Origin of the sequence: Burkholderia sp. MSMB1072, from assembly GCF_001524725.1 — a bacterium.
Classification (GTDB): Bacteria; Pseudomonadota; Gammaproteobacteria; order Burkholderiales; family Burkholderiaceae; genus Burkholderia.
Genome location: NZ_LOYC01000010.1, coordinates 57,672 through 114,366, shown reverse-complemented (window position 1 = coordinate 114,366; position 56,695 = coordinate 57,672). Strand labels below are relative to the sequence as shown.

The window sequence follows — 56,695 nt, the reverse complement described above, 5'->3', positions numbered from 1 at the left end:
CGCCCTGCTCGCGTCGTGGATGAGCGACGCATGCATGGTGTGCATTCGAATCGGGATGGCTCGCCGGTCAGGCCGTGCAGCGGACGAGGACGCGATCGCACGGCTGTTTCCGGGAAATCAGTCTAGGGATCGGTACAGGGCTTTGGAACGATTTTTTTGAGCTTAGGTTTTCCGCTTTCGTGATTAGCACGACGCTGGAGCGAATATCGCCGCGGCGGGGCCCTATAATGACGCACCTATCCGAATAACTCCGCGCGCCCGGCCCCAGCCGTGCGCGCCTGCGATGCGCTCATCGATGCAGAAAGTCATCCTGCCCTTCCTGTCCGGCTTCCTGGCCGCCCTGTTCTTCCGCGAGGCCACCCTCGCCCTCCTTCACACGGCCGACCTGATCGCCGCGACCGGCTTCTCGACACAACCGTTCGCGCCGCTCGGCATTCCTGAATTTGTCGCGAATGCGCTGATCAGCGCGTGCTGTGCGATTCCGATGGCGTGGTTGTTGCGCGTCTCGCCGGAACGCGAAGCATCGTGGGTCGGCGCGCTCGTGTTCGGCGGTATCGTTCTGACGGCCGCCCGCGTGTTCGCGATCGATCCGCTGCGCGGTATCTGGCCGTCGGGCAACATGATGCCCGTGCTCGCGGCCGGCTTCGCGGCGAATGCGGTGTGGGGCTTCGGCGCGCTCGTGTTCATGCGCGCCTTCATGTCGGACGACGCGGGCGACGAATAACGCCGGGCCGGACGACACACCCCTCGGGCCTGGACCGGCCGACGTCCATGAAAAAGGCCGCGTGCACATGCACGCGGCCTTTTCGTTTCTGCCTCGCGCGTCGATCGAACGCACGGGTCGTGCCCGATCGACGTCAGTCTTTCAGTTTGCGCAGCGGATGCGTGTCGGGCGCCCACGGGCTGTCGAACATCGCGAGCACGTCGGCGCGGTCGACGTCGGCGGCCGACTTGAAACGCCACACGGGCTTGTGATCCTTGTCGACGATCAGCGCACGCACGCCTTCGATCACGTCGCCGCGCGCGAAGGTCGAGCGTGTGAGATCGAGATCGCGCCGCAGGCAATCGGCCATTGTCGCGCCGCGCGCGCGTTCGACGACTTCGAGCGACACGGCCATCGACAGCGGCGACAGCTGCTCGCGCATCGCGTGGGTCGCCTTCTCGACCCACCCGTCGACCGCCGCGCAATCCTGCTCGGCGTCGAGCGACGCGAGGATCGCGTGGAGGTCGGGCTGCGCGAAATGCCGGTCGATCCCGGCGCGCGCGTCGGCGAGCGCCGACGTGTCCGGCGTCGGCACGACCTTGTGCGCGGCGGCCGCCTCGGTCACGCAGGCGACGGCCTGCGCACCGTTGTCGACGCGCACGCTGCGCAGCGTGTCGAGCAGCGCCGGCAGCGCGGCATCGGGCAGATAGACGTCGGCGAGTTGCGCGTACAGCGCGCCGGCCGCGTCGAGCGTCGCGCCCGTCACCGCGAGATAACGGCCGATCGCGCCGGGCGTACGCGCGAGGAACCAGCTCATTCCGACGTCCGGGAACAGGCCGATGCGCGTTTCGGGCATCGCCATCTTCGTCGAGTCGGTCACGACGCGCAGGCCGCCCGTATGCCGCGCCGCCTGCGAAATCCCCATGCCGCCGCCCATCACGACACCGTGCATCAACGCGATGTACGGCTTCGGATACGTGAAGATCGCATGGTTGAGCGTGTATTCCTCGATGAAGAACGTGTCGACCGCATCGCGGTCGCCGCGCTGCCACGCGTCGTGAAAGAAGCGCACGTCGCCGCCCGCGCAGAATGCGCGCGGATGCGGGCTGTGCACGACGACCGCGACGACGTCGGGATCGTCGCGCCACGTATCGAGCGCCTGCTGCACCAGCCGGATCATGCCGACCGACAGCGCGTTCAACGCCTTCGGCCGGTTCAGTTCGAGAAAGCCGATGCGGTTCGCGACATACGCACGCACGTCGGGCTGGGCGGATTCGGCGGAAACGGCGGCGGAAGTGGAATCGGTCATGAAGGTCATCCGGCAAACGGCAGGCGCACGCTCAGTGCGCCTGCATCTTCGAAAACAGGTTCAGCACGACGACGCCCGAGATGATCAGCCCGAGGCCGATCACCGCCGGCAGGTCCGGCACCTGGCGATAGAGCAGCATCGCGACGAGCGTGATCAGCACGATGCCGGCGCCCGACCAGACTGCATAGATGATGCCGACGGGCATCGTGCGCAACGTGAGCGACAGGCAGTAGAACGCGACGCCGTAACCGGCGACGACGAGCACCGACGGCCACAAGCGCGTGAAACCGTCCGCCGCGCGCAGCGCGGACGTGCCGATCACTTCCGCGACGATCGCGATCGCGAGCCATGCGTAACCGGGCAGTTGCATCGCTCAGCTCCTTGCGAGAGCCAGTACCGCATAGTCGTGACCGAGCTCGGCGCACAGCGCCTCGACGACGAACTCGTGGTCCGCGCGCTGCGGCAGCCCGGACGCCGTGATCGAGCCGATCACGCCGGCGCCGGCGACGGTCAGCGGAAACGAACCGCCGTGCGACGCATACTCGGCGACCGGCAACCCGTGCTTGTCCGCGAGCGTCGCGCCGGCCTGCTGCATGCGCAGGCCGATCGCGTACGAGCTGCGGCGAAAATGCGCGACGACGTTGCGCTTGCGGCGCACCCAGTCGGCGTTGTCGGGCGTCGCGCCCGCGAGCGCCGCGTAAAACAGCGGCTGGCCGAACGTGACGATGTCGATCGCGATCGCATGACCGCGCGACGTCGCGAGCGCATGCATGCGGTTGCCGAGCGCCCATGCGCGGGCCGGGTCGAAATGGGGAAACACGAGCGCCTGTTCCTGCGCGCCGATCGATTGCAGATCGTGAGCGATGTCCATGAATCCGTCGATGCAGTAGTGAAAGTCGCAACGGCGCCGAGGCGATCGCGCAGGGCCGCTGCCGGAATGACGACACAAACCGCTCGATTCTAGCGCACGTGCTTCCCCGTACCGGCCCCACCGGGGCCCGCGATCCGGTCATCAGAAAACACTTGCACGCATTCGGGTTAGCCCATATAATCTATTTCTTCGACGGACGCGGGGTGGAGCAGTCTGGCAGCTCGTCGGGCTCATAACCCGAAGGTCGTAGGTTCAAATCCTACCCCCGCAACCAACCGTCCAGAATTTCGCAAAAAGCCCGGCTTCACGCCGGGCTTTTTGCTTTTGCGCGTCCGGGCGCCGCCCCCTCGTCGCACACCCGACCGCCGTTTCGCGCGACACGCCGCGGCATGCGCGGGCGTTCGAGAATGCCGCGGCCCGGTGATACACTCGCATCAACTCGTCCCTTCCACTCGACATGAAATTCTGCTCCGTCTGCGGTCACGAAGTCCTCGCGCGCATTCCTCCGGGCGACAACCGCGAGCGCTTCGTCTGCGATCACTGCGGCACGATCCACTATCAGAATCCGCGCAACGTCGTCGGTACGGTCCCGGTCTGGGGCGACCAGATCCTGCTGTGCCGCCGCGCGATCGAACCGCGCTACGGATTCTGGACGCTGCCGGCGGGCTTCATGGAAATGGGCGAAACGACCGCGGAAGCCGCTGCGCGCGAAACGCTCGAGGAAGCCGGCGCGCGCGTCGAGGTGCAGAACCTGTTCACGCTGCTCAACGTGCCGCACGTGCACCAGGTCCACCTGTTCTACCTTGCGCGGCTCACCGATCCGGGCTTCGAAGCCGGCGAGGAAAGCCTCGAAGTCAAACTGTTCGACGAGGCCGACATCCCGTGGGACGAGATCGCGTTCCCGACCGTCAGCCAGACGCTGCGCTTCTTCTTCGCCGATCGCGCCGCCGGCGACTACGGCGTGCACACCGGCGATATCTTCCGCTCGCTGCGCAACGGCTGAGCCCCGCACCCATGGTTCCCTGGCTCGGTCCGGACGATCCGTTTCCGTCCATCGAACGCGCGCTCGGTCCCGCGACCGGCGCCCCCGGGCTACTCGCCGCGAGCGCCGACCTGCTGCCGTCGCGCCTCATCGACGCCTACCTGCGCGGCATCTTCCCGTGGTACTCGGACGGCCAGCCGGTGCTGTGGTGGAGCCCCGACCCGCGCATGATCCTCGTGCCGGCCGAATTCAAGGTCGCGCCGTCGCTGCGCAAGACGCTCAAGCGCGTGCTGCGCGAGCCGGAATGGGAGGTGCGCGTCGATCACGATTTTCCCGGCGTGATGCGCGCGTGCGCGCAGGCGCCGCGCCGCGGGCAGCGCGGCACCTGGATCACCGCCGAGATCATCGACGCCTATACGTCGCTCTACCGCACCGGCAACGCGCACAGCATCGAGACGTGGCGCGGCGGGCGCCGCGTCGGCGGCCTCTACGGCGTCTCGTTCGGCCGGATGTTTTTCGGCGAGTCGATGTATGCGGACGTGACCGATGCGTCGAAAATCGCGCTGGCCGCGCTCGTCGCACACCTTCGCGAGCAGGGGCTGGAAATGATAGACTGCCAGCAGAATACGTCGCATCTAGCGTCGCTCGGCGGCCGCGAGATCGCACGCAAGGCCTTTGTCGCTCACGTGCGCCGCGCGGTAGCCGAACCGCCGATTCCGTGGCAGTTCGACAAGCGCGTGCTCGCCGCGCTGACGAGCTCCGCCGAAACGGCGGCGCCCTCCGGGACCGAGCGCTAGCGCGGCACTCCTTCCCTGCATCGAGAGCTGCCCATGACTCACCCGACTGAGCTGCCGCTTTCACCGCTTTCGGCGCTGCAATTCTATGCAACGGCGCCCTATCCGTGCAGCTATCTGGACGGCCGCATCGCGCGCTCGCAAGTCGCGACGCCGAGCCACCTGATCAATTCCGACATCTACACCGAACTCGTGAAGGCCGGCTTCCGCCGCTCGGGCGTCTTCACGTACCGCCCGTACTGCGACGGCTGCCGCGCATGCGTGCCGGTGCGCGTGCCGGCCGGCGAGTTCGTGCCCACGCGCACGCAGCGCAGGATGTGGAAGCGGCACCGCGCGCTGGTCGCGACGGTCTCGCCGCTGCACTACGACGAAGAGCATTACGCGCTCTACATGCGCTACCAGTCCGCGCGCCACGCGGGCGGCGGCATGGATCGCGACAGCCGCGACCAGTACGAACAGTTCCTGCTGCAAAGCCGGATCAATTCGCGCCTCGTCGAATTCCGCGACCTCGACGCGCCGGGCGGCGAGCCCGGCAAGCTGCGGATGGTCAGCATGATCGACATCCTCGGCGACGGGCTGTCGTCGGTGTACACGTTCTTCGAGCCCGACGACCGGCACACGAGCTACGGTACCTACAACATCCTTTGGCAGATCGAACAGGCGAAGAGCCTCGGGCTGCCCTACGTGTACCTCGGCTACTGGATCCGCGAGAGCCCGAAGATGGCCTACAAGGCGAACTTCCATCCGCTCGAAGGACTGATCGACGGCCGCTGGAAGGCGCTCGACCCGGAACGGTTCGACCTGCCGCCCGTCGACGCGGCGCTGGCGCGCGCGCCATTGCCGGGCGGGCATTCCGGCACGGGCTGACGCGCGTCGCGGCGGCTACGGAGCGAAGCTCGCCCGTGCCGTGCAACTCCCGGTAAAATAGCGGGTTGTCATTCATTCGGCTGTCCGCCCCATTCCCGTGTTCAGTTCCCTCTACCCGCTGGCCCGCGCATCCCTGTTCAAAATGGATGCGGAAGACGCTCACCACCTTACGCTGCGCGCGCTCGGCGCGGCCGGCCGCACAGGCCTCGCCTGCGCGCTGTCGGCCCGCGTGCCCGACGCGCCGCGCACCGTGATGGGGCTCACGTTCCGCAACCCGGTCGGCCTCGCGGCCGGCCTCGACAAGGATGGCGCGGCCATCGACGGCCTCGCGGCGCTCGGTTTCGGCTTCATCGAGGTCGGCACGGTCACGCCGCGCCCGCAGCCCGGCAATCCGCGCCCGCGGATGTTCCGGCTGCCGCAGGCCGAGGCGCTGATCAACCGGATGGGCTTCAACAACCACGGCGTCGACCAGTTCGTGAAGAACGTCCAGGCCGCCCGCTATCGCGGCATCCTCGGCCTGAACATTGGCAAGAACGCCGACACGCCGATCGAGCGCGCGGCCGAGGATTACCTGTACTGCCTCGAGCGCGTGTACCCGTTCGCGAGCTACGTGACGATCAACATCTCGTCGCCGAACACGAAGAACCTGCGCCAGTTGCAGGGCGCGGGCGAACTCGACGCGCTGCTCGCCGCGCTGAAGGACAAGCAGCAGCGCCTCGCCGACCTGCACGGCAAGCTCGTGCCGCTCGCGCTGAAGATCGCGCCCGATCTCGACGACGAACAGGTCAAGGAAATCGGCGACACGCTGCTGCGCCACAAGATCGAAGCGGTCATCGCCACCAATACGACGCTGTCGCGCGCGGCCGTCCAGGGCCTGCCGCACGCGGACGAAGCCGGTGGCCTGTCGGGCCGCCCCGTGTTCGATGCGTCGAACGAAGTGATCCGCAAGCTGCATGCGGAAGTCGGCAACGACGTGCCGATCATCGGCGTCGGCGGCATTTTCTCGGGCGAGGACGCGCGCGCGAAGCTGGCGGCCGGCGCGGCGCTCGTCCAGCTCTATACCGGTTTCATCTATCGCGGCCCGGCACTCGTGTCGGAGTGCGTGAAGGCGATTGCCCGCGAACGCAGCGCGTAATATAGTCATAAGCAAACGATATTTAGATATCGATAGCATTTTTGCTATTATAGGTCTCACTATCCGACTCATTGACCCGGACAGGGCAAGGAACACACGATGAAATTTTCGCTGCTGAAGAAGCTGCTGGTGGCCGGCGTGATCGGCACGTCGTTCGCTGCGGCAACCGCGCATGCGGCCGACCTCCTCGATCAGGTCAAGCAACGCGGCACGCTGCGGGTCGGCCTCGAAGGCACGTTCCCGCCGTTCAACTCGAAGAGCCCGCAAGGCGAACTCGTCGGCTTCGACGTCGACATCGCGAAAGCCGTCGCGGCGAAGCTCGGCGTGAAGGCCGAATTCGTGACGACCGAATGGAGCGGCATCATCGCGGGCCTGCAGGCCGGCAAGTTCGACGTGATCGCCAACCAGGTCGGCATCACCGACAAGCGCAAGGAAACGCTCGACTTCTCGCCGGCGTACACGTACTCGTCCGCGCAGCTGATCCAGCGCAAGGACGACACGCGCCAGTTCAAGTCGCTGGAAGACCTGAAGGGCAAGAAGCTCGGCGTCGCGCTCGGCACGAACTACATGGACATGGCGAAATCGGTGCCGGGCATCGACGTGAAGACGTATCCGGGCGCGCCCGAGTACCTGCGCGATCTCGCGGCCGGCCGCCTCGACGCGGCGCTCAACGACCGCCTGATGCTCGCGTACCTGACGAAGAATTCCGATCTGCCGTTGCGCCCGGGCGCGAACGTCGGCTCGGCGAACCCGTCGGGCATCCCGTTCAAGAAGGGCAACCCGAAGTTCCAGAAGGCGATCGACGACGCGATGGCGCAACTCGAGGCCGACGGCACGTTCACGAAGATTTCCGACAAGTGGTTCGGCATCGACGTGACGAAACCGATCAAGTAAGCACGCCTGCATTTCCCGCCCGACGGCGGGCCGGAAAGGGCGGCATCCGCAACGATGCCGCCCTTTGTTTTATCGGTCCGGTTTATGATTGCGCTTTCGCGCACGCATTCGCTTCGTATTCCATGTCGACAACGTCCCTGCTCGTCCAATCGCTGCCGGTGCTCGCCCAGGGTGCCGTTCTGACCGTCAAGTTCGCCGTGCTGTCGATGGTGTTCGGCCTGCTTGGCGCCGTCGTGCTCGCGATGATGGGCATCCGGCAAAGCGAAGCGCTCGACGGCTTCGAGCGCATCTGGGTCAACGCGCTCGCGTGGCTGGCGCGCGCGTACGTGAGCCTGATGCGCGGCACGCCGCTGCTCGTGCAGATCTTCGTCATCTATTACGGGCTGCCGAGCCTCGGCATCTCGCTCGATCCGACGCCGGCCGGCGTGATCGCGCTGTCCGCGAACGTTGCAGCCTACATGTCGGAAAGCATGCGCGGCGCGATCAACGGGATCGCGCGCGGCCAGTGGCTCGCCGCGTACAGCCTCGGGCTGTCGTGGGGGCAGACGCTGCGCTACGTGATCGGCCCGCAGGCGCTGCGCATCGCGGTGCCGAGCCTGTCGAACAGCCTGATCAGCCTGATCAAGGACACGTCGCTCGTATCGGTGATCACCGTGACCGAACTGCTGCGCAGCGCGCAGGAAGTGATCGCGGCCACCTATCAGCCGCTGCCGCTCTATCTCGCCGCCGCGGCCGTGTACTGGATCCTGTGCCAGATCCTCGAATGGGTGCAGCGCTGGTACGAAAAGCGCCTGTCGCTGCCGTCGCGGCACTGAGCCGCGCAGTTGCGCCGGGCCACGCTCGCGGGCCCGGCACCCTTCTTCCCGCTTACTCGCCCGAATAACGCACGCCGAGCACGGCGCGCGCCGCGTCGGTCATCGCGATCATCTGCCGCGAATGGTCGTGCGTCATGATCGGGCTTTCGGTCTCGCCCGCGCGCAGCAGGTCGCAGAAATGCGCGGTTTCGTAGTTCAGCCCACCGCCGTCGACCGGCGCGTCGAGTTCGACGGTGCGCCCGTCCGCGTAGCGGATCGTCGCACGCGCGGGGTTCCACCACTTCTCGTGAATCGTCACGTGGCCGCCCGCCGCGGCAATGAGCGCGTCGCCGCGCCCCATCACGTCGAGGCCGCAAAAGAGCTGCGCGATCCCGCCGTTCGCATGCACGCTGTTCAGGCTCGCGAACAGGTCGACACCCGTCGCGCCGACGCGGCCGAGCGTCTGCACGTCGCGCGCCGCGCCGAGCCAGTCGACGGCAAGGAACGCCTCGTAGATGCCGATATCGAGCAGCGCGCCGCCCGCGCAATCGAGCCGATAGACGGAATGGTCCCCCGGCACCGACGACGACGCGCAGCCGGCTCGCACGAGCCGGATCTCGCCGATCGGATCGTCACGCAGGTGCGCGCGCAACTGACGGTACAGCGGGAAGAACGGCGGCTTCATCGCCTCCATGAAGAGCAGCCCGGCATCGCGCGCCGCGTGCAGCACCGTGTCGAGTTGCACGGCGTTCAGCGCCGCGGGTTTCTCGCACAGCACGGCCTTGCCGGCAGCCAATGCGGCCAGCGTGTACTGCGCGTGACTGTCATGGAGCGTCGCGATGTAGACCGCGTCGATATCGCTCGAGAGGAGCGCATCGAGGCGCGCGGCAGGCGCGCCGCCGTAAGTCTCGCAGAAGGCGGCCGCTGCATCGGCGCGGCGGGCCCAGACGCCAGCGAGCGTGGCGCCCGGCACGTGCGCGAGGCTTTGCGCGAAGCGGCGCGCAATGCTGCCTGCACCGACGATGCCGAAGCGCACCGGGCGATGGTCGTTGTCGTTCATCCTGATCTTCCGTGTCGGTCGTATGACGGTTGCCGGCACGCTGCCGGCCGGCCGTCATGATAAACGGCCCGGCACACGGATGAGCGATACGCGCAACGTCAGGCACGCACCGGCACGTCGACCGAGAAATCGCGCGAAATCTCGTCCGCGCTGAAATCGATCAGCGCGAGCGAGGCCGCTTCGGCTTCGCGCGGGTCGCGCCGTTCGATCGCATCGACGACGCGCGCATGCGCCTTCACCGCGATGTCGTGCGCGCCTTCCTTCTGCACGACGCGCGGATTCACGAGACGCACTGCCCCGCGCACGATCGCCGCCATCTGCTGGAAGAACTGATTGCCGCTCGCCTGGACGATCCGCGTATGCAGCAGCTCGTCCGCCGTGTCGTAGCCGGGGTCGCCCGGCTGCAGCACCTTGAACGCATCGAACGCTTCGCGAATGCCCGCGATGTCGGCCGCCGTCGCACGCACCGCCGCCTGCGCGGTCGCGCGTGGTTCGATCAGCATCCGGAATTCGATGACGTCGCGCATGAACTGCGGATCGGGCTTTGCCCGGAATCGCCAACTCACGACGTCTTCGTCGATCATCCGCCAGTCGCGCATCGGCCGCACGCGCGTACCGACTTTCGGACGCACGTCGAGCATGTCGCGCGCAAGCAACATCGACAACGCTTCCCGCATCACCGTGCGGCTCACGTCGAACTCTTTCGACAGCACGTCCTGTGACGGCAAGATGCCGCCGTACTTGTCTTCGACGATACCCGCGACAAGCCCATCCATCACTTTGGCGACCAGTGACCGGTCTTTGCCCTGCTCCATGACACCTCCCCGTGCGTCGATTTGCGAACACCTGCTCCGCAGTTCCGCCGGCCCTGGTTACTACTGTTCTTATGATCTATAAGTTGATGAGTTCGACGATATTTCGCTATCTGGTAAACACCTGACAGGGTTATCCCTCTTTTGAACGAGGTGATTTATACGGCTAAAAAAAAGGCCCGGGAAGCGCGCCGCGCCTGCCGGACCCCGGTTTCCACAAGATTTATATATCCAATCCGTGACGGCAGATAGCGCGCCGTTACGGACTGCTTCTCATTCAGATTCAGCCAGCCGGATAAACGATCGTTTCAACGCCGTTTTCCGTGCCGAGCAAGCACAGATTCGCGCCGCGCTCGGCGAACAGGCCGACCGTCACGACGCCCGGCCATGCGTTCACCTGCGCTTCGAAACCGCGCGGATCGGCGATCTGCAGGCCCTTCACGTCGATGATCTCGTTGCCGTTGTCCGTGATGTAGGGCGCGCCGTCCTTCGTCACGCGCAGCACGGGCACGCCGCCGAGCGCGGTCACGCGCCGGCCGATCGCCGTGCGCGCCATCGGCACAACCTCGATCGGCAGCGGGAATGCGCCGAGCACCGGCACGCGCTTGCTGGCGTCCGCGATGCACACGAACGTGTCGGCCACCGACGCGACGATCTTCTCGCGCGTCAGCGCGCCGCCGCCGCCCTTGATCATCGCACCGCTCGCGTCGATCTCGTCGGCGCCGTCGACGTACACCTGAAGCGACTCGATCTCGTTCAGGTCGAACACCTTGATGCCGTGCGATTTCAGGCGTTCGGTCGTGGCAACCGAGCTCGACACGGCGCCGCGATAGCGCGATTTGACGGCGGCGAGCGCGTCGATGAAGCAGTTGGCGGTCGAGCCGGTGCCGACACCGATCACCGCACCTTCGGGTACGTTCTGGATCACGTAATCGGCGGCGGCCTGGCCGACGAGGCGTTTGAGTTCGTCTTGAGTCATGGCGTGGTAATGCTGCGGGATTGCGGAAAACCGCCAGTTTACCGGAGTCGGCGGACCGCCCTGCGTTTTTCGGCGGCCGATGCGCCGCGTATTCAGTGCGTGTCGGCGGCCGGCGCGGGGTCCGCCGCTTGCGTGCCGGGGAAGTACTTGTCGAGCAGCGCCTGCGCGATCGCGTCGCTTTCCGCGTCCGGGTTGCCCGCGTAGTCGGACGGCCGGAAATGCATCTGGAACGCGGCGAACACGCGCCGCGTGCGCGTGTCGAGCACGCCGTCGGTCGGCACGTCGTAGCCGTAGCGTGCGAGCTTGAGCTGCAGTTCCCGCACGTCGACCGGCGCGTGCGGATCGCGGCCGCCGAGCCGTGCCGCGACGGTCGCGTCGTCCGGCCATGCGCCGACGCCGGCTTGCGCGAGCGCATGCCACGGGAACAGCGGCCCGGGATCGATCTTGCGTTGCGGCGCGATGTCGCTGTGCCCGACCACGCGCGTCGGCGCAATCCCGTAGCGCGCGACGATGTCCTTCGACAGGTGGATCAGCGCGCCGACCTGTTCGGGCGGATACGGCTGCCAGGTGCGTTGCTGCGGATCGAGTGGGCCGCGGTTCACGTTCTCGATGCCGATCGACACCGCGTTCAGCTCGGTCGTGCCCTGCCATTCGCTGATACCCGCGTGCCACGCGCGCCGTGCTTCCGGAACGAGCTGGTAGACGACGGGCATCCCGCGCTCGGTGCGCGGCTGCGGCGGGATGACGTAATGCACGCTGACCGACTCGCCGGTCAGCGTGCGCAGCGATTTCGCCTCGTCGCTTTCGGTGTAATGCATCACGAGAAAGCGGATCCGCGAATCGGCGCCGCGCGCATGCAAGCTCGTGTCGGCGTAGTAGGCGCCGCGATCGACGAGCGTCGGCGACGTACAGGCCGCCAGCAGGCCGAGCACGGCGCAGGAAACGCCGACACGGAACAGGGTCATCGGTCTCGGATTCCGGAGAGCTTGCATCGGGGCACGCGTCGCGCGCGGGACGGGCCGGCCCTCGGTCGGGTCAGCCTCGGGGTCAGCCCTTCGCGCGTCGCTGGCGCACGGCTTCGTACAGGCACACGCCGCTCGCGACCGACACGTTCAGGCTTTCCACGCTGCCGGCCATCGGGATGCTCATCACTTCGTCGCAGGTGTCGCGCGTGAGCCGGCGCATGCCTTCGCCTTCCGCGCCCATCACGAGCGCGACCGGGCCGTCGAGCTTCGTCTCGTAGAGCGTCGCCGGCGCCTCGTCCGACGTGCCGATGATCCACACGCCGGCTTCCTTCAGCTCGCGCAGCGCGCGGGCCAGGTTCGTCACCGTGATGTACGGCACCGTATCGGCCGCGCCGCTCGCCACCTTGGCCGCGGTCGCGTTCAGGCCCACCGCCCGGTCGCGCGGCGCGATCACCGCGTGCGCGCCGGCCGAATCGGCGACCCGCAGGCACGCGCCGAGGTTGTGCGGATCGGTGACGCCGTCGAGCACGAGCAGCAGCGCGGGCCCGTTGATGCCGTCGAGCAGTTCGGACAGGTTCTGCGCGAGCGGCATGTCCTCGACGCGCGCGACGACGCCCTGGTGGCGCTCGGTATGCGCGAGGCCCCACAGGCGCGTTTCGTCGGCCGCGATCAGCCGCACGCCCGCTTCCTTCGCGGCGTGCAGGAACTCCTGCATGCGGCGGTCGCGGCGCGTCTGGTCGTACAGCACCTCCGCCACCGTCGATGCATCGTGCCGCATACGTGCGGTCACCGCATGAAAACCGTAAAGAACCTTCAGACGTGACATGACTGGAACAACCTTCGATCAAACGTGCGGCCGCGCGACATGCGCAGCCGCGATCCATGGAAAAGGAAAGCGCCGCGTGGCCGGCCGATGACCGGTGACGCGGCGTCTCTCGATACTGCAGGGCGTGCGCTTGCGCCGCCCCGAACGCTCAATACTTCTTGCGGGCGCGGGCCTTCTTCGCGGCCGGCTTCGCCGACGCACCGCCGCCACCGCCCTTCTTCTTCGCGGCGCCACGCGCGGCGCGCGCTTCCTTCACCGCGACGCTCGGCGCGCTCGCGGCCGTCTTGCGGCGCGGCACGGTTTCCTCCGTCGGCGGCAGCGCGCGCACGCGCGGGCCGCTGCCGTTGCGATCGACGCCAGCGGCCGGCGCGGGCGACGGACGCGGCGCCTTCACCGGCGTATCGCGCACGAGCCGGAAATCGATCTTGCGCGCATCGAGATCGACGCGGCTCACCTGCACGCGCACGCGATCCGACAGGCGATAGCGGATGCCCGTGCGTTCGCCGCGCAGCTCGTTCTTGATCTCGTCGTACTGGAAGTAGTCCGAGCCAAGCTCCGTCACGTGCACGAGCCCTTCGATGAACAGCGTGTCGAGTTGCACGAAGATGCCGAACGACGTCACGCCGTTCACCATCCCGCCGTACTCCTCGCCGAGCTTGTCGCGCATGAAGTAGCACTTGAGCCACGCTTCGACGTCGCGCGACGCTTCGTCCGCGCGGCGTTCGTTCGCCGAGCAGTGCAGGCCGAGCTCTTCCCAGATCGCCGTGTTCGAACGCGAGCGGCCGCGCGCTTCGTCGTCGGCCTGCTGCATCGCGCGGGCGCGCGGCGACAGCGCGGTGTTCAGCTCGAAGCCTTCCGGCGCCTTCGGCACGTACTTCTTGCCCGACAGGATCGCGTAGATCGCGCGGTGCGTGAGCAGGTCCGGATAGCGGCGGATCGGGCTCGTGAAGTGCGCGTATGCCTCGTACGCGAGACCGAAGTGGCCGATGTTGTCCGGGCTGTAGACGGCCTGCTGCATCGAGCGCAGCAGCATCGGCTGCAGCATCTGCGCGTCCGGCCGGTCGCGGATCTGCGCCATCAGCGCCGCGTAGTCGCTCGCATGCGGCTTGTCGCCGCCGCCGAGCGACAGACCCATGCCGCGCAGGAACGCGCGCAGGTTCTCGAGCTTTTCCGGCGTCGGCCCCGCGTGCACGCGGTACAGGCCCGGATGCTTGTTGCGCTTCAGGAAATCGGCCGCGCAGACGTTCGCGGCCAGCATGCATTCCTCGATCAGCTTGTGCGCGTCGTTGCGCTGACGCGGCACGATCTGCTCGATCTTGCCCTGCGAGTTGCAGACGATGTAGGTCTCGGTCGTGTCGAAGTCGATCGCACCGCGCTTTTGCCGCGCGGCGAACAGCGACTTGTAGACGCCGTACAGATCCTGCAGGTGCGGCAGCAGATCGGCGCGGCGCGCAGCCTCCGGCCCCTTCGTGTTCGACAGCACGGCCGCGACTTCGGTGTACGTCAGGCGCGCCGCCGAATGGATCACGGCCGGATAGAACTGGTATGCCTTGATCTCGCCGCGCGCGGTGATCACCATGTCGCACGCGAGCACGCAGCGGTCGACCTGCGGATTCAGCGAACAGAGGCCGTTCGACAGCTTCTCCGGCAGCATCGGGATCACGCGGCGCGGGAAGTAGACCGACGTGCTGCGCTCGAGCGCGTCGGCATCGAGCCCGCTACCCGGCTGGACGTAGTGCGACACGTCGGCGATCGCGACGATCAGCCGGAAGCCGTCGCCGCGGCCGACCTTGACCGGCTCGCAGTAGACGGCGTCGTCGAAGTCGCGGGCGTCCTCGCCGTCGATCGTCACGAGCGGCACGTCGCGCAGGTCGACGCGGAAGCGCAGGTCGGCCGGCCGCACCTTGTCGGGCAGCGCAGCGGCTTCGTCGAGCGCCGGCTGGCTGAATTCGTGCGGCACGCCGTACTTGCGCACCGCGATTTCGATTTCCATGCCCGGATCGTCGATATCGCCGAGCACTTCGACGACACGGCCGAGCGGCTGCGAATGGCGGCTCGGGAAATCGGTCAGTTCGACGACGACGACCTGCCCGACCTTCGCCTTCTTCACGTTCTGCGTGATCAGGATGTCGTGGCCGATACGCTTGTCTTCCGGCGCGACGATCAGTGCGCCGTTCTCGTTCAGCAGGCGGCCGATGACGCGCTTGTTCGCGCGCTCGGTGACTTCGACGACATGACCTTCCGGCCGGCCGCGGCGATCGTAGCCGACGATCCGCGCGAGCACACGGTCGTTGTGCATCACCTTCTGCATTTCGCCGTTCGGCAGAAACAGATCGTCCTGGCCGTCGTCGCGGATCACGAACCCGTAGCCGTCGCGATGCCCCTGCACACGCCCCGCGACGAAATTCGACGGATGAGTCAACTGGTAGTGGCCGCGCTTGTCGAGGCGGATCTGGCCGTCGCGCTCCATCGCGGCGACACGCCGGAAGAACCCCTCGCGCTCCTGACGCTTGATCGACAGGGCTTCGGCGATGTCGTTGGCGGCCAGCGGCGCGTCGCTCGTACGCAGCACGCCGAGAATCTCTTCACGGCTCGGAATGGGGTACGGATATTTGCTCAAGGGTTTGTCGATGATTGTTCTCGTTGCGTTGACCGATGGTGCACGGCATCAACATAGAGGTGTCCGTCCGAGACAGTTCTATATTGACGGCGGCGGGTCATTCTATCACCCGCCCGTGTCGCCAAATGACGGGGAATGCCGCGGCCGCGCACGGTGGCGGCCGGTTTGCGATGCGCCGCAAAAAGGTGTTGACAGGAATAATTGGGGCGCTATAATTTCGCTTCTTTGCAGCAAGCAGCTACTGCAAAACGTGCCCAGGTGGCGGAATTGGTAGACGCACTAGGTTCAGGTCCTAGCGGTGGCAACATCGTGGAGGTTCGAGTCCTCTCCTGGGCACCATCTGTTTTTAAAAAGGTCGGCTTTCAGCCGACCTTTTTTTCATTTCAAGCTCGGGAAACACCGCGCCCGCATACTTGTACGAAGGTGCGCAGGCCTCGCGCTTCCCGGCGCGTCCGTGGGCTGAAGACATTCTCCCGGAACGCACGGCCCGGCCGGGCGCCTTTCCCGCGCTACCGCCCGGCCTCGCAAGCGCCTTGCCCGACTTCTCCGCCATTACGCCTTCAACGGACTATCCACGCCCCTGGAGCAGATCGGCCATATCGTCGGCATGTTCTTCCTCGACCGCGAGAATCTCCTCGAACAGCCGGCGCGTCGTGACATCCTTCTCGCCGAGGTAGCGGATGATCTCCCGATACGTGTCGATGGCGATCCGCTCGGCGACCAGATTCTCGCCGATCATGCTGGTCAGGTCCGTGCCTTCCCGGTACTCCGAATGCGCACGCGTTTTCAGGCCGTCCGGCGCGAAATCGGGTTCGCCGCCGAGCTGCACGATGCGCTCGGCGATCCGGTCGGCGTGCTCCTGCTCTTCGGTCGCATGCTGCGCGAATTCCTGCGCCACGGCTTCGGAATTGATGCCCCTGGCCATGAAGTAATGCCGCTTGTAACGCAGCGTGCAGACGATCTCGGTCGCCAGCGCGTCGTTGAGCAGCTTCAGCACCTTGGTGCGGTCCGCGCCGTACGTTTGCGTGACCGGGCCGTCCGACATGTGCTTGCGCGCGTCTTCGCGAATTTTCTTGAGGTCCAGCACGAACGGGTCGCTGGATTCAGGTACCGCGTCATGGGTTGCAGGTGATTTCGTCATCGATCTGCTCCTTTATCCGGTAAGAAAATCTGCTGCCCGCCTTGGACAGCAAAATCGATACCTGCCCGGTACTGCTCGACCATCCCGCAGCGGACAGGCCCGCCCGCGGTACGGCAATTGCTGCCTTCCTGCCGAAGGCCGGCCCGTGAGGGGGCCGGACCGCAAATCTCAAGACCTTCGCCATGGCCTTACCGAACGCGTCCGGAATGACGATCGCCAGAATGGCAGGCAAAGTCGTTGCATGGCTCGTCGCAGTACTGATCATTCTGATCGCGGCGATCGCGCTGTTCATTTTCACGTTCGACTGGAATCGGGCACGGCCCATGGTCGACGACAAGGTGAGCGCCGCGATCGGTCGTACGTTCACGATCAACGGCGACCTGACCGTGAGCTGGCATCGCGCCAGCGGCGAAACCGGCTGGCGTGCGTGGGTTCTCTGGCCTACCTTTGCGGCGCGAAACATCACGATCGCGAACCCGGACTGGACGAAACAGCGGTACTTCGCCACGCTCGACGAAATCGACTTCCAGGTGAAGCTGCTTCCGCTGATCACGCACGACATCGTCATTCCGGTCATCCATCTGGTGAGTCCTTCCATCGACCTCGAACGCGTCGCCGACGGACGAAACAACTGGACCTTCAAGCTCAAGTCCTCCGCGCACCCGCTCGAGTGGAAACTCGACCTGCACGACATCCGGCTCGACCAGGGCAGCATCGCGCTGTTCGACCAGCAAAAAGACGTGGCGATGCAGGCGACGGTCAACACGCTCGGCCATGCGATCCCGATCGGCGAAGCCCTGAAACAGCAGGAAAACAAGTCGCGCAGTGCGTCGGCCGAAGTGGTCGGCAAGCGAGGCGCGCAAAAGCTGAGCACGCAAGCGCAAGCGGCGGCATCTGCGGCGTCGGCAGCATCCGGTGTATCGGCAGCGCCGACCACGCCCGGAAGCCCCGCTTCGGCTGCCCAGCCGCCCGCAAGCGGAACGGCTGCCGCCGTCACGCAACAGACGGGCGAGCCGCAATACGGCATCGGCTGGACAGCGACAGGCAGCTACAAGCATTCGGCGTTGTCGGGTAACGGCAAGCTCGGCGGCGTGCTCGCGCTGCAGGATGCGTCGCGGCCCGTCCCGGTACAGGCCGACGTCAAGGCCGGCGACCTGCATGTTTCACTGGTCGGTACCGTCACCGACCCCGCCCATCTGGCTGCCGTCGATTTGCGCCTGTGGCTGCAAGGCTCGAGCCTCGATCGCCTGTATCAATTGACGGGCATCACGCTTCCCAAGACCCCGCCCTACGCCACGGAGGGTCATCTGACGGGCAACATCAAACCCGGCGGCAGCGTGTTCCATTATGAAAAATTTTCAAGCCGCGTGGGCGGCAGCGATCTCGACGGCACGCTGATCTATACGCAACGCGCACCGCGGCCGCTGCTCACGGGCGAGGTGGTCTCGAATCTTCTGCAGTTCAAGGATCTGGCACCGGTGGTCGGCGCGGACAGCAACGCGAGCAAAGCCAGGCGCGGCGACAGCGCGCGTCAGCCGCCGAACAAGGCCCTGCCTGTCGAAGGCTTCCGGACCGAGCGCTGGAAGGCGATCGATGCCGACGTGAAATTCACGGGCCGCCGCATCATCAAGGATCCGGCGCTGCCCATTACGGATCTGTACACGCACATCGTGATGACCGATGGCGTGCTGTCGCTGGAGCCGCTCAAGTTCGGCGTCGCGGGTGGCTCGATCGCGTCGGACCTTCATCTCGACGGCCGCGAGCGGCCGCTCAAGGCACGCGCGTCGACGCGCGTGCGCCATCTCAAGCTGAAGCAGCTGCTGCCGACCGTGAAGACGATGCAGAGCGCGCTCGGTGAAGTCAATGGCGACGCGCAGTTGTCCGCGACCGGCAACACGCCGGCGGCGCTCGCAGCCAGCTCCAACGGCGAGGTGAAGCTGCTCGTCACCGACGGCGTGCTGAGCCGACTGCTCATGGAAGCCGCGGGCCTGAACGTCGCGAATGTCGTCTACGAAAAGCTGTATGGAGATCGCACCGTGCACATCAACTGCGCGGCCGCCGATTTCGTGGTCACCGATGGCGTGCTCGATTCGCATGCGTTCGCACTCGACACGGACGACGCCGTCATCAACATCGACGGCAAGGTGAACATGAAGAACGAAACGATGGATCTCGGCGTACACCCGCACACGAAGGGCTTCCGCATTTTCACGCTGCGCTCGCCGCTCTACGTCAGGGGTACCTTCAAGAATCCGCACGTCGGCGTGAACCCGACCGCGCTCGCGCTACGCGGCGGCGCGATGGTCGGCCTCGGCATCGTCAATCCATTCGCCGCGCTGATTCCGTTGATCGCGCCGAGCAACCACAAACCACTGCCGTGCCGGCAACTGATCGCGGCGATGCAGTCGCAGCAACCGACCGCGCCGCCGCCGGGCCAACGCAAGAAGGCCAAAGGGCTGCGCCTGCCGCCGGGCACGCCGGTCGGGGACGCGACTCATTCCTCCGCCCTCGGCATGCCGTTGCCCAAGACAACTCGCTGACTCTCGTCGTTGTACCGGCGATCGTTCCGCCCGAACACGGAACGGCTGACGATTCGCCGCCGGGCACGAGCTTCGCGCGTTGGGGGAATTCGATGCCGCCCATTGCCGGCTGCCGCAACGAGGCGGCTGGAGCGGCGATCGCCCGGCCTGACTCAGCGGCGAGGCAGGAACCGACCGATACCGCGCGCCGTCGGTACTGCGCATTGCGGGCCGCGGCGACCGTGACGATCTCGTTGCCACCCTCGCGGTGAGCCCGCCCCGCCAGCGCGGGCTGCGTGCGAACAGTACTGGCTACGCGCACTTCGCGAGGGACGGCTTTCGCGACGCGCGTCGCGCTGCCTCCACTACGTCGTCGTCGCCCAGACGCGGTACATCATCCTTCGCCTTCCCAATCGTGCCACTCGACCGAATGGGATTTCAGATACGCCGACACGGTTTCGCCGACCGTCGGCATGAAGTGGTCTTCGCCGATCCGCTCGTACAATCCGTATCGCTTCAGGCTGTCCTTGACCGGCCCCTTGAGTTCCGCGAAGCATAGCTGCATGTCCGCATCGTCGAGTTCGTCGTCGAGCCTCGCCAGCATGTCGGCGGCTGTGACGTCGATATCCGTCACGGGCTCGGCCGCGATGGCGACCCAACGGGTACGGGTGGGTGCATCGCGCGCCGCGGTCATCACGCGCTCGTGAAAGATTTCCGCGTTGGCGAAGAACAGCGGCGCATCCCAGCGCAGCAGAACCAGCCCGGGGATGCGCCGCGCGTCCGGATGACGCGCGATATCGTGATAGCCCTTCACGCCGTCGCGCCGGCCGAGCACGGCCGAATACGGGCGCCACGCCCGCCAGAGGAAAGCCAGCACGGCAAGCCCGAGGGCGATACCGACGCCGGCCACCACGCCCGACAGCACGACCCCGGCAAAGCATGCGAGGGACTGCACGAATTCCGGACGGCGCAACCGATAAAGCCGCCGCAGGCCGGCGATTTCGATCAACGAAAACGATGCGGCGACGACCACGGCCCCGAGGGTGGCTTGCGGCGTATCACGGAGCGCCTGCGGGGCAAAAACCAGCAACGCCGCCACGATGAGTGCGGCAATCAGGCCGCAGGCCTGGCTCTTCGCACCGGCCCCCTCGGCGACCGGCGTGCGCGATCCGCTGGCCGCGACCGAAAATCCCTGGAACAGCCCTGCTGCAATATTTGCGATCCCGAGCGCGACGAATTCGCGATTGCGGTCGACACCGTCCCCGCTGCGCAGCCCGTAAATCTGCGACAGCATGCTGATGTCCGTAAACGACACCAGTGCGATCGCGGCGGCACTTGCCGATAGTGCGAGCCATTCGCTCGGCGCAAGCGCCGGAAAGTCCGGCAGCGGTAGGCCGCGAGGCAACGTGCCCACTACGCTGATGCCCGTCCGGGCCGCCAGATCGAAATATGCAGTCCCGACGGTGGCGACGGCCACGGCCACCAGCACCCCCGGCAGTTTCGGTGCCCAGCGTCTGAACGCCAGGATAACGGCGAGCGACAGCACACCGATTGACAAGGCCGCGAGGTTCGTTTTTCCGGCGGCAATGGCGCTCGCCAGCGCGCGCAACTGTTGCAGAATCGACGCTTCGTGCACGGTCAGACCGAGCAGCTTCGGTAACTGACTGACGATGATCGTGACGATGATGCCGTTCAGATAGCCGTAGCGGATCGGCGTGGACAGCAGATCGGTGATGAAGCCCAGCCGGAACAGGCCGACCGCCAGACAAAGGGCGCCGGACAGCAACGCAAGCGCGCCCGCGAGCGCCGCCGCATGCGCGAGGTTGCCGTGCGCGAGCGGCACGATGCTTGCCGCGATCAGCGCAATGAGCGCCGAATCGGGCCCGAGCACGAGGATGCGGCTCGGCCCGACCGCCGCATAGGTGACCAGCGCGGCAATCGACGCATAGAGCCCCGACGCGGCGGACAGGCCGGACGCGATCGCGTAGGCCATGCCGGCGGGCACCAGCACGGCGCTCAGCGTCACGCCCGCGGTGGCGTCACCCGCCAGCCAGGCCATCCGGTACGTGCTGAGCCACGCGATACCGGGCACGCGGCGGGCGATTTCCTTCAATCGTCGTACGATGCTATCGCTGACCACACGTGTCGCTCCCGCGTGTCTTGGCCGGGTCATGAACTTTCGGATCGCGTGGTTCCATGACGAGCCCTCTCCCAACCGTCCACCGGCGCGGGCGGCACACTGCCGCTGTAGTGAACAGCCCGGTCGACGCTGTCTGCAGGCTGCCGCGAACGCCGGCGTTTGCGCAACGCCTTCGGATCCATTGCACTGCGCCTGTTCCGACGCGTCAGGCGGCGCAACGGAAACGCCACGCGTCGGTTCGGGTGCCCGTTCGCAGCAAGCCGCGTACCTGGCACCGGCACGCAACCGGTTGAACCACTTCGATTCGTATGGCCCCTTCTCGATTACGAGCAGTCGCTTTGTACGTTTTACCTGGCTCGCGCAAATATCCGTGCCCGGGCCGCGGCGCATGACGGGGAAGAGGCAGATGGATGGGAGCCCGTCGGGTATGTCGGCATGTCGGCATGTCGGGCGCGACCAGCGTGACACTCGAAGCAGCCGCCGGAGGGTGCAAAAAATGCTCGCCTGCATCGGACGGCGAAGCTTCGCCGCCGAACGGCGCGCGAGCTGACCGGCCGATGACGAGAGCAAAGGAGTGCAATGGAAAGGGAACTGAAACTGCTGGTAGACCGCGAGCACGTGGGTAGAATCCGCGAGTCGCCGCTGTTCGCGGAAAGCAAGAACACAGTGTCGTCTGACACAACGCTCGTCAGCACCTACTACGACACACCGGAACTCGCATTTCGTCGGTGCAATGCGTCGCTGCGCGTGCGCGATCACGGCGACAAGACGGTCCAGACCATCAAGCTCGACGGCTCGGCGCAGGCAGGCGTGTACGAGCGCGACGAATTCGAAATGCCGGTCGACGGCCGCGCACCCGATCTGAGCTTGTTCACCGATTCGATCCCCGCCGACGGCAGTCTAGGAAAGCTGATTCGCGATAAACGCACCGCGGCGAATCTCGAAGCGCGCTTCGTCACCAGGATTCGCCGCACGGTGCTGCCATTACACCTGCCGTCCGACGAAGAAGTCGAGTTTGCGATCGATGAAGGCACCATCGAAACCGACACGGCTTCGACTCCCATCGTCGCAGTCGAGATGGAATTGAAGCGCGGCCGGCCCGACCGTCTCTATCAGATTGCGCTCGATCTGCTCGCGACGGTTCCGCTTCGCTTCGACCGCCTGAGCAAGGCCGATCGCGGCTATGAAATGCTTCTGCAACAACATCAGACGCCCGTGAAAGCGAAGCCGGTAAGGCTTCACAAACGGGACAGCATCGAAGACGCATTCCGCCAGATCGCACACAATTGCCTCGAGCACATTCACGCGAACGAACGCGGCGTCGTGTCCGGTCACGACCCGTCGAGCGTGCATCAGATGCGCGTCGGCCTGCGGCGTCTGCGCTCGGCGCTCGATCTGTTCGACAAGGTCATTCCCGCCTATCCGGGGCTTCAGGACGAATTGCGCTGGATCGCATCGGAGCTCGGAGAGGCGCGCGACTGGGAGGTGCTCGTTCGCTCGACACTCGGCCAGGCACTCGAGCAGACGGAGAAGAAGCTGGAACGCCGGGCAGTGGAACGCGCGTGCCAGCGGGTGGCAACGGAAAAGCGCGCCAACGCAGCCGCTGCCGCGGAGTCCGTCCGTTACACGCGTCTGATGCTGCAACTGACGCTATGGCTAAACGGTGCACGCTGGCGTGACGGCATGTCGACGAAGGCGTCCGAAGCCATACGAAATCCGGCGAAGCGGCTTGCATCCGACATATTGCGTCGCAGGCACAACAAGTTGCTCAAGCGCGGCCGCGGGCTGGCCGGGCTCGATGATCGCCGCCGGCATCGGGCGCGGATCGCCGCGAAGAAACTTCGGTATGCGACGGAATTCTTTGCTTCGTTGTTTCGGAAGTCGGCCGTGAAGCATTATGTGGCGACATTGAGTACGCTTCAGGACGACCTGGGCTGGCGCAACGATGCAGTGGTCGCGGACCGTCTGCTGGATTCGCTTCCCCGCACCCACGCCGATACCGCGTCGGGCGCAGCTTTCGTTCGAGGGTTCTGGGCTTCGCGCGTGGCCGCCGATTACGCTCAAATGAAAAAGTTATGGAAGCGCTTCAGGCGGCTGTCTCCACCTCGATAGAGACCGGTGCCGGCCACACCGTATCGAGCCCGGCATAGTCGCCGCAACGGCTGCGGCAGCGGGCACCCGCGCAGCGGCCCCTTCCGCGCGAGCGCGCGGGGTTCTGCCCGTGCTGCCGACATTTCTCCGGCTCCGCGATCCGAGCGCGCGTTGCCGATCGGCCAACGCGTTAGTGATGATGCGAACGGGCCGCCCGCGTCTGTGCTGCCTTCTTGGCCGCTGCCGAGCGGCCTGCCGCGCCTTTGGTCTGCGCCGCCTTCTTGGCCGCCGCGGAACGGCTCGCGGCCGGACGGCGCGCGGCAGCGCTCTTCGCCTGCCTCGACATCGCGGTCGACGACGCCCCCTCCTTACTCTCGCGCTTCAACACGGCAGTCGTGGTGCGCGAGCGTTTCGCTTTCGATTCGGTGCTCGGGCTCGCCTTTTTCCTGCCTTGTCCCGCAGCGGAGTCCTGCGCCGCCTTCTTGCGGGTCGCTTCGCTCGTCTTGCCCTTCGCGGGCGGCTTGAGATCGACACCCGCACGCCGAGCCTGCGACAGACCGATGGCGATTGCCTGCTTGGCTGAGCGTACGCCATGCTTGCCGCTGCGTACGCGGTCGATCTCTTCCTTGACGAACTCGCCTGCCTGGGTGCTTGGCGACTTGCCGCTGCGTTTGTCGGCGCGGGCTCGCTGGATCGCTCTCTGTTCGGGCATGATCACTCTCCTTGATAAAGGCGTACGCACTTTTTCGAGCAACGGGCGTGCCCAGTGCACCTCGAAGCGCGCACCGCGCGCGGCGACTGCTCCGCACAATCCGGATCGCACCGTGCGCCGCCGAAAATCAGGACTCCCCGACACCAAGCGAACGCATCCGAATCAGTGAGCGCTCCGCTTATGCCGGCTGGTTGGATCGATAGCAGAATTTATCGGTTATCGGCCGCCCTCGGCGTTGGTACGTTAGCCGGCTCGCCTCACCGCAACCCACCCACCGAGGAACACGCTTGATGACGTCGATGAACCGCCGCGCGTTTGCGCGCACGATACTGGCTGCGGGCCTCGCTGCCGCGGGCATCCGCACGCATGCGGAGAACACGCCTGCCGCGCTGCGCATCGGCTACCAGAAATCGTCGACGCTGATCACGCTGCTCAAGGCGCACGGCACGCTCGAGCAGGCGCTTGCGCCGCTCGGGCTGCGCGTGTCGTGGCATGAATTCGCGAGCGGATTGCCGCTGACCGAGGCGCTCAACGTCGGCGCCGTCGATTTCAGCGCCGACGTCGCCGACACGGTCCCGGTCTTCGCGCAGGCCGCCCATGCGCGTTTCGTGTATGTCGCCCAGGAAGCGCCGTCGCCGAAGGCACAGGCGATCATCGTGAAGAAGGACAGCGCATTGCGCACCCTCGCCGACCTGAAGGGCAAGCGCATCGCGGTCACCAAGGCCGCCGGCAGCCACTATCTGTTGCTCGTCGCGCTCGCACGCGCGCGGCTCGCGCCCGCCGATACGGCGATCCACTACCTGACGCCCGCGGACGGCCGCGCGGCGTTCGAGCGCGACAGCGTGGACGCCTGGATCACGTGGGATCCCTATATCGCGTCGGTCGACCAGCATCCCGATGTGCGGATTCTCGCCGACGGCAGCGGACTCGCATCGTATCAGCGCTACTACCTCGCATCGAGCGGCTTCGCTGCCGCCCATCCGGACGCCGTGCGGATCCTGTTCGACCGGTTGTCGCAGACGGGCACGTGGCTGCGCGATCACCAGCAGGAAGCCGCGAACACGCTTGCGCCGATCTGGGGCCTCGACGCCGCGACGATCGCACGTGCGAATGCGCGACGCAGCTACCTCGTGCGGCCGGTGATCGTGCAAAACTTCGGCGAACAGCAGCAGATCGCCGACACGTTCTTCGCGGCCGGGGTATTGCCGACCCGAGTCGACACGAAAGAAGCGCAGCGCTGGAATTTCACGGCGAATCGCGCGGAGCCGGTCGGCGTGTGAGAGGCCGGGCCGCCCCGCCAGGGCGGCAAAATATTTTTATGTGGCCGGATGAAATTGTATTGACAGACTTTCCCGGCACGCTACAATAGCGGTCTTCGCATCGCAGCAAGCGAACGTGCCCAGGTGGCGGAATTGGTAGACGCACTAGGTTCAGGTCCTAGCGGTGGCAACATCGTGGAGGTTCGAGTCCTCTCCTGGGCACCATCTGTTTTTTAAAAAGGTCGGCTTTCAGCCGACCTTTTTTCATTTCGAGCCTCCGAATCGATGCGCATGTTCGGCACGGGTTTCGTGCTCCACCAAGGTGCCCGTTATTTTGGTTCGCGTCCTAAAATTATGTTGACAGCCCGTGAAGACACGCTACAATAGCGGTCTTCGCATCGCAGCAAGCGAAACGTGCCCAGGTGGCGGAATTGGTAGACGCACTAGGTTCAGGTCCTAGCGGTGGCAACACCGTGGAGGTTCGAGTCCTCTCCTGGGCACCATCTGTTTTTGAAAAGGTCGGCTTTTAGCCGGCCTTTTTTCATTTCCGGCCCCGGAATCATCGCAGGCCATCTGCAATCCCTCCCCGATTTCGGGTGTCCGCGCCCGCCTCGCCCTTCACGAAACAGAACCGGGATTTCCCTAGGCTGACAGGTCCTCGCTCACGCGGTTAAATAAATCAACGTGATTTATTTAATGCACCGCCGAGCGGTGCGACATGGAAGGAGACGCCATGAGAAGCCCGCACTTCGGCCAGGGAAGCAATTCGGCCAACGTGCGCCGTTACAACGAGCGCCTGTTGCTGAAGACGCTGCGCCGCGCGGGCAGCGCATCGAAGGCCGATCTCGCCCGTCTCGCGAGCATGACGGGTACGGCGGTCGGCAGCATCATCGCGTCGCTCGCCGACGCGAAGCTGATCGAATTCGCCGGCCGCACCGAAGGCCAGCGCGGCCAGCCGGCTTCGCTGATCCGGCTCGATCCGCGCGGCGCGTTCGGCATCGGCGTCCATCTCGACCGGATGCGCATCGAGACGGCGCTCGTCAATTTCGCGGGCGACGTGCTCGGCCGCCGCTCGCACGACACGCTGCTTCCCCCGCCCGCCGACGTGCTCGAGATCGTGCGTCACGACATCGATGCGATGCAGGCCCTGCTCCCCGACCATGAACGCGCCCGCCTGACCGGCATCGGCGTCGCGCAACCGTACAACCTCGGCGCGTGGATGCGCGAGCTCGGCCTCGCGCCCGACACGTTCCGCGCGTGGGAAGACGTCGATTTCGCGGCCGACCTCGGTCGCACGCTGTCGCTGCCTGTCTTCGGCGAAAACGACGGCAACGCAGCGGCGATCGCCGAACTGTTCTACGGGTACGGCCGGCAGTGCGACGACTTCGTCTACCTGTTCATCGGGCCGGCGATCGGCGGCGGGATCGCGATCGACGGCGACTGCCTGCGCGGCGTGACCGGCAACGCGGGGGACATCGCGGTGATTCCGGTGCCGCCGAGCCGGCTGGCGTCCGCGCCGCCGCCGCGCGGCCAATGGGACATCCTGCTCGCGCGCGCCTCGCTGCATGCGCTCGTGCGCCACCTGCGCCATCGCGGCGAGACGGTCGAGAACCGCGCCGATCTCGAAGCATGCATCGCCCGTGGCCTGCCGGCCGTCGACGAATGGATCGACGATTGCGTCGACGCGCTCGCGCCGGCGTTGCGCGCGGTGCTGTGCGTGATCGACGCGCCGGTGGTCGTGATCGACGCCGACACCGACGCGGGCCTGCTCGACGCAGTCACGACCCGCCTGCGCGCGGCACTCGTGGCCACCGCGCCCGAGGCACGCGGTACACCCGTGCTCGTGCGCGGCACGTTCGGCGCCGACGCCGGCGCGATCGGCGCCGCCACGCTGCCGATGTTTTTCAACTTCTCCCCGCGGGCCGGCATCCTCAAGGGCGCCCGCACCGACTCGCAGGAGGTCAACCATGTCGCGATCTGAGTCGCCCCGTCCGTTGCTCGAGATGCGCGGAATCAGCAAGACGTTCCCGGCCGTGCGCGCGCTCGACAACGTCAGCCTGACCGTCTATCCGGGCGAGATCCATTCGCTGATGGGCGAGAACGGCGCGGGCAAATCGACGCTGATGAAGATCCTGTCGGGCGCCTATCGCGCCGACGCCGGCGGCGAAATCCTGATCGACGGCCAACGCATCGACATCGACGGCCCGCTCGCCGCGCGCGATGCCGGCGTCGCGGTGATCTACCAGGAGCTGTGCCTGTCGCCGAACCTGACCGTCGCGGAAAACATCTACGTCGGCCGCGAACTGCGCCGCGGCAACCGGCGCTGGGGCACCATCGACCGCGCGGCGATGGCGCGCGGCTGCCAGGACGTGCTCGCGCGCCTGGGCGCCCCGTTCGGGCCCGACACGCTCGTCGACACGCTGTCGATCGCCGAACAGCAGCTCGTCGAAATCGCACGCGCCGTGCACACCCGCGCCCGCATCCTCGTGATGGACGAGCCGACCACGCCGTTGTCGTCGCGCGAAACCGAACACCTGTTCCGCCTGATCCGCCAGTTGCGCGAGGAAGGCCTCGCGATCATCTACATCAGCCACCGGATGGCGGAGATCTACGAACTGTCCGACCGCGTGTCGGTGCTGCGCGACGGCGCGTACGTCGGCACGCTGGAGCGCGCGGCGCTGTCGGCCGAGCGGCTCGTCGCGATGATGGTCGGCCGCGACATCTCCGGCTTCTACAAGAAGGAACATGCGCCCTACGACCCCGGCCACCTGCTGCTGTCGGTCCGCGACATCGCCGACGGCACGCGCGTGCGCGGCTGCAGCCTCGACCTGCATGCGGGCGAGGTGCTCGGCATTGCGGGCCTCGTCGGCGCGGGCCGCACCGAGCTCGCGCGGCTGATCTTCGGCGCCGAGCCGCGCGTGCGCGGCGACGTGAAGCTGGGCGAGCGCACGTTCGGCGCGCACTCGCCGCGCGACGCGATCGACGCGGGCCTCGTCTACCTGACCGAGGACCGCAAACGCCAGGGCCTGTTCCTCGACATGAGCGTGCGCGACAACATCAACATCTCGGTGTGCAACCGCGATGCCCGGCTCGGCGCGCTCGATCTCGCCCGCGGCGCCGAACGCGCGCGCGACGCGATCGCATCGCTGTCGATCCGCGTACCGCACGCGAACGTCAACGTCGGCGCGCTGTCGGGCGGCAACCAGCAGAAAGTGCTGCTGTCGCGCCTGCTCGAAACGAAGCCGCGCGTGCTGATCCTCGACGAACCGACGCGCGGCGTCGACATCGGCGCGAAATCCGAGATCTACCGGATCATCAACGAACTGGCCCGTGCCGGTGTGGGCGTGATCGTGATTTCGAGCGAGCTGCCGGAAATCATCGGCGTCGCCGACCGCGTGCTCGTGATGCGCGAAGGCGAGATCGCGGGCGAACTCGGCGGCCACACGCAGACGCCGATCACGCAGGAAGCGATCATCGCGCTCGCCACGGGCTCGCAGGCCGAACTGGCCGACGCGCATTGACCACGGCCCCTTCATTTCCCTCTTCTTTCAAGGTACCGAAATGATCAACCCGACCAAGCAGCGGAACCTCGCTTCCGCGACCGCCCATCCGGTCGCCAACCGCACGCCCCTGATGCGCGGCGCCGATCATCGCGCCCGCATGCAATCGCTGATCCGCACGGCCGGCATGCTGCCGGTGCTGCTGGTCCTGTGCGTCGGCTTCGGCTTCCTGACCGACGGCTTCTTCACGCTGCAGAACCTGTCGATCGTCACGCAGCAGGCGTCGATCAACATCGTGCTCGCCGCCGGCATGACCTTCGTGATCCTGACGGGCGGCATCGATCTGTCGGTCGGCTCGGTGCTCGCCGCCGCGGCCGTCGCGGCGCTGCTCGCGTCGACCATTCCCGGCTGGGGCTGGCTCGGCGTGCCGTTCGCGCTCGCCGTCGGCCTCGTGTTCGGCGCGATCAACGGCGGGCTGATCTCGTTCCTGCGCCTGCCGCCGTTCATCGTCACGCTCGGCGCGATGACGGCCGTGCGCGGCGTCGCGCGCCTGATCGGCAACGACACGACGGTGTTCAATCCGCAACTGCCGTTCGCGTTCATCGGCAACGGCTCGATCCTCGGCGTGCCGTGGCTCGTCGTGATCGCATGCGCGGTGATCGCGATCTCGTGGTTCATCCTGCGCCGCACGGTGCTCGGGATGCGGATCTATTCGGTCGGCGGCAACCCGGAAGCCGCGCGCCTGTCCGGCATCAACGTGCGGGCGATCCAGATGTTCGTGTATGCGGCATCGGGCCTGCTCGCGGGCCTCGGCGCGGTGATGTCGGCCGCGCGCCTGTATGCGGCCAACGGCCTGCAGCTCGGCCAGTCGTACGAGCTCGACGCGATCGCCGCGGTGATCCTCGGCGGCACGAGCTTCGTCGGCGGCGTCGGTTCGATCGTCGGCACGCTGATCGGCGCGCTGATCATCGCGGTGCTGACCAACGGCCTCGTGCTGCTCGGCGTGTCCGACATCTGGCAGTACATCATCAAGGGGCTGGTGATCATCGGTGCGGTCGCGCTCGACCGCTATCGCCAGCGCGACTCGGCCCGGACCTGACAACCCTTTCCTCATCGCTCAACCATCGGCGCGCAGGCAGGTGCTCCTGCGCCCGTTCGCCAACAGACCTCACGGAGACACAACGACATGTTCAAGCACACCGCCGCCCTGACCGCCGCCGCCTGCGCACTCGCCTTCGGCGCCGGCGCCGCCCATGCAGCCGACAAGCCGCTGAAATCGATCGGCGTCACGGTCGGGTCGCTCGGCAACCCGTACTTCGTCACGATCGTGAAGGGCGCCGAAGCGCGCGCGAAGCAGCTCAACCCCAATGCGAAGATCACGGCCGTATCGGCCGACTACGACCTGAACAAGCAGTTCACGCAGATCGACAACTTCATCTCCGCGCACGTCGACATGATCCTGCTCAACGCGACCGATCCGAAGGCGATCGAGCCGGCGGTGAAGAAGGCGCAGGCAGCCGGCATCACGGTCGTCGCGGTGGACGTCGCGGCGGCCGGCGCGAACGCGACCGTGCAGACCAACAACGTGAAGGCCGGCGAACTCGCGTGCGACTACCTCGCGAAGAAGCTGAACGGCAAGGGCAACGTGATCATCGAGAATGGCCCGCAGGTGTCGGCCGTGATCGATCGCGTGAACGGCTGCAAGGCCGTGCTCGCGAAGAATCCCGGCATCAAGCTGCTGTCGAGCGACCAGGACGGCAAGGGCTCGCGCGAAGGCGGGATGAACGCGATGCAGGGCTACCTGACGCGCTTTCCGAAGCTCGACGGCGTGTTCACGATCAACGACCCGCAGGCGATCGGCAGCGATCTCGCGGCGAAACAGCTGAACCGCCCGAACATCGTGATCACGTCGGTCGACGGCGCGCCCGACATCGAGGCGGCGCTGAAGTCGAACACGCTCGTGCAGGCGTCGTCGAGCCAGGATCCGTGGGCGATGGCGCAGCAGGCCGTCAACGTCGGCTACGGAATCATGAACGGCCAGAAACCGGCCAACCCGATGATCCTGATCGAGCCGACGCTCATCACGCGCGACAACGTGAAGACCTACAAGGGCTGGAGTTCCCCGCGCTGATCGCGGCGACCCGCCCGCGAGGCGGGGCGGTGCCGGGCCGCGTCGCCGCGCGACGCGCCGGCACTGCCCGCCTGTTCAGATTCAGATCAACTGCCGTACGGCCGCACGCGACGCCGCGGCACGAGGTTTCAACATGACGACGACGTTTCCCCGCCTGATCGTTTTCGGCGAAGCGCTGACCGATTTCATCCGCGACGACGCACGGCACTGGCACAGCATCGCCGGCGGCTCGTGCTGGAACGTCGCACGCGTCGCGGCGCGACTCGGCGCGCCGACGGCCTTCGCCGGCACGGTGAGCCGCGACATCTTCGGCGACGAACTGATGCGCAAGAGCGCCGACGCCGGGCTCGACATGCGTTTCATCCGGCAGGTCGACCGCGCACCGCTGCTCGCGATGGTCGTATCGAAGCAGCCGCCCCACTATTTCTTCATCGGCGAAAACAGCGCCGATCTCGCGTTCGATCCGGCCGACTTGCCCGCCGGCGCCTTCGACGCGGCCGACATCGTGCACGTCGGCTCGCTCGGTGTCGTGCGCGAGCCGCTCGCGTCGCGCCTGATCGCGCTCGCGCAGGCCGCGCGCGCGGCCGGCAAGCGAATCTCGTTCGACCCGAACTTCCGCGCGCCGATGGCCGCGCCGTCGTATCGCGACACGCTACGCCGGCTGACCGCGCTCGCCGACTGGATCAAGGTATCCGACGAGGATCTGCGCGGGCTGTTTCCGGAACTCGACGAAGCGGCCGCGCTCGCGCAGCTGCGCGCGTGGGCGCCCGACGCGACGATGCTCGTCACGCGCGGCGCAGCCGGCATGCAACTGCTGCATCGCGATACCGTGCTGTTCCAGCCCGCGTTCCCGACCGAAGTTGCCGACACGGTCGGCTGCGGCGACGCGAGCATCGGCGGCTGGCTCGCGAGCCAGCTTGCACGGCCAGAAGCGTCGGCCGCCGAGCATCTGCGCTACGCGGCCGCGTGCGCAGCCGTCGCCTGTGCGCATGCGGGCGCCTATGCGCCGACGGCCGCGGAAGTGACCGACATGATCGAGCGCACCGCCGCCGGCGCCGCGCTTTCGCGATAGACGACGCCGACGCGCCGCGCCGTCACGCGGCAGGCGTGCCGTCGTTGCCGTTCGGCGGACTGCCGGCCTGCAACAGTTGCAGGCTCTCGTCGACGCTCAGTTCCGACATCGCAACGTCGTGCAGCGTGTCGTCCGCCGCGCGGCGCAGCGCATGCAGCGCGTGCACCTTGAGCCGCACGAGCGCGAGCCGCAGCCCGCGCGCTGCGCATTCGGCCGCGAACGTGCGCAACGATTCGATCGTCGTGCCGTCGACATCCGGCGTTTCCTCGAGACTCAACATCACGGTCCGTGTGTCCGGCGCGGCCTTCATCAGCGCACGCACGCGATTGAGCATCCGGTCCGCATTCGCGAAGAACAACTGCGCCTCGGGCCGCACGATCAGCACGCCCGGCACCGGCTTCGCGTCGGCATGGCTCGCGACGTCGACGAAATCGTGGCTATCGCGCAGCCGGCCGAGCACGCTGACGTTCGGTTCGGACAGCTTGCGCAGCGTCAGCAGCAGGCTCACGCCGATGGCCGCGAGCAGCCCGTGCAGCACGCCGAGCGCGAGCACCGCGAGCAGCGACGCGATCACGACGAGCCGGTCGCGATGCCAGGCCCAGTACGGCCGGAACACGGACGGATGCAGCGAGTGGCTGACCGCGAAGATCACGATCGCCGCGAGCACGGGCTCGGGCGTACGCGCGAGCTGCGGCAGCAGCAGCCAGACGATCAGCGCGACCACGGCAGCCGCGCACAGGCCGGCCATGCGCGACTGCGCACCGGCCGCCTCGTTCGCCGAGGTCGCCGAATAGCCTGCGCCGACCGGCATCCCGTGCAGCAGGCCCGACACGAGGTTCGCACAGCCGAGCGCGACGAGGTCGCGGTTCGGCGACACGGTATCGCCGTGCTTCAGCGCGAAATTGCGGATCGATCCGTACGACTCCGCATACAGGATCAGCATCAGCGCGAATGCGAGCTCGACCGTCTGCATCCATGCGTTGCGGTCGAGATACGGCAAGCCGAATTCGAGGTGCCGGAAATCGATATGGCCGACGACCGCGATTCCGTACCGCTGCCAGTCGATCGCGTAACCCGCCGCGATCGACAGCACGATCACGACGAGCGTCGCGGGCACGCGCGAGCCGCGGCCGAGTACGAACAGCAACGCGAGCGCCGTCGCGCCGAGCACCGCGCTCGCGAGATTCGCGTGCGGCGCGCCGGCGAGCAGGTCGAGCGCGACGTGCGGCGCATCGCCGTGCTGCACGGCAATCGCGAGAATCTTCGGGAGCTGCTTGATGACGATCGTCAGCGCGAGACCGAACGTGAAGCCGCGCAGCACGGGCCGCGCGACGAAATCCGACATGCCGCCGAGCCGCGCGACGCCGGCCAGGACGAACAGCACGCCCGTCATCGCGACGAGCGCCGCCGCGAGCGCAAGCTGCGCGTCCAGCGCCATTCCCGATTCGGCGAGCACGGTCGCGGCGAGCACCGCGGCCGACGACGACGTCGACGACACGATCGCAAAGCGGCTGCTGCCCGTCAGCGCATAGACGACGAGCCCCGATAGCAGCGCGATGAGGCCGGCCTGCGGCGGCAGGTTGGCGAGCCCAGCATACGCGACCGCCTCGGGAATCAGCAGGCCGGCAATCGACAGGCCGGCCAGCGCATCGAGGCCGACGCGCCGCGTGCGCGGTGCGGGCGGCGCGTCGAGCGCCGCGAAATGGTCCGGACGCTGCGGGCCGGCGTCGGGGCGGATCGGGGCGGTCGTCATGAGGCGGTCGGCGCCGGTCAGGGTTTGACGGCGATCACGCCCGACCAGCCGGGCAGATAGCGCGCGTCCTGGTCGTGCGCACGCTGCAGCGCGATATCGAGCGCCTTCGCGAAGTTCTTGCGGATCTGGTCGAGCGATACGTGCTGGCGCAGATAGTCGGCCCACAGGAATTCGCTGAACGGCGTCGCGTCCTTCGCATAGCCGCCCGCCGTGCGCAGCTCGCCGGCGAGGCTGCGGTACGGATCGTCCTCGAGCCCCGTCAGTGCCTTCGGCAAATGCGCATAGCCGCGCCGCGAACCGTCCGGGCCGAACGGATGCACCCACTGGTTGTGTTCCATCATCCGCCAGAAGATCGTGTCGTCGAGCCACGACAGATCCTTCAGCAGCATCGCGTTCACGCGCGCCTCGCCCTCCTCGATCAGCGCGAGGCCGAGATGGTGGTGATCGGTGATGTAGTGCAGCCCGTCCGGGCCGAGGACGGCCGGGAACCAGTGCGATTCGATCGCGGCCTTGCGCGCGCGCTTGTTCAGCGCCTTCCAGTGTTTGCGCTTCGCCTTGACTTCGCGATAGCCGACCGTCATCTGCGTCGGACGCAGCGCGTCGAGCCTGACGGGAATGAGATGAACGTCGTTGCCGAATGCCATGGTCGTACCCCATGTTGCGAATTTCCGGCAACGATACTCCTGATCGCGCAAACCGTTAATCCCTCATGGCACGCGACGTGCGTCCGGTTGACGATCTCCGACACCTGCCCGCGCGCACGACGCCGCACGACGTCGCACTACGCGCGCAAATCGTTGCGTTCGAGACGATGACGAATGTAAGGAATGCCGTCGTGCACGACGCTGACACGCCGCATGCCGAGCTTGCGCGCCACGTTCAGCGAGCCATGATTGGCCTGCGCGATATCGGCGATCACGCGCGGCAGGCGCACGGTGTCGAACGCATGCCGCACGACGGCCGCCGCGGCCTCGCTCGCGAAGCCGCGGCCCCACGTCGCCCGCACGAGCCGCCAGCCGATTTCGACGTCGCGCGCCTCGTCCTGATAGTCGGGAATCAGCAGGATCCAGCCGATGAACGCCTCGGGCGCAGCCTTCTCGAAGATCGACCAGTAGCCGAGGCCCGGCGGATAGTCGCGCGTGATCCGGTGCGTGACGAAGCGCCGATGCTCGTCGGGGTCATGCCACGGGCCCGCGATGTGGCGCGTGACCTCGGGATCGCGATCCATCTCGATGCATGCATCGAGATCGGCCAGCACGCGCGGCCGCAGCCACAGCCTCGCGGTTTCGAGCACGGGCAACGTGTCGGCGGAACGGTCATTCATCGGGACTCCTGATGCGGTGGCGTTGCGCATCGAGCGCATTACAGAACTGATACAAAAATCCTTCCGAAAGGATACAGATACCGCGTGCGTCGCGCGGTTCCGTTTCCGTTTCCGAAACAGTGCATTTCGTAGGGATTATTCCCGATTCGCGGTTATCGCGCTCCACATCGCGCAGCGCGCAAGCCTACACTCGATCAGTGCCCCCGCGCCGCGCGCGAGCCGGGCCGGCATCCGCATGCAAATCGCGAGCGCGCAAGCCAACGAGGAGACCCCGGACATGAGCTGGACCCGCGAGCAACGCAACGTCACGATCGCCGCCTACCTGGGCTGGACGCTCGATGCATTCGATTTCTTCCTGATGGTTTTCGTGCTGAAGGACATCGCCGCGGAATTCTCGTCGACGATTCCCGCCGTCGCGTTCGCGCTCACGCTAACGCTCGCGATGCGCCCGCTCGGCGCATTGATCTTCGGCCGACTTGCCGACCGCTTCGGTCGCCGCCCGACGCTGATGGTCAACATCGCGTGCTATTCGCTGCTCGAACTGGCGTCGGGTTTCGCGCCGAGCCTGACCGCGCTGCTCGTGCTGCGCGCGCTGTTCGGCATCGCGATGGGCGGCGAATGGGGCGTCGGCTCAGCGCTGACGATGGAAACCGTGCCGACCCATGCGCGCGGCTTCGTGTCGGGGCTGCTGCAGGCCGGCTATCCGAGCGGCTATCTGCTCGCATCCGTCGTGTTCGGCCTGTTCTACCAATACATCGGCTGGCGCGGGATGTTCATGGTCGGCGTGCTGCCCGCGCTGCTCGTGCTGTACGTGCGGGCGCACGTGCCCGAATCGCCGGCATGGAAACAGATGGAGAAGCGCCCGCGCCCGAGCCTCGGCGCCACGCTGAAGCAGAACTGGAAGCTCACGATCTACGCGATCGTGCTGATGACCGCGTTCAACTTCTTCTCGCACGGCACGCAGGATCTCTATCCGACGTTCCTGCGCGAGCAGCATCGCTTCGATCCGCATACCGTATCGTGGATCACGATCGTGCTGAACATCGGCGCGATCGTCGGCGGCCTGTCGTTCGGCGCGATCTCGGAGCGGATCGGCCGACGCCGCGCGATCTTCATCGCCGCGCTGATCGCGCTGCCCGTGCTGCCGCTGTGGGCGTTCTCGAGCGGCGCGATCGCGCTCGCCGCCGGCGCGTTCCTGATGCAGATCTCGGTACAGGGCGCGTGGGGCGTGATACCGGTTCACCTGAACGAGATCTCGCCCGACGAGATCCGCGCGACCTTCCCCGGCGTCGTCTACCAGCTCGGCAACCTGCTCGCGTCGGGCAACGCGACGATGCAGGCGTCGCTCGCCGTGTCGAACCACAACGATTACGGCTTCGCGCTCGCGCTCGTGGCCGGCATCGTCGCCGTCGCGATCGCCGTGCTGATCCTGTTCAGCCGCGAGCGACGCGGTATCGACATGACGCAATCGGTCAATACGCGTACCACCGCCGTGTGAACCCGCACGTTGCGGCATCGCATCATCGCGCGCGCCCCGCCCTGCCGGGAGCGGGTGCAGCGCTTTCCGCACCTGCACATCGAACTAGAGGAATTGGTCCAGATTCCGCGCTTGCCCGGTCCGCCCGCGTTTTTTTATCTTAATGAAAACGACTGTTTGAATCAGATAATCAAATCACCTGTTCGCGGCCGGGCAACCGGCATGGGAGGCGGAACATGGCAGTAAGTCAGGAGGGGCGGCCATCTGCGGGACGGTCGTCCGGGGCGCGGTCATCCGGCACGCGGCAGACCGGCGGGACGAAGGCGCGCATTCTCGATGCGGCCGAGGATCTGTTCATCGAACATGGCTTCGAAGCGATGTCGATGCGGCAGATCACCTCGCGCGCGGCGGTCAATCTCGCCGCGGTCAACTACCACTTCGGCAGCAAGGAAGCGCTCATCCACGCGATGCTGTCGCGCCGGCTCGACCAGTTGAACCAGGAGCGCCTCGGCATCCTCGACCGCTTCGATGCGCAGCTCGGCATGCACATTACCTGCGAGCACGTGCTCGGCGCGATGTTCATTCCGGCGCTCAAAGCATCGCGCGATCCCGAACGCGGCGGGCCGGGGTTTCTGCGGCTGATCGGCCGCGCCTACACCGATCCTTCGCCGTTCGTGCGTAACTTCCTGACCGCGCACTACGCGAGCGTCGCGGGCCGCTTCTTCGACGCCTTCCAGCGCGCGCTGCCGCATCTGCCGCGCACCGAGCTCGGCTGGCGGCTGCACTTCGCGATCGGCGCGCTGTCCGGCGCGCTCGCGGGCGCCGAAACGGAAAGCCTGATCGACGAATTCTCGCAAGGCCGCACGATGAACGACGTGCAGATGATCGCGCGGCTGTCGTCGCTGATCGTCGCCGCGCTGAAGGCGCCGATGCCCGACAGCGCGCAACTGTCGATCTTCGCGGCGGTGCTCGACGACGCCGGCGCAAGCGAAGCATTCGGACTGCCGCAGTCGGGCCCGACCGCCGCCGAGACGGCGCCGCTGCATTCCACGAACTGAGCGCGCGAGGCCACGCCTGGCTTCCTGTTCACGATTTGATTGATACGCGCGGTCGTGCGCGGCGTCGAGGCGCCCGCGTCAACCGGCCGCGAAGCACGGGGCATGGGCTGGCGCTGGCGCGCCGACCCTCGCCGAGCGCCAAGACCGGAGACACGTCATGTCATCTTCCGCAGCACCCACCTCGGCCCACATTCCGCCGAACACCGATGCCATCTGGTACGCGTCGTACCCGCCCGGCGTCCCGCACGAGATCGACGTCACGCAATACGCGTCGCTCGTGCAGTTCTTCGACGAATGCACGACCCGCTTCGCCGACCGCGTCGCCTACGTGAGCGCCGGCGCGTCGATGACCTACCGCACGCTCGCGCGCAAAGTCGACGCGTTCGCGTCGTATCTGCAAAGCCTCGGCGTGAAGCCCGGCGACCGCGTCGCGATCATGCTGCCGAACACGTTCCAGTATCCGGTCGCGCTGTTCGGCACGCTGAAGGCCGGCGCGATCGTCGTCAACGTGAATCCGCTCTACACCGTGCGCGAACTCGCGCACCAGTTGAAGGACAGCGGCGCGCAGACGATCGTCGTGTTCGAGAACTTCGCGCGCACGCTGCAGGACGCGCTGCCGGAAACGCAGGTGAAACACATCGTCGTCACCGCGCTCGGCGATTTGCTCTCCGACGGTTTCAACGCGAAAGGACGCCTGATCAATTTCGTGCTGAAGCATGTGAAGAAGCTCGTGCCGGCCTATCACCTGCCGCAGGCGATCCGGCTGCGCTCCGCCCTCGCGCTCGGCGCGCGCGGCAAGCCGCAACCGGTGCAGACCACGCGCGACGATCTCGCGTTCCTGCAGTACACGGGCGGCACGACCGGCGTCGCGAAAGGCGCGATGCTCACGCACGGCAACCTGATCGCGAACCTGCTGCAGGCGAAGGCCTGGATCGCCGATCAGGTGTCGGGCGACGTCGAAACCGTGCTCACGCCGCTGCCGCTCTATCACATCTATTCGCTGACGGTGAACGCGTTCATCTTCATGGGGCTCGGCGGGCGCAACATCCTGATCGCGAACCCGCGCGACATGAAGATGGTGATGAAGATCATCCGCCACGAGACGTTCACGGGGATCACCGGCATCAACACGCTGTACAACGCATTCCTCGACAACGACGAATTCCGCAAGCGCGACTTCTCGAAGCTCAAGCTCGCGATGGCGGGCGGGATGGCGATGCAGCGCGCGGTCGCCGAGCGCTTCCAGCAGGTGACGGGCCGCCCGGTGGTCGAAGGCTACGGCCTCACCGAGTGTTCGCCGATCGTCACGATGAATCCCGTGGACCTGAACGACATGGCCGCGTTCAGCGGTTCGATCGGCCTGCCCGCGCCGTCGACCGTCGTGCGCTTTCGTCGCGAGGACGGCACCTGGGCCGCGATCGGCGAGCCCGGCGAGCTGTGCGTGCGCGGCCCGCAGGTGATGCGCGGCTACTGGCAGCGCCCCGACGAGACGGCCAAGGTGATCGACGCCGACGGCTGGCTCGCCACCGGCGACATCGGCGTGATGGACGAGCGCGGCTTCATCCGCCTCATCGATCGCAAGAAGGACATGATCCTCGTGTCGGGCTTCAACGTGTATCCGAACGAGATCGAGGAAGTGCTCGTGATGCATCCCGGCATCAGCGAAGCCGCGGCGATCGGCATTCCGGACGAGGTGCAGGGCGAACGGATCAAGGTGTTCGTCGTGCGTCGCGACCCGTCGTTGACGGCCGAGGATGTACTCGCGCACTGCCGCAAGAACCTGACCGGCTACAAGATGCCGAAATTCGTCGAGTTCCGCGACGCACTGCCGCAGACGAACGTCGGCAAGATCCTGCGCCGCGCGCTGCGCGACGAGGAACTCGCCAAAATCCAGGCGGCGAAGCAAGACTGAACGCCCCCTCGCTCCGGGAGACGCCATCGATGCAAGAAGGAACGAAGCGCCGCGCGCGACATGCCGCCGCGGCAGCCGTCGCATGCGTGCTGTCGCTCGCGCAGGCGGGCTTGCATGCACAGGAACAGGCCGACGCCGCGAGCGCGGCACCGGCCGCCGCGCTCCCCGCGGATCTCGCGAAGGTCGCGCACGAGCCGCTCGCGCAGCAGGCGCGCTGGCTGCGCACGGCGGCCCAGCGCGGCACGCTCGCGCAACTCGACGATGCGACGCTCACGGCGCTCTTCAAGGCGCTCGATCCGCTGGCGGTGCCGCTCTATATCCGTAACGGCCCCAACGGTTATCCGTCTTACCAGTTCACGATGGTGCGCCAGGAGCGCATCAACGGGAAATGGTCCGACACGCCCGACCGCATGCTCGTGAAGACGACCCGCGAGCCGCTGCGCGTGTATGCGAAATGGCTGCCGGGCGGCGCACATGCCGGACAGGAGACGATCTACGACACGACGCAGCGCAAGGACGAAATGTACGGCCATCTCGGCGGCCTGCTCGGCAAGATTCCGTTATGGACGGCGATCGACGGCGCGCTCGCGCGCGCCCAGTCGAATCACCAGGTGAAGGATCTCGGCACCGAGTTCATCGCGAACCTGTACCTGACCGAAGGGAAGAAATACCTGGAAGCCGGCGTGCAGCGGCCGACCGACGTGGAAGCCAGAACGATCGGCGGCGTGCGCGTCGTCGCGCTGACCTACGAAACGCCGACCGGCCGGCCGCAGTTCTATGCGAAAAAGGAGGTGCTGGGGCTCGACCTGCACGCACCCTATTTTCGGACCGTCGAATCCTATGACAACGACGGCAGAATCTTCGAGCGGATCGTCATCGAGAAAATCGCACCGACGCCGCTCGACGGCACCGCATTCGACCCGAAAAACCCCGACTACGCGTTCTGATACGCGCCGGCGGGGCCAGCACGGGCTCAATCGTCATCGTCGTCGCCGTGGTGCCGATGCCAGTGCTTGTAATAGTGTTTGCGCCACTTGCGATAGCGATCGTCGTCGTCATCGCCGTAATAGCCGTATCCGTAGCCCGGATAGGCGACGACGGCGGGCTGCGGCGCCACATAGACCGGCGCCGGCTCGACATAGACCGGCGCGACCGGTACGCCGATGCCGACCGACAGATCCACGTGTCCCGCCATTGCACTACCGGAAACGAGCAACGCCATGCTCCCGATCATCCCTGCCACTTGCCTCTTGTTCATGCTCCGGATCCCTGATAAGCCGGCCCGCCCGGCTCGCGCGATTAATGTAAGCGCGGCGCCTGCACCGAGGTGATACGGGGCTGCGAGAGTCGTAACGCGACGTAACGAAACGACTTTGGCCGTTCGGCCTAATCGCGAAAATGCGCCGGAACGTCTATAGTGGGTTACGGTTCGACACAATCACGACTGCGCGCTTCCCTATCGAACAAGGTAGAATTCCGCCAAACGCCTTGTGGACGAACACGCCACACACACGCACAACATATTCTCTGACGCAGGCTCCTGCCGCACCTCAATGGCCAATCCCGCAGAATCCCATCCGCAAAACGACTTCATCAATTCGGCACGCAAGGAACGTAAGCGTGTTGAAATCTATCTCGTCAACGGCATTCGTCTGACGGGGTGTATCGAGTCGTTCGACCAGTATCTGGTGATGCTGCGCACCCCCGTGGGTCTGCAAGGCATCTACAAGCGTGCGATTTCCACGATCCAGCTCGACACCGGCGGCTCGCGCCCCGGCGGCGGCCCCCGCGGCCCGCGCACCGGTGGTCGCCCCGGCGGCCGCGAAGGCGGCGGTCACAGCCCGTACGGCTCGCATGGCGGCCCGCGCGAATCGCGCGGCGACGGCGGCTACGGCTCCCGCGAGCCGCGTGAAGGCTACGGTTCGCGTGAGCCGCGCGAAGGCTACGGCGCACCGCGCGAGCCGCGTGAAAGCTACGGCGCGCCGCGCGACACCGGCGATGCCTCCGGCAACGCCGCGCCGTCGGATTCCCGCGGCGGCAATGGGCCAGTCATCGTGACGCGCCGCCGGCGAATCGTGCCGGACGGCCAGTAAAACAAAAAGGGCAAGCCATCCGGCTTGCCCTTTTCACTGGTACGACCGATGCGGCGCGTCGCCGCGCCGCCGTCACCGGGTTCAGCGGGCCGTCGTCGGCAAGCCCGCGTCGGCCTCGCGCTGCAGCGAACGCACCTGCTGCTGCAACGCCCGCAGTTGCGACTGCAGCTGAGCCTGTTGCGCCTGCAGCGCCGCCGTTTCGCTCCGCACGCTCTTCTGCCGATCCGCCACCGCTGCCTGCTGCTGGCGGGCGATCGAGATATCGGCCTGCAAACGCCGCGCGCGGTCCTGCGTAACTTCGATCTGCTTGTCCATTTGCGCCTTCTGCGATTCCAGCTTCGCCGCCCGCAGTTCGTTGACGGCCAGCCGCTCCGCCTGATGCGAGAAATCGCGATAGATCGCTTCCGCTCGCGTTTCGTCGTAAGTCTTGATCACGCGCCAGAACGCCTTCTGCTGGAACAACGCGATGAAGTACGCACCGTCCTTGACGTTGAACAGCAGGCTGGCGCCGTAGCTGCCGTTGTAGCTCGTGCGCATTTCCGTCAGCGAATGCGCCTGGATCTGACGCTGCAAATCGTCGACCGTGCTCGGCCCCGTCGTCTCGCCGGCCTGCGGCTGCACCGACGTCTGCGCCTGCGAATCGATCACCGGAATCGCGGCCACCGGCGCCGACGCCTGCTGCACCGCCGGCGCCTGCTGCACCGTCGACGAATCGCTGCCTGCCAGCCCCTGCGCGAACGCGCCTTGCATACCTCCCATCATGGCGAGCAACACGCTCACCCGCCCCAACCCCGTCATATGGCTCATGAAATTTTATTCCCGCCCGAGTCGTTGTAATTCACCGCGATTTTATCTCATTAATTACTCGCTTTCGCGGGTCTCGGGCTCTTCGTCGAAGATCTGATATTTGCGCATTTTTTCCCACAATACCTTGCGGCTGATACCGAGCTGCTGGGCCGTGTCCTGACGACGCCAACCGTTTGCGTCGAGCGCCGCGATCACGCGGCTGCGCTCGTTCATGTCCCACTTGCTGCGATCGACGAACACCTCGGCCGCGCTCTCTGCCGGCACCGGCTGGGCCGAGCTGCGTGCATGCGCGATCAGCCGCTGCAGCCGCGCGGCATCCCAGCCGCCCGTCTGCCGCACCGTCACGCCGACGCGCTCGGCGAGGTTGCGCAGCTCGCGCACGTTGCCGGGGAAATAGCTGTCCGCGACCGAATCCGTGAGCCAGTACGGCAGATCGGAGAGCTCGGCGAGCCGCTCCTCGCCGACCACCTCGGCGACGAACGACTTGAACAGCGCGATCTTGTCCACCGCGCCGCGCTCCTCCAGCGACGGGATGTTCAGCTCGATCACCGCGAGCCGGTAGTAGAGATCGGCCCGGAACAGCCCGTCCTTCACGAGCTGCGGCAGCTTCTTGTTGCTCGCCGCGACCAGACGGAAATCCACCTTCACCGGCGCCGTCGCGCCGACCCGCAGCACCGCGCCGTCCTCGAGCACCCGCAGCAGCTTGACCTGCTGATACAGCGGCAGATCGCCGACTTCGTCGAGGAACAGCGTGCCGCCGGCCGCCTGCTCGAAATAGCCTTTATGCGCAACAACCGCGCCCGTGAACGATCCTTTCGCATGGCCGAAGAACAGCGATTCGAACAGGCCGTCCGGAATCGCGCCGCAGTTCACCGGCACGAATTCACCGTGCCGGTAGCGCGAATGCTTTTCGTGCAGCAGTTGCGCGATGCGCTCCTTGCCGACGCCGGTTTCGCCGTGCAGCAGCACGTTGGTGTCGCAGTCGGCGAATGTATCGACTTCGTGCAGCAGCGCCTGCATCGATTCGGAGTGCGCGACGAGTTCGGATGGCTGCAACGTTTCGGCTGCGTGCGCACGCAGTTGCGTGACGAGCTTGCCGATCATGCCGCGCAATTCCGCACACGTGAAATCGAGCGGCAGGATGTGCGAATACTCGGGCGGGTACTGCGACGCGTCGTGGTCGCGCGCCGCGCCGACCCACACCACCGGCATGCCGATGTTGGCCTGCCAGTCGCGCAGGAATGCCGCGCCGCCTTCGATCATCGTCACGCTGATGATCGCCAGCGACCGCCGCATCGCGGCGCGCTCGGGCGAGACCGCCGCGTTGTCGGCGCGGATCACTTCGACGTCGAAGCTTGCCATGCATCGGGCGACGCGGTCGACGATGTCCGCCTTGCCTTCCCAGACGTACAGGTCGAGCTCTTCGATTGCGGGCGTGGTTCTCATGTTTCGGATGCGGCTTCAGTAATTGACAGGTTGCTTGGCGTTGCGGATCGGTGGCCATTTGCGAGCGGAAGCGAAACCGCCCGCTTCGGCAACACGATGTTCAGGCATTTATTGAACCAGTATGGGATTGCCGCATTTAATCCAATCCGGTGCGTTCGTGACAGAGGCATTCCCCAGGCTTAATCCAAGCAGGCCTGTGACCGCAGTCAAGAGCGAATCGATCGGTTGCAGGAGCAGTGGAACGAGCGTACTTCCGAGCGCATTTAGAAGCGGCCCAGTCAGGATATTCAGCACAGGACTCAAGATACCTGCCAGGACCTGCGCCAAGCCACCCTCCGCCGACAATGAGAACGATAGGCCACTATTGGCTATTCCCTGAACAGCAGGCGCCAGAAACTGAGTCGTCGGCGTACTGAGTGTGTACGGCGGCCCCGGATTGGGTGAACCGGACGACCCAGGTCCAGGATACTGAAATGTCAGCGTGGTTTGCCCTTGATTGGCGACAGGGATCGTCACCTGCCCCGGCCGTATGTTGATGTTGATCGTAATCTGATTCAGGTTGATGAGTCCCAGAGTCAGAACCTTGAGCGCATTCGTCACGACACCAAGGCCCAGCAGGTCGAGTAGACTCTGCAGGTTGACGGATACCAGCGGAATCGGGGCGGCGCTGCTGTCGGGCATATATCCGGACGGCGCGCTGAGGTTGAAGGTACTCCGTGAACCGCCAATATACACAGCAGCCACACCCGTCTGCACATTCACTATCGCGCTTTTCATACCGTCCGCAGAACACGTGACGGATGCCAGGCCAGCCACCGCTGGCGCCACAGACGCGGCGATCGGCAATTGAACGCCGGCAAGCGGCGTCGGACTACCCGACGGGCAACTGCCGCCCGAAAAAACTAACCCGCCGGTGGGGCAGCTCGACAGCAGCGATATCGACGTATTGAGGAAGATGGTTCCCTGCTGGGTCGATGCGGTGGTCGTGCAATTGGACGTCCCGCAATTCGGCGGCCCAGGAGGACCGCTCGCGGTAGACGGCGGAGTAGCTCCCAGCTTGACGGAACCCGACACGGTCACATTCAGTAACGGTGCGAGCGGCGCAGGCGTCTGAACCTTGACTGTGGGAATGCTGACCGAACTCGTACCGTTCGCGATCTGCAATGCCGTCGACAGTAATCCGAGTGCATTAACGCTGGCATCGACTGCAGAGCTACCGTTAGCGGTTGCAGCGGAAACCAACGGGCCGAGTGCGATTTGCGGCCCACTGCAGACACTGCCGGAACAAAGCGCAGCGACAATCGCGTTCAGGACATTCAAGTTCACGCCGACCAAGTTCTGCTGTGTCGCCGCCTGCACCGCGGCGTTGGCCAACTGGCCTAACGTCACGGTACCGTCCAATACACCCGTGGTCGTGCCAACCGGCAGATTGGCGAGAATGCCGCCCAGTTTCAAGTTGACTTGTGCGAGCCCCTTATAGTCGACAAGCTGGAGATTGAGCGGATTTTTCGCTCCTGTCAGCGCCTGGAGCAGTTGATTGGCCACTCCACCATCCAGCGATCCAACCGACGTGGTCAGCGCAAACGTATCGGTCGGCACGCTCTTGGCGATGGCCGACGCGCTGATCGTCGCGTCATTGATAAAGATTCCGCTCACATGCTCGGAGACCGTGACGCAAACGGCGTTGACCGATTGACCGGTGCTAAAGGCACCGCCCGACAGGCCAGCACATTGGTTATTGGGGGGCAGCGGGGCTCCCGAGGTACGCGTAAACTGCGCGCTGGCGCCGCTGGTCGGCGGCGGGCTCCAGATGCCGCACGTCACGGTAGCCGTCGATGTTCCCGACAGTAAGCTTGCCGGCACGTTCGTAACCTGCTTGACCGCGGTCGTTGCTGCCGTGCAAGTGGCGTCGCTGGCGGCCTGCGTAACAGCAGAAAGCGCGGCCAAATCGGCAGCCGACTGCATATGTCGTCGTTCGGCATAGTAGCGTCCGATATCCGTCGCACCCAGCACAATGACCGCTATCGCCAGGAATATCGTCGCCATGATCCCGGCACCGCCGCGCTGGCGACGTCTGTGCAAGCAGCTGGCACGGCGCCGGCGGACCGCGTGTGGTTGAATCGTGCGCATCGCCGTCTCGCCTACTGCGCAGCTTGCCCGCCACCCGACATGCCGCCGGCAGAACCGAGCTGCGAATTCATCGTGTCCGGAATCTTGTTCTTGAACGAGTCGAGATAGCGCTGATAGACGAGTGACGCAACATCACCAAGCACCGGTTGCGTGGGCGCCGCCGCGCGATTGTCGCGCTGCATCGCGAGCCATTCTCTCGCCGAGCGTTCGACGTCGGACGCGTGCGGGCCATCAACATTTTGCGCAGACGCGACAACCGGGCTCGCTGCCATCCAGACGATCGCGGCCACCACCATGATCCGTCCGACATACATGTTTCGGTGATGTTGGTTGTTCATGTCGCTCCCCGAATATCTGTTCATTGTGCAAAGCGTTGCAACAGCGGTACGGTCTGGTCGTAGCCGAAATTGTTCGCCATCGGTGTAATCGGTGTCGTGATGGCGCGACGCGATACTACCGGCGGCGTCGCGATTGCCCGCTGCTGCGCGTGTACCGCAGCCATCACTTTCGCAGCGTCGCCATTGATGTCCTTACGGATATCCGCCGGCAAATGCTGTTGGTTCATCAACCGTTGTGCATCCTGTGCACGCCCCGCCGCAATCAGATAAAGCGCAAGATTGCTGACGATCTTGGGATTGCGCTGATCCAGTTCGGCCGCTTTCATCAGCGGCACACGTGCCCCGACGACGTCACCGCTGCGCAACTTCGCATACGCAAGATCGGATAGCAGCGACGCATCGGTCGGCGCTAGGTCCGACGCTTGCGCGAGTGCCTGCGCGGCCTGGTCGAAATTCCCTGCCGCACCCGCGATCAAGCCGAGCCCGCGATAGCCGCGCGCGGCAAGCGGGGTTTTCAGCAACTGCGAGTAGGCGGCCGAGCTCGCGGCCGGCTGATCGGTCATTCGCAGTGCATCTGCGCGCAACAGGATCGACTCCGGAATTGCGCCATATGTCTTGTCGTAGGAGTCGATATGTGCAAGTGACGCAAAGTAGAGCCCCTGCGTCTGCATGCGCTGGATCAGGCCCAGATACATCCCGGGTGTATCGGGCACGGACTGTTTCTGATCGGCCGCCTGCATCAACGCCGCACGTTCCGTCTGCGCGCTGACACCGTACCCGTTGTCCTTGATCGCGCATGCACCGAGCAACAGCGTTGCCGCCGCCACACCCGCTCGTACCACCCTTTCGCTGATCCGTCTCATCGTCTTTCCTTCCGCCCTCAATGACGCGACGATAGTGCATGCGTCACCGCCAGCAAGCCCGGCCCTGCCGTCACGATCAGCAACGCAGGTAGCAACGTCAATACCATCACGCCAGTCATCTTCACGGTCAATCGGCCGATCCGTTCACGCAACATCGCACGACGCGTCTCTCGCAACCGGTCGCCGAACTGCTTGAGCGGTTCCTGCACCGCGCCGCCATGCTTGTCGACCTGCACCATCAAGCGCACGATCGCACGCAAATCTTCGTTGTCGAATCCGTTGGTCAGGCGCTGCAACGACTGCTCGCGGGTCCGGCCCGCCGCAAACTGCCGCTGTGCAATTCCCATTTCCGACGACAGCACCGGCATCATTCCGCGGAAGTCATTCGTCACGACCTGCAGGCTCTGATCAAGCGACAATCCGACTCCCTGCAGCAGACGCAGCATATCGACGAGCAACGGCAGTTCATCGATCACGCTTTGCCGCCGCCTTGCCGCGCGGCGTTGCACGTATAGCTTCGGCAACATGAAGCCGAGCCCGAAAGCCGCAAACATGCCGACCATCCACATACCGCCCTTCATCCGCCCACTCGCAAAAATCGCGAACAACAGCGGCAGCACGATTCCAAACGCGATCCGAGCGCTCAGAAACAAACCGCGCGTGCGGGTATCGACGTAACCGCATTGCTCGAGCAGGCGCCGATCCTCTTCCGCGACAGCATATTTACCGAACCCGGTGTCGAGCCAACGCACGCCAACCGCCGACAGACGATCGAGAATGCGCTCGACAGGCTGTCCCCGGCGTACGTCGGGTTTCGCTGGCGCCTCATCGCCGGCCGATTCGGCCCGCGCTCGCGCTGCTTCGAGTGTCGCCATGCGTCGGTCGAGCGCATCGACAAGCGCGCGCTCGGCACGCGTCGCGGCATTCGCGCGCAGCAATGCCATCATGCCGAACAGCAGCACGCCGAGCGCGCCGAGCCCCACGGCAATTGCTCCAATCTGAGTTGCTGTCATCGCATCACCTGAGCCGAGCTATTCGATACAGCCAGACGCTCCCGGCCAATTGCAACAGGAACGCGAGCATGAGAAGCGTCCGCCCGCTCGGATCGTTCCACATCCCGTACAGATACTTCGGATTATTCAAAACGATAAAGCTGCCGATCCCGATCGGCAACATCACGAGTACGAACGCTGACAACCGCGTCTCCGCCGACATCGCCGTCAACTCGCGCTCCGCCTGTTCGAGATCGCGCATGAACACAGCCATGCGTTCGAGCATCACGTCCGCACGACCACCATACTTGACCGACAATCGCAGCACGGAGCCGACGAGTTCAAACTCCTCGGTCCGGTATATTTTCGCGATGTGGACCATTGCGCGATCGATTTCGACGCCGCCACGCAGCATCCTCGACACGTGGTCGAGACAGCCGCGAAGCGGCTCTTCGGTCGTCAGCAGTGCCGACTGGAATGCCGCCGGCACGCTGTTGCCGAGCGTCACGAGACGCACGATCCCGTCGAGGAACGACGGGATCTGCCGGACGATCTTCAGCCTGCGCCGCTGAATCCTCGACGCGAGCCAGACGCCGAATATCGAGCCGCCGCATGCCAGCGCCGCAAAGCACGCAAGCGCACCACCGCGACTGCCCGCGAATGCGGCGACAGCCACCATTACGGCGAGCGCGACGAACGCCTTGCCACGCGCATCCGCGATCCCCGCGCGACTCGCGAGATTCGATAGATATTCGGATGCCGTCGCGTACCAGTGCGCCCACAACGCGTCGGACGATACATTTCGCACTGCGGGCTGCGGCATGGCGCGCGCGGCACTTGTCGGTGTCGGCCGCACTGCCTGCGCAGCGGCACCGGCACGTGCACCCGGCTCGAGCCGACTGTCGATGAAGCGCTTTGCGTCGGTCCGTACGCGCCGTGTCTCTGCGTGACGCCACAGCACCATCGCAGCCGCGACGCATAGCATCGCGATCGCCAGCATCCATACCATCGCGCTATACATTGAAGCCCCCGCCGCCTCGGCCGAACCCGCCACCGCCAAAGCCGCCGCCGAATCCGCCATCGCCGAACCCGCCGCTCGTCAACGTCTGACGGAAGCGGGCGAGCTTCGGCGAATGCGGATGAATGCCGAGCGTCTCCCAGTGATCGACTTCCTCGCCCTCCGGCGTCACGCGCGCTTCGTAGCGGTAAAGCTCCTGCGTCGCGATGATGTTGTCGGACAGCCCGGTCACTTCGGTGATCGACAGGATCCGACGCCGCCCGTTCGACAGGCGCCCGATCTGCACGATAAAGTCGATCGCATTCGCGATCTGCCGGCGCAGGCTCGATTCGGTACCCTGGAAGCCGGCAAAACCCGCCAGCATCTCGAGACGGTACAGACACTCGCGCGGCGAACTCGCATGCACGGTACCCATCGAGCCGTCGTGCCCCGTGTTCATGGCCTGCAGCATTTCCAGCACCTCGCCGCCGCGCACTTCGCCGACGATGATCCGGTCCGGACGCATCCGCAACGTATTGCGCAGCAAGTCGCGAATCGACACGACACCGGTACCGTCGAACCCACCCGGCCGGCTCTCGAGTCGCACGACGTGTGGGTGGTTCAGCGACAACTCGGCCGTATCCTCGATCGTCACGACACGCTCGATCTCCGGGATATGGAATGCGAGCGCGTTGAGCAGCGACGTCTTGCCGGAACTCGTACCGCCCGATACGAGAATGTTGCAACGCGCCTCGACTGCCGCCTGAAGCAACGTATTGATCTCTTCGTTGAATGTCCCGTTGCCAAGCAGGTCGGACGGCTTCAGCGGATCCTTTCGGAATTTCCGGATCGATACGACTGGGCCATCGATCGACAGCGGCTCGATCACCACGTTCACGCGGCCGCCGTCTGGCAATCGCGCGTCGACCATCGGGTTCGACTCGTCGAGACGGCGGCCGATGGGCGCGAGAATTCGGCGCACGATCCGCAGCAGGTGCGCGTTGTCGGTGAAGCGCACGGGCAGCTTTGCGAGGATCCCGTGACGGGACACGTACACGTCGTTGTAGCCGTTGATCAGGATGTCTTCGACGGCCGGATCCGCAAGCAGGTCCTCGATCGGCCCGAAGCCCGCAAGTTCCTTCGTCAGGGCCTCGGCGATCGTCCGCACCTCGTTCTCGTTGAGCGGAATGCGACGAAGGCGCACGAAGCTGTCGATCTCGAGGTCGACGAACTGATTGATCGCCTGTCTGGACCATCGACCGAACTCAGCACCCAGCTCTTCGATGCGCGTCAGCAAATGTTCATGCGCGGCATTCTTAATGTCATGGAATTGCTGCGTCTGGGAGAACGGCGCTGCGCCGTCGGCAAATTGAATGTCGTGTGCCATCGCTTACGACCGCTTGGACGAGGGTTGGATGAAGCGCTTCAGCGCGGACAGACCGGCCGCCGAACGAGGACCGGCCGATTTGACCGACACACCAGGCAGCCGCGCGGCAAGTAACTCGAGCGCGCGCACGTACGGGTCGCGCTCCGCCGTATCGACGATGAGTCGCCCCCGGTTCGCCGCGTGACCGATCGCAACACGGCGCGACGGCAAGGTACCGACCAGCGACAAGCCGAGGCGCTCCGCGATCTGCGCGGGTGACAGGTCGAGCGCTGGGTCGTACTGGTTGACGACGAGCCGTACGCGATCGGTATTGACACCCGCGTCGCGCAGGCCGGTGAGCAAATCGGCCGCCGATACAATCGACGCGACACCTTGATCGCAAACAAGCCACGCTTCGTCAGCCGAGTTCGTGATCTGCGCCACAAATTCGCGATTCGAGAAACCGCCAAGATCGATGATCTGCTGGTCGAAGAATGCGCGAAAACGGTTCAGCAAACCGGCACACGACGCGTACGAGACATCGCGCAGCGCACCGAGATCCGCTGGCAGCGTCGTCAACGCCACGCCGCTCTCGTGTCGACTCAGCGCGGTATTCACAAAAGTCCGATCGATGCGGCGCAGGTTGTGCACCGCATCGATGAAATGGAATTCGCAGCGAGTATTCAGGAACAGTGCGCCATCGCCTGCCGGTAGCCCTAAGTCGACGAGCGCGGTCTGGCGACCAGCCGGCGTACCGCCATTCGGCACACCGTCCACTCCCGAGCCCGCCGCGCGCTTCTGTAGCCATACGGCGAGATTCGCCGCGAGCGTGCTTACCCCCATGCCGGCACGTGCGCCCAGCAATGCGAGAAGCTTGCCGTGTCGGCTCGCTGGTTCGCCGACATTTGCGAGCAGCCCGCGCGTCGTCCGCAACGCATCCTCGGGCGGCGCCGACACGTCGATAAAATCGCGAACGCCAGCACGCAATGCGGCGAGCGTACTCTCCGGCTGTGCGAGCGAACCGAGCGCGACGATCGGCAATCCGGGGTGCGTGGCACGAACCGCGGCGGCGGCAATGCTCGCTGCGGGCTTGCCGTCCGAGAAATCGATGAAGACGAGCGCCGGATTGAGGCCCGTGATGCGCTGGGCAAGCACGCCCGGTTCAAGCGATGCGGCATCGACCGCACCGGCCGACACAAGCGCATCGGCTAACCATCGAACATGCGCTTCCTGTTGCGATGCGCAAACGAAATAGTCGGTCACGGCGGGTTCACACAATGATTGAATTCGCGCGTTCATGTTGAACACCCTCGATTGAGCAAGGCGTACCGAAGCACCCACGATGCCTCGCACTCATTTCGAAAACCCCGGTGCGGCGTCAGGCGATGCAGCGCCGCCCAGATACGACTGCCAGACCGGCCCATTACGCTGCTCGGACAGTTCCCCGGGCGTAGCAGGCAGCACCGCACCCTTCGCTATCGGCGCAACGAGATGCGGCGTCACGATGAACAGCAACTCCTTGTCGTTTTGCTGATAGTTCAGATTCTTGAAGAACGTACCGATGATCGGCAAATCACCGAGTAGCGGCACCTTGTTCACGTTCGACATCGTCTGGCGATCGATCAGGCCGCCAATCACGAAGCTTTCGCCGTCGCCGAGTTCGACCGTCGTGTCGGCACGGCGCGTCGTGATCCCTGGCACCGCAACGCCGCTGATCGTCACACTGTTCACGTAATCGAGCTGGCTCGATTCGGGCGCAACCTTCAACGCAATCCGCTGCGGGCTCAGCACTGTGGGCGTCAGCGATAGTCCGACACCATACTGCTTCCACTGGATCGCGGTCGAACCGAGCCCTTGCGGCGACGGCACCGGAATCTCGCCGCCGGCGAGGAAGCTCGCGCTTTGGCCGGACAACGCGACAAGCGTCGGTTCCGCGAGCACACGGGCGAGATTGTTGGCCTCGAGCAGCGAGAGGTCGGCAAAGATTCCGCGGCCTGCGGCATTCACGACTAGATTGAACGCTGACGAAACCGGCGAGCCGAGTGTGGGAAGGTACCCCGCAGTACCAGGCGACCCACCGCTATACGATTGCACGCCTCCCGGCGAGAACGATCCGAACGAAAAGCCGTTGCTCTGCTTGAAGAAATTGAATCCGACTTGCTTGAGCACCGAGCGGCTGAATTCGACGACCCGCACGTCGACCTGAACGACACTCTTGCCCCCCAACGTCGAGCGATCAATCACGGCGCCCTTCCCGCTCATGTTCTTGGCGACTGCGGCCGCACGCGCATGCGCATCGAGCGATGCCGACGAGCCTTGCAGCACGGCGGTGCCGCCATATGCATTCACTCGCGGAGTCGAGCCGTCGAGCACCGCCTTCGCAGCCGCGTCGACGACCTCGACGTTCCAGACCGTCGGTTCGTCGTGACCGCGCTCCCACAACATCACATTCGTCGCGCCAGGCGCTTTCGCCGTCAGCAGTACGGAACCCAACCGGCTGCCCTTCATGATCAGCACGTCAGCGATTGCCGGATCGCCGACCGCAACGCGTTGCAGTGTCCGGCCCGTGGAAAGCTGCCGCTGCGCGCCGACCGCGAGCTCGATCGTGCCGTTCGCGCTCGCAAACGATGCGAAAGCCATGGTGCAGATAGCAATCCCGAATGCAATCAGTGTGTTTTTCATTGTTTGGTAGACCGTCACGCGGCCCTGTACTTGTCGTCGCTGATATCGATGGCCGTCGATGTCGTTCAATAGGCAACCGTTTCCGCTCGGCCGCCACGGATCACTTCGATGCCGCCACCTCCGCCCGGCCGCACCGCCGGCGACAGGCGCGATGGCAGCGGAGGCACGTTCATATTGGCCATCGGTGTTTTCGGCGTGCCGGACAGTTGCTGCAGCGAGACGCCTGCGGCGGCGAGCGCCGACGGCGACAGCTTGTTGTCCGTACGCACCGCGACCGTCTGCATCGCAAGCTCGTCGTCGCGCGGGTTGCGTAACGCGAAAGTCAGACGCCCACTCGCCTCGCCGAGCGTCAGCGCATCGACTTGCGCGGTCGGCACGGCAAGCACCGCGATGCGGACACCAGACGGTTGCCCGTTATTGCCGTTGGCGGTGTTACCGCTGTCTCGATCGGGTGTCGCGTCGCCGAACGACAGCACACGCACCTTCGACAACAGCAGTCGCGCTTGCGTCTGCGATACTTCGCCGTCAAGCATCGTGCCGCCGCCTTCGCGCTTCAGGTTCAGAAATACGTCGACGAAATTACCGGGCCGCAGCCGGTTGCCGACCGCATTGGTTTCGTCTACCCGTACGGCGACCGCACGCTCGCCCGGCTGAACATCCTCTGCAAGCCCTGACACCAGCGCCCCCGCGACAACCGGCGACGAAGCCGGAATATCCGCAGCCGGCACCCGACCGACGAGCACGGACGGGTCGGCAAATGCGCCCGTCGGCACCGGTGTGGTCTGTTGGATTTTCAGTGCGTCGGCCGTGATCGGCTGGCCGGCGGGCAACACGCGCGTCGCGACCACGACCGAAACCGGGCTTGCTGCGACGGGTCGCTGGACTGGCGGAGCATTCTGCGTACTGCGTCCGAGCATCCACGCGTAGATTCCGAGCAATACCGCGATTGCAATCAGCAGCCCCGCGATGATCTTCGTTAAATTGTTGGCCATGTTGTTGTGTGGATGCCGAAATGAAAGTCCGATAGGTTTCTGCCGAAATCGCGTGTCAGCATGCCCGTCGCGTCACGATACGTACCTCAAAGGATCGACTGCGGAATTTGCACGACCGCCGTACTCGTCAGCGGTTGACTCAGTATGCTTCCCAGGAACGGCATGGTCGTGATCCAGTCCTTGGGCGTGTAATTCACCGTGACCGACAGGCAGTACAACGAAGGTGGAACCGACTGGTCGTAACTGCACTGCGGCGCCACGACTTGTGGCGTACCGACATTCAGCCACGCCACGACGCTCTGTGCAGTCGTTTGGGCGTTCGTAATGCGTGCAGCAAGGCTCGGCGCATAAGCCAACCCGGCCCGCGCCCCTTCGCTGGCAGCAAACGTCAGGCTCTGTTGAATGGTGAAGATCATCCCGAAACTGACGATGCCGTAGAAAATCGCGAACAACAACGGAAACACGATCGCAAACTCGACCGCCGTCGCACCGCGCTGCCGGCGGCGTCCACGTAGCGACATCTGCCGTTTCATCGCACGCCCCCCGTGGCGACAAGAAAGACAACCCATGCGGCTGCCGGTGCCGCAAGGCATGCCGCATAAGGTGTTGCCCGGAATTTGCCAAGCGCCATCGCTGGCCCGCCTCGTTGCCACAACGCGCCGATCGATGTGCGCGACAGTAGCATCAGCGTCAATGCATGAATACCGGCGGCAAGACTGGCGGCAATCCAGATCCACAGCAGCGGATGTGCGCCAGACCACACGCCGATCACAGCAAAGATCTTGACATCCGCCGCGCCCATGGCGCGCAGCAAAAAAAGCGGAAAAAATGCGGCCAACCCGACCAGCAAACCGATCATCGCCTGCTTCGGGAGAATACCGAACGGGCTGACGTTCAAATACGCGCCGCCCAGGCCGCAAACCAACCCTGCCAAGACGAGCGAATTCGAAACACGCCGAAAACGGATGTCACTGGTTGCGACGAGCGCAGCCCAGACCAGGAATATCCCGCTGAAAATGAAATGTGCCATCGCACCGCAACCTGCAACGAGTGCCGTGACAAGCGAACTGCCAAGGCAATTCGCCTGCCACAACACTAAGTCGGCCTCATGTTTCGAGGCCGTACAAATTAACGTCAGTTAGGTTACGAAAAGATCTTGGAAGCCGAGCAGTTCGCGCCTCCCGGCGTCGTGAGGCATGACCCGAGGTTGGTGAACATATTGCCCAGATTAGTGCCGATCGTAGAAGCACCCGCCAGGATCGCGACAGCGATCAGACCCGCGATCAGCCCGTACTCGATCGCGGTAACCCCGTCTTCTTCCTTAAGGAAACGCTTGATGATTGCTTTCATTTTATTCCTCGTGCCTGTATTTACGTTTTCTGGCCTTTTATACGTATACGTCCCCGCATATCTGGCCGTTTGCCCCAGCCGTTCGCCACATCTGCTGCAACGACAACCGGGTGCGCTTTCTTTATAGGTCGCCCCGAAGGGCATTGCTCACGATTTGATGCAAGTTAACATTCGCGATAGTGGCCCTCCTCGAACGTAGTGTACCGAACCGTACATTTGCTTACATCTGCTCCGGATTCTATATCTGATCCGATTTAACTTCCAACTCCTTTTTTACCAACCTGGATCGAAAAAATGACCGAAGCGCAACATATTTGTACGGCGTTTCGGTACGACTTACACATAGGATTTACGATAGGTTAGATGTGCACACCTAATCCACCAGTAAAACCGTTGCCTCGTCCACCAAGCCTGGGTGAGCCCCACGTTACGCCGCACGCGTAACGCCAATGTTGTGACGTTACGTTACGAAACGGCCGAAACCGTTCTCATTCACCCGCACTTAAACAGATTCAACAATCTTTCGACTCCCCTAATTTCCTTCTCCGACAAGGAATTGCCTCGTTTAAAACCCGCTGCCGCCCCATCGGGTATCGAAATGGCACGACAGTTGCAGAGTAGTCCTCGCACCACTCAACACAATGCAGCTCACAACACATTTTTAATGCGAGGAAGAAATGGACATTAAGGTTATCCCTCATGGCGTGTTCCGGACGACTCTGATCGCGGCCACCGTTGCAGCCATGCTTTCCCTCTCCGCGTGCGGCGGCTCCGGCTCCATCAGCCAGGGTCTCGGCGGCGGCGGCTCCAGCTCGGGCGGTGGTGACACGATCTCCACGTCGGGCGGCAACGGCTCGAGCGGCACCTCGGGTACGAGCGGCACCTCCGGCACGAGCGGGTCCTCGGGCACGAGCGGCACCTCCGGCACCAGCGGAACCT

The 56,695-nt window shown here is 65.4% G+C and carries 51 protein-coding genes and 4 tRNA genes (1 of these 55 running past the window's edge); 25 read left to right on the top strand and 30 right to left on the bottom strand.

Annotated elements, in window-relative coordinates:
- The first annotated feature begins 295 nt into the window (after positions 1–295).
- Positions 296–724 carry a hypothetical protein gene (locus WS89_RS05615; protein ID WP_034207173.1) on the top strand — a complete coding sequence of 143 codons (429 nt, stop codon included), beginning with the start codon at positions 296–298 and terminating at the stop codon, positions 722–724.
- A 133-nt stretch (positions 725–857) separates the two neighbouring features.
- On the opposite strand, the gene WS89_RS05610 is transcribed toward WS89_RS05615, so the two are convergent.
- From WS89_RS05610 to WS89_RS05600, 3 genes are read right to left on the bottom strand one after another with little or no spacing between them, the layout of a single operon-like run.
- Positions 858–2,012: an enoyl-CoA hydratase/isomerase family protein gene (locus WS89_RS05610; protein ID WP_059789942.1), complete on the bottom strand. Its 1,155-nt coding sequence runs from the start codon at positions 2,010–2,012 to the stop codon at positions 858–860.
- Between the two features lie 31 nt (positions 2,013–2,043).
- Positions 2,044–2,376, bottom strand: coding sequence for a DMT family transporter (locus WS89_RS05605; RefSeq protein WP_373557105.1), 333 nt, complete (start codon positions 2,374–2,376; stop codon positions 2,044–2,046).
- 9 nt (positions 2,377–2,385) lie between these two features.
- The gene (locus tag WS89_RS05600; RefSeq protein ID WP_006476110.1) at positions 2,386–2,883 is read right to left on the bottom strand and encodes a heme-degrading domain-containing protein; all 498 of its coding nucleotides are present in this window, start codon (positions 2,881–2,883) and stop codon (positions 2,386–2,388) included.
- Positions 2,884–3,080: 197 nt separating this feature from the next.
- Here WS89_RS05600 and WS89_RS05595 point away from each other — a divergent pair.
- The 7 genes from WS89_RS05595 (at position 3,081) to WS89_RS05565 (ending at position 8,370) form a co-directional block, all read left to right on the top strand.
- Positions 3,081–3,157: transfer RNA gene (locus WS89_RS05595), tRNA-Met, on the top strand.
- Between the two features lie 183 nt (positions 3,158–3,340).
- Positions 3,341–3,886, top strand: coding sequence for an NUDIX hydrolase (locus WS89_RS05590; RefSeq protein ID WP_006476111.1), 546 nt, complete (start codon positions 3,341–3,343; stop codon positions 3,884–3,886).
- An 11-nt stretch (positions 3,887–3,897) separates the two neighbouring features.
- Positions 3,898–4,662 carry a leucyl/phenylalanyl-tRNA--protein transferase gene (gene aat / locus WS89_RS05585; RefSeq protein ID WP_059789793.1) on the top strand — a complete coding sequence of 255 codons (765 nt, stop codon included), beginning with the start codon at positions 3,898–3,900 and terminating at the stop codon, positions 4,660–4,662.
- A gap of 33 nt (positions 4,663–4,695) precedes the next feature.
- Positions 4,696–5,526 (top strand): arginyltransferase, encoded by an 831-nt coding sequence (locus WS89_RS05580; RefSeq protein WP_059789792.1) that lies wholly within the window; start codon positions 4,696–4,698, stop codon positions 5,524–5,526.
- Between the two features lie 97 nt (positions 5,527–5,623).
- Positions 5,624–6,661, top strand: coding sequence for a quinone-dependent dihydroorotate dehydrogenase (locus WS89_RS05575; protein WP_027807358.1), 1,038 nt, complete (start codon positions 5,624–5,626; stop codon positions 6,659–6,661).
- 99 nt (positions 6,662–6,760) lie between these two features.
- Positions 6,761–7,555, top strand: a complete 795-nt coding sequence (locus WS89_RS05570) for a cystine ABC transporter substrate-binding protein (protein ID WP_034207169.1) — start codon at positions 6,761–6,763, stop codon at positions 7,553–7,555.
- Between the two features lie 122 nt (positions 7,556–7,677).
- A complete protein-coding gene (locus tag WS89_RS05565; protein ID WP_006484207.1) occupies positions 7,678–8,370 on the top strand; it encodes an amino acid ABC transporter permease in 693 nt (230 codons plus the stop codon).
- A gap of 52 nt (positions 8,371–8,422) precedes the next feature.
- Here WS89_RS05565 and WS89_RS05560 read toward each other — a convergent pair whose 3' ends face one another.
- The 6 genes from WS89_RS05560 to rnr all read right to left on the bottom strand — a co-directional run bounded on the left by WS89_RS05560 (position 8,423) and on the right by rnr (position 15,611).
- Entirely contained in the window at positions 8,423–9,409 is a 987-nt protein-coding gene (locus WS89_RS05560; protein ID WP_059789791.1) for a Gfo/Idh/MocA family protein, read from the bottom strand.
- A 98-nt stretch (positions 9,410–9,507) separates the two neighbouring features.
- Entirely contained in the window at positions 9,508–10,224 is a 717-nt protein-coding gene (locus WS89_RS05555) for a FadR/GntR family transcriptional regulator (RefSeq protein WP_059789790.1), read from the bottom strand.
- 280 nt (positions 10,225–10,504) lie between these two features.
- Positions 10,505–11,200 carry a ribose-5-phosphate isomerase RpiA gene (rpiA, locus tag WS89_RS05550; RefSeq protein ID WP_059499010.1) on the bottom strand — a complete coding sequence of 232 codons (696 nt, stop codon included), beginning with the start codon at positions 11,198–11,200 and terminating at the stop codon, positions 10,505–10,507.
- Between the two features lie 92 nt (positions 11,201–11,292).
- The gene (locus tag WS89_RS05545; protein ID WP_059789789.1) at positions 11,293–12,165 is read right to left on the bottom strand and encodes an N-acetylmuramoyl-L-alanine amidase; all 873 of its coding nucleotides are present in this window, start codon (positions 12,163–12,165) and stop codon (positions 11,293–11,295) included.
- Between the two features lie 82 nt (positions 12,166–12,247).
- Positions 12,248–12,991 (bottom strand): 23S rRNA (guanosine(2251)-2'-O)-methyltransferase RlmB, encoded by a 744-nt coding sequence (rlmB, locus tag WS89_RS05540; protein ID WP_059499012.1) that lies wholly within the window; start codon positions 12,989–12,991, stop codon positions 12,248–12,250.
- Positions 12,992–13,139: 148 nt separating this feature from the next.
- The gene (gene rnr, locus WS89_RS05535) at positions 13,140–15,611 is read right to left on the bottom strand and encodes a ribonuclease R (protein ID WP_059789788.1); all 2,472 of its coding nucleotides are present in this window, start codon (positions 15,609–15,611) and stop codon (positions 13,140–13,142) included.
- Between the two features lie 252 nt (positions 15,612–15,863).
- On the opposite strand from rnr, the gene WS89_RS05530 reads away from it, so the two are divergent.
- Positions 15,864–15,950, top strand: a tRNA-Leu gene (locus WS89_RS05530).
- Between the two features lie 229 nt (positions 15,951–16,179).
- Here WS89_RS05530 and WS89_RS05525 read toward each other — a convergent pair.
- The gene (locus WS89_RS05525) at positions 16,180–16,752 is read right to left on the bottom strand and encodes a ferritin-like domain-containing protein (protein WP_034207163.1); all 573 of its coding nucleotides are present in this window, start codon (positions 16,750–16,752) and stop codon (positions 16,180–16,182) included.
- Positions 16,753–16,934: 182 nt separating this feature from the next.
- Between WS89_RS05525 and WS89_RS05520 the strand changes: the two genes are divergently transcribed.
- Positions 16,935–19,292, top strand: coding sequence for an AsmA family protein (locus WS89_RS05520; protein WP_059789787.1), 2,358 nt, complete (start codon positions 16,935–16,937; stop codon positions 19,290–19,292).
- 373 nt (positions 19,293–19,665) lie between these two features.
- On the opposite strand, the gene WS89_RS05515 is transcribed toward WS89_RS05520, so the two are convergent.
- Positions 19,666–21,444, bottom strand: coding sequence for a SulP family inorganic anion transporter (locus tag WS89_RS05515; RefSeq protein ID WP_059789786.1), 1,779 nt, complete (start codon positions 21,442–21,444; stop codon positions 19,666–19,668).
- A gap of 546 nt (positions 21,445–21,990) precedes the next feature.
- On the opposite strand from WS89_RS05515, the gene WS89_RS05510 reads away from it, so the two are divergent.
- The gene (locus WS89_RS05510) at positions 21,991–23,523 is read left to right on the top strand and encodes a CYTH and CHAD domain-containing protein (protein ID WP_059789785.1); all 1,533 of its coding nucleotides are present in this window, start codon (positions 21,991–21,993) and stop codon (positions 23,521–23,523) included.
- 169 nt (positions 23,524–23,692) lie between these two features.
- Here the strand turns inward: WS89_RS05510 and WS89_RS05505 are convergent, their stop codons facing one another.
- On the bottom strand, positions 23,693–24,214 hold the full coding sequence (locus tag WS89_RS05505) for a DUF6496 domain-containing protein (protein ID WP_059789784.1): 522 nt from the start codon (positions 24,212–24,214) through the stop codon (positions 23,693–23,695).
- Positions 24,215–24,504: 290 nt separating this feature from the next.
- Between WS89_RS05505 and WS89_RS05500 the strand changes: the two genes are divergently transcribed.
- The 8 genes from WS89_RS05500 (at position 24,505) to WS89_RS05465 (ending at position 32,176) form a co-directional block, all read left to right on the top strand.
- On the top strand, positions 24,505–25,494 hold the full coding sequence (locus tag WS89_RS05500) for an aliphatic sulfonate ABC transporter substrate-binding protein (RefSeq protein ID WP_059789783.1): 990 nt from the start codon (positions 24,505–24,507) through the stop codon (positions 25,492–25,494).
- A gap of 117 nt (positions 25,495–25,611) precedes the next feature.
- Positions 25,612–25,698 (top strand) — tRNA-Leu (locus tag WS89_RS05495).
- A 191-nt stretch (positions 25,699–25,889) separates the two neighbouring features.
- Positions 25,890–25,976: transfer RNA gene (locus WS89_RS05490), tRNA-Leu, on the top strand.
- A 230-nt stretch (positions 25,977–26,206) separates the two neighbouring features.
- The gene (locus WS89_RS05485; protein ID WP_034207157.1) at positions 26,207–27,454 is read left to right on the top strand and encodes an ROK family protein; all 1,248 of its coding nucleotides are present in this window, start codon (positions 26,207–26,209) and stop codon (positions 27,452–27,454) included.
- The gene (locus WS89_RS05480; protein WP_059499019.1) at positions 27,441–28,994 is read left to right on the top strand and encodes a sugar ABC transporter ATP-binding protein; all 1,554 of its coding nucleotides are present in this window, start codon (positions 27,441–27,443) and stop codon (positions 28,992–28,994) included. The genes WS89_RS05485 and WS89_RS05480 overlap by 14 nt, the downstream gene beginning before the upstream one ends.
- 40 nt (positions 28,995–29,034) lie before the next feature.
- Entirely contained in the window at positions 29,035–30,072 is a 1,038-nt protein-coding gene (locus WS89_RS05475; protein ID WP_034207155.1) for an ABC transporter permease subunit, read from the top strand.
- 87 nt (positions 30,073–30,159) lie between these two features.
- Positions 30,160–31,104 carry an ABC transporter substrate-binding protein gene (locus tag WS89_RS05470; RefSeq protein ID WP_059499020.1) on the top strand — a complete coding sequence of 315 codons (945 nt, stop codon included), beginning with the start codon at positions 30,160–30,162 and terminating at the stop codon, positions 31,102–31,104.
- Positions 31,105–31,237: 133 nt separating this feature from the next.
- Positions 31,238–32,176: a carbohydrate kinase family protein gene (locus WS89_RS05465; protein ID WP_059499021.1), complete on the top strand. Its 939-nt coding sequence runs from the start codon at positions 31,238–31,240 to the stop codon at positions 32,174–32,176.
- A gap of 22 nt (positions 32,177–32,198) precedes the next feature.
- Here the strand turns inward: WS89_RS05465 and WS89_RS05460 are convergent, their stop codons facing one another.
- The 3 genes from WS89_RS05460 to WS89_RS05450 all read right to left on the bottom strand — a co-directional run bounded on the left by WS89_RS05460 (position 32,199) and on the right by WS89_RS05450 (position 35,253).
- Positions 32,199–33,929: a SulP family inorganic anion transporter gene (locus tag WS89_RS05460; protein ID WP_059789782.1), complete on the bottom strand. Its 1,731-nt coding sequence runs from the start codon at positions 33,927–33,929 to the stop codon at positions 32,199–32,201.
- Positions 33,930–33,946: 17 nt separating this feature from the next.
- Complete coding sequence (locus WS89_RS05455) at positions 33,947–34,573, bottom strand: ParB-like protein (RefSeq protein WP_059789781.1); 627 nt, start codon at positions 34,571–34,573, stop codon at positions 33,947–33,949.
- 137 nt (positions 34,574–34,710) lie between these two features.
- Entirely contained in the window at positions 34,711–35,253 is a 543-nt protein-coding gene (locus WS89_RS05450) for a GNAT family N-acetyltransferase (protein WP_059789780.1), read from the bottom strand.
- A gap of 277 nt (positions 35,254–35,530) precedes the next feature.
- On the opposite strand from WS89_RS05450, the gene WS89_RS05445 reads away from it, so the two are divergent.
- From WS89_RS05445 to WS89_RS05430, 4 genes are all read left to right on the top strand, one after another.
- The gene (locus tag WS89_RS05445; protein ID WP_059789939.1) at positions 35,531–36,751 is read left to right on the top strand and encodes an MFS transporter; all 1,221 of its coding nucleotides are present in this window, start codon (positions 35,531–35,533) and stop codon (positions 36,749–36,751) included.
- A 215-nt stretch (positions 36,752–36,966) separates the two neighbouring features.
- Positions 36,967–37,788 carry a TetR/AcrR family transcriptional regulator gene (locus WS89_RS05440; protein WP_059789779.1) on the top strand — a complete coding sequence of 274 codons (822 nt, stop codon included), beginning with the start codon at positions 36,967–36,969 and terminating at the stop codon, positions 37,786–37,788.
- Between the two features lie 157 nt (positions 37,789–37,945).
- Positions 37,946–39,700 carry an AMP-binding protein gene (locus tag WS89_RS05435; RefSeq protein ID WP_059789778.1) on the top strand — a complete coding sequence of 585 codons (1,755 nt, stop codon included), beginning with the start codon at positions 37,946–37,948 and terminating at the stop codon, positions 39,698–39,700.
- A gap of 29 nt (positions 39,701–39,729) precedes the next feature.
- Positions 39,730–40,647 (top strand): DUF1571 domain-containing protein, encoded by a 918-nt coding sequence (locus WS89_RS05430; protein ID WP_059789777.1) that lies wholly within the window; start codon positions 39,730–39,732, stop codon positions 40,645–40,647.
- Between the two features lie 26 nt (positions 40,648–40,673).
- Here WS89_RS05430 and WS89_RS05425 read toward each other — a convergent pair whose 3' ends face one another.
- Positions 40,674–40,958: a hypothetical protein gene (locus WS89_RS05425; protein WP_059789776.1), complete on the bottom strand. Its 285-nt coding sequence runs from the start codon at positions 40,956–40,958 to the stop codon at positions 40,674–40,676.
- Positions 40,959–41,253: 295 nt separating this feature from the next.
- Here WS89_RS05425 and hfq point away from each other — a divergent pair, with 295 nt between their 5' ends.
- Positions 41,254–41,793 carry an RNA chaperone Hfq gene (gene hfq / locus WS89_RS05420; RefSeq protein WP_059499030.1) on the top strand — a complete coding sequence of 180 codons (540 nt, stop codon included), beginning with the start codon at positions 41,254–41,256 and terminating at the stop codon, positions 41,791–41,793.
- Positions 41,794–41,874: 81 nt separating this feature from the next.
- Here hfq and WS89_RS05415 read toward each other — a convergent pair whose 3' ends face one another.
- The 14 genes from WS89_RS05415 to WS89_RS05355 all read right to left on the bottom strand — a co-directional run bounded on the left by WS89_RS05415 (position 41,875) and on the right by WS89_RS05355 (position 55,756).
- The gene (locus WS89_RS05415) at positions 41,875–42,600 is read right to left on the bottom strand and encodes a DUF2968 domain-containing protein (protein ID WP_059789775.1); all 726 of its coding nucleotides are present in this window, start codon (positions 42,598–42,600) and stop codon (positions 41,875–41,877) included.
- Between the two features lie 54 nt (positions 42,601–42,654).
- Positions 42,655–44,046, bottom strand: coding sequence for a sigma 54-interacting transcriptional regulator (locus WS89_RS05410; protein ID WP_059499032.1), 1,392 nt, complete (start codon positions 44,044–44,046; stop codon positions 42,655–42,657).
- 108 nt (positions 44,047–44,154) lie between these two features.
- Entirely contained in the window at positions 44,155–46,176 is a 2,022-nt protein-coding gene (locus WS89_RS31840) for a pilus assembly protein TadG-related protein (RefSeq protein ID WP_257128131.1), read from the bottom strand.
- Between the two features lie 11 nt (positions 46,177–46,187).
- Positions 46,188–46,514, bottom strand: coding sequence for a DUF3613 domain-containing protein (locus tag WS89_RS05405; RefSeq protein WP_059499033.1), 327 nt, complete (start codon positions 46,512–46,514; stop codon positions 46,188–46,190).
- A gap of 20 nt (positions 46,515–46,534) precedes the next feature.
- A complete protein-coding gene (locus tag WS89_RS05400) occupies positions 46,535–47,377 on the bottom strand; it encodes a tetratricopeptide repeat protein (RefSeq protein ID WP_059789774.1) in 843 nt (280 codons plus the stop codon).
- Positions 47,378–47,394: 17 nt separating this feature from the next.
- Positions 47,395–48,390 carry a type II secretion system F family protein gene (locus WS89_RS05395; protein WP_059789773.1) on the bottom strand — a complete coding sequence of 332 codons (996 nt, stop codon included), beginning with the start codon at positions 48,388–48,390 and terminating at the stop codon, positions 47,395–47,397.
- Positions 48,391–48,394: 4 nt separating this feature from the next.
- Entirely contained in the window at positions 48,395–49,390 is a 996-nt protein-coding gene (locus WS89_RS05390) for a type II secretion system F family protein (RefSeq protein WP_059789772.1), read from the bottom strand.
- On the bottom strand, positions 49,383–50,753 hold the full coding sequence (locus tag WS89_RS05385; protein ID WP_059499037.1) for a CpaF family protein: 1,371 nt from the start codon (positions 50,751–50,753) through the stop codon (positions 49,383–49,385). Before WS89_RS05385 ends, WS89_RS05390 begins: the two co-directional genes overlap by 8 nt.
- Positions 50,754–50,756: 3 nt before the next feature.
- Entirely contained in the window at positions 50,757–52,031 is a 1,275-nt protein-coding gene (locus WS89_RS05380) for a fimbrial protein (protein ID WP_059789937.1), read from the bottom strand.
- Positions 52,032–52,085: 54 nt separating this feature from the next.
- Positions 52,086–53,414: a type II and III secretion system protein family protein gene (locus WS89_RS05375; RefSeq protein ID WP_059789935.1), complete on the bottom strand. Its 1,329-nt coding sequence runs from the start codon at positions 53,412–53,414 to the stop codon at positions 52,086–52,088.
- 65 nt (positions 53,415–53,479) lie between these two features.
- Positions 53,480–54,406: a Flp pilus assembly protein CpaB gene (gene cpaB, locus WS89_RS05370; protein ID WP_059789771.1), complete on the bottom strand. Its 927-nt coding sequence runs from the start codon at positions 54,404–54,406 to the stop codon at positions 53,480–53,482.
- Between the two features lie 86 nt (positions 54,407–54,492).
- The gene (locus WS89_RS05365) at positions 54,493–54,939 is read right to left on the bottom strand and encodes a TadE/TadG family type IV pilus assembly protein (RefSeq protein ID WP_059499039.1); all 447 of its coding nucleotides are present in this window, start codon (positions 54,937–54,939) and stop codon (positions 54,493–54,495) included.
- Positions 54,936–55,436, bottom strand: coding sequence for an A24 family peptidase (locus WS89_RS05360; protein ID WP_059789770.1), 501 nt, complete (start codon positions 55,434–55,436; stop codon positions 54,936–54,938). Before WS89_RS05360 ends, WS89_RS05365 begins: the two co-directional genes overlap by 4 nt.
- 113 nt (positions 55,437–55,549) lie before the next feature.
- On the bottom strand, positions 55,550–55,756 hold the full coding sequence (locus WS89_RS05355) for a Flp family type IVb pilin (RefSeq protein ID WP_059789769.1): 207 nt from the start codon (positions 55,754–55,756) through the stop codon (positions 55,550–55,552).
- A gap of 677 nt (positions 55,757–56,433) precedes the next feature.
- On the opposite strand from WS89_RS05355, the gene WS89_RS05350 reads away from it, so the two are divergent.
- Positions 56,434–56,695 carry the 5' end (the start) of a collagen-like triple helix repeat-containing protein gene (locus WS89_RS05350; RefSeq protein ID WP_059789768.1) on the top strand. It continues 1,268 nt past the right edge of the window, so 262 of the gene's 1,530 nt are visible here — the first part of the coding sequence; the start codon lies at positions 56,434–56,436; the stop codon falls past the right edge of the window.

What these genes read in the sequence shown, in the direction of transcription:
- WS89_RS05615 (WP_034207173.1), top strand. Translation starts at nt 296, where the DNA reads ATGCAGAAAGTCATCCTGCCCTTCCTGTCCGGCTTCCTGGCCGCCCTG.
- WS89_RS05610 (WP_059789942.1), bottom strand. Translation starts at nt 2,012, where the DNA reads ATGACCGATTCCACTTCCGCCGCCGTTTCCGCCGAATCCGCCCAGCCC.
- WS89_RS05600 (WP_006476110.1), bottom strand. Translation starts at nt 2,883, where the DNA reads ATGGACATCGCTCACGATCTGCAATCGATCGGCGCGCAGGAACAGGCG.
- WS89_RS05590 (WP_006476111.1), top strand. Translation starts at nt 3,341, where the DNA reads ATGAAATTCTGCTCCGTCTGCGGTCACGAAGTCCTCGCGCGCATTCCT.
- aat (WP_059789793.1), top strand. Translation starts at nt 3,898, where the DNA reads ATGGTTCCCTGGCTCGGTCCGGACGATCCGTTTCCGTCCATCGAACGC.
- WS89_RS05580 (WP_059789792.1), top strand. Translation starts at nt 4,696, where the DNA reads ATGACTCACCCGACTGAGCTGCCGCTTTCACCGCTTTCGGCGCTGCAA.
- WS89_RS05570 (WP_034207169.1), top strand. Translation starts at nt 6,761, where the DNA reads ATGAAATTTTCGCTGCTGAAGAAGCTGCTGGTGGCCGGCGTGATCGGC.
- WS89_RS05565 (WP_006484207.1), top strand. Translation starts at nt 7,678, where the DNA reads ATGTCGACAACGTCCCTGCTCGTCCAATCGCTGCCGGTGCTCGCCCAG.
- WS89_RS05560 (WP_059789791.1), bottom strand. Translation starts at nt 9,409, where the DNA reads ATGAACGACAACGACCATCGCCCGGTGCGCTTCGGCATCGTCGGTGCA.
- WS89_RS05555 (WP_059789790.1), bottom strand. Translation starts at nt 10,224, where the DNA reads ATGGAGCAGGGCAAAGACCGGTCACTGGTCGCCAAAGTGATGGATGGG.
- rpiA (WP_059499010.1), bottom strand. Translation starts at nt 11,200, where the DNA reads ATGACTCAAGACGAACTCAAACGCCTCGTCGGCCAGGCCGCCGCCGAT.
- WS89_RS05545 (WP_059789789.1), bottom strand. Translation starts at nt 12,165, where the DNA reads ATGACCCTGTTCCGTGTCGGCGTTTCCTGCGCCGTGCTCGGCCTGCTG.
- rlmB (WP_059499012.1), bottom strand. Translation starts at nt 12,991, where the DNA reads ATGTCACGTCTGAAGGTTCTTTACGGTTTTCATGCGGTGACCGCACGT.
- WS89_RS05525 (WP_034207163.1), bottom strand. Translation starts at nt 16,752, where the DNA reads ATGACGAAATCACCTGCAACCCATGACGCGGTACCTGAATCCAGCGAC.
- WS89_RS05520 (WP_059789787.1), top strand. Translation starts at nt 16,935, where the DNA reads ATGGCCTTACCGAACGCGTCCGGAATGACGATCGCCAGAATGGCAGGC.
- WS89_RS05515 (WP_059789786.1), bottom strand. Translation starts at nt 21,444, where the DNA reads ATGACCCGGCCAAGACACGCGGGAGCGACACGTGTGGTCAGCGATAGC.
- WS89_RS05510 (WP_059789785.1), top strand. Translation starts at nt 21,991, where the DNA reads ATGGAAAGGGAACTGAAACTGCTGGTAGACCGCGAGCACGTGGGTAGA.
- WS89_RS05505 (WP_059789784.1), bottom strand. Translation starts at nt 24,214, where the DNA reads ATGCCCGAACAGAGAGCGATCCAGCGAGCCCGCGCCGACAAACGCAGC.
- WS89_RS05500 (WP_059789783.1), top strand. Translation starts at nt 24,505, where the DNA reads ATGACGTCGATGAACCGCCGCGCGTTTGCGCGCACGATACTGGCTGCG.
- WS89_RS05485 (WP_034207157.1), top strand. Translation starts at nt 26,207, where the DNA reads ATGAGAAGCCCGCACTTCGGCCAGGGAAGCAATTCGGCCAACGTGCGC.
- WS89_RS05480 (WP_059499019.1), top strand. Translation starts at nt 27,441, where the DNA reads ATGTCGCGATCTGAGTCGCCCCGTCCGTTGCTCGAGATGCGCGGAATC.
- WS89_RS05475 (WP_034207155.1), top strand. Translation starts at nt 29,035, where the DNA reads ATGATCAACCCGACCAAGCAGCGGAACCTCGCTTCCGCGACCGCCCAT.
- WS89_RS05470 (WP_059499020.1), top strand. Translation starts at nt 30,160, where the DNA reads ATGTTCAAGCACACCGCCGCCCTGACCGCCGCCGCCTGCGCACTCGCC.
- WS89_RS05465 (WP_059499021.1), top strand. Translation starts at nt 31,238, where the DNA reads ATGACGACGACGTTTCCCCGCCTGATCGTTTTCGGCGAAGCGCTGACC.
- WS89_RS05460 (WP_059789782.1), bottom strand. Translation starts at nt 33,929, where the DNA reads ATGACGACCGCCCCGATCCGCCCCGACGCCGGCCCGCAGCGTCCGGAC.
- WS89_RS05455 (WP_059789781.1), bottom strand. Translation starts at nt 34,573, where the DNA reads ATGGCATTCGGCAACGACGTTCATCTCATTCCCGTCAGGCTCGACGCG.
- WS89_RS05450 (WP_059789780.1), bottom strand. Translation starts at nt 35,253, where the DNA reads ATGAATGACCGTTCCGCCGACACGTTGCCCGTGCTCGAAACCGCGAGG.
- WS89_RS05445 (WP_059789939.1), top strand. Translation starts at nt 35,531, where the DNA reads ATGAGCTGGACCCGCGAGCAACGCAACGTCACGATCGCCGCCTACCTG.
- WS89_RS05440 (WP_059789779.1), top strand. Translation starts at nt 36,967, where the DNA reads ATGGCAGTAAGTCAGGAGGGGCGGCCATCTGCGGGACGGTCGTCCGGG.
- WS89_RS05435 (WP_059789778.1), top strand. Translation starts at nt 37,946, where the DNA reads ATGTCATCTTCCGCAGCACCCACCTCGGCCCACATTCCGCCGAACACC.
- WS89_RS05430 (WP_059789777.1), top strand. Translation starts at nt 39,730, where the DNA reads ATGCAAGAAGGAACGAAGCGCCGCGCGCGACATGCCGCCGCGGCAGCC.
- WS89_RS05425 (WP_059789776.1), bottom strand. Translation starts at nt 40,958, where the DNA reads ATGAACAAGAGGCAAGTGGCAGGGATGATCGGGAGCATGGCGTTGCTC.
- hfq (WP_059499030.1), top strand. Translation starts at nt 41,254, where the DNA reads ATGGCCAATCCCGCAGAATCCCATCCGCAAAACGACTTCATCAATTCG.
- WS89_RS05415 (WP_059789775.1), bottom strand. Translation starts at nt 42,600, where the DNA reads ATGAGCCATATGACGGGGTTGGGGCGGGTGAGCGTGTTGCTCGCCATG.
- WS89_RS05410 (WP_059499032.1), bottom strand. Translation starts at nt 44,046, where the DNA reads ATGAGAACCACGCCCGCAATCGAAGAGCTCGACCTGTACGTCTGGGAA.
- WS89_RS31840 (WP_257128131.1), bottom strand. Translation starts at nt 46,176, where the DNA reads ATGCGCACGATTCAACCACACGCGGTCCGCCGGCGCCGTGCCAGCTGC.
- WS89_RS05405 (WP_059499033.1), bottom strand. Translation starts at nt 46,514, where the DNA reads ATGAACAACCAACATCACCGAAACATGTATGTCGGACGGATCATGGTG.
- WS89_RS05400 (WP_059789774.1), bottom strand. Translation starts at nt 47,377, where the DNA reads ATGAGACGGATCAGCGAAAGGGTGGTACGAGCGGGTGTGGCGGCGGCA.
- WS89_RS05395 (WP_059789773.1), bottom strand. Translation starts at nt 48,390, where the DNA reads ATGACAGCAACTCAGATTGGAGCAATTGCCGTGGGGCTCGGCGCGCTC.
- WS89_RS05390 (WP_059789772.1), bottom strand. Translation starts at nt 49,390, where the DNA reads ATGTATAGCGCGATGGTATGGATGCTGGCGATCGCGATGCTATGCGTC.
- WS89_RS05385 (WP_059499037.1), bottom strand. Translation starts at nt 50,753, where the DNA reads ATGGCACACGACATTCAATTTGCCGACGGCGCAGCGCCGTTCTCCCAG.
- WS89_RS05380 (WP_059789937.1), bottom strand. Translation starts at nt 52,031, where the DNA reads ATGAACGCGCGAATTCAATCATTGTGTGAACCCGCCGTGACCGACTAT.
- WS89_RS05375 (WP_059789935.1), bottom strand. Translation starts at nt 53,414, where the DNA reads ATGAAAAACACACTGATTGCATTCGGGATTGCTATCTGCACCATGGCT.
- cpaB (WP_059789771.1), bottom strand. Translation starts at nt 54,406, where the DNA reads ATGGCCAACAATTTAACGAAGATCATCGCGGGGCTGCTGATTGCAATC.
- WS89_RS05365 (WP_059499039.1), bottom strand. Translation starts at nt 54,939, where the DNA reads ATGAAACGGCAGATGTCGCTACGTGGACGCCGCCGGCAGCGCGGTGCG.
- WS89_RS05360 (WP_059789770.1), bottom strand. Translation starts at nt 55,436, where the DNA reads ATGGCACATTTCATTTTCAGCGGGATATTCCTGGTCTGGGCTGCGCTC.
- WS89_RS05355 (WP_059789769.1), bottom strand. Translation starts at nt 55,756, where the DNA reads ATGAAAGCAATCATCAAGCGTTTCCTTAAGGAAGAAGACGGGGTTACC.